55 protein-coding genes, 1 tRNA gene and 1 other RNA gene (2 of these 57 running past the window's edge) are annotated in these 56280 nt (G+C 61.9%); 40 read left to right on the top strand and 17 right to left on the bottom strand.

Annotation, left to right across the window (positions count from 1 at the left end; genetic code table 11):
• The 4 genes from ACT54B_RS04245 to ACT54B_RS04230 all read left to right on the top strand — a co-directional run.
• Positions 1-776, top strand: partial view of a peptidoglycan -binding protein gene (locus ACT54B_RS04245; RefSeq protein ID WP_476043051.1) — the 3' portion only. It extends 256 nt beyond the left edge of the window; 776 of the gene's 1032 nt are visible here — the last part of the coding sequence; the start codon falls outside the window, past its left edge; the stop codon is at positions 774-776.
• A gap of 87 nt (positions 777-863) precedes the next feature.
• Entirely contained in the window at positions 864-2507 is a 1644-nt protein-coding gene (locus ACT54B_RS04240) for an FAD-binding dehydrogenase (RefSeq protein ID WP_476043050.1), read from the top strand.
• A 46-nt stretch (positions 2508-2553) separates the two neighbouring features.
• Positions 2554-2832, top strand: coding sequence for a type II toxin-antitoxin system RelE/ParE family toxin (locus ACT54B_RS04235; RefSeq protein ID WP_476043048.1), 279 nt, complete (start codon positions 2554-2556; stop codon positions 2830-2832).
• A gap of 11 nt (positions 2833-2843) precedes the next feature.
• Positions 2844-3128, top strand: a complete 285-nt coding sequence (locus ACT54B_RS04230; RefSeq protein WP_476043047.1) for a HigA family addiction module antitoxin — start codon at positions 2844-2846, stop codon at positions 3126-3128.
• A gap of 18 nt (positions 3129-3146) precedes the next feature.
• On the opposite strand, the gene ACT54B_RS04225 is transcribed toward ACT54B_RS04230, so the two are convergent.
• A complete protein-coding gene (locus ACT54B_RS04225; RefSeq protein WP_476043045.1) occupies positions 3147-4940 on the bottom strand; it encodes an ABC transporter transmembrane domain-containing protein in 1794 nt (597 codons plus the stop codon).
• 200 nt (positions 4941-5140) lie between these two features.
• Here ACT54B_RS04225 and rpmE point away from each other — a divergent pair, with 200 nt between their 5' ends.
• The gene (rpmE, locus tag ACT54B_RS04220) at positions 5141-5362 is read left to right on the top strand and encodes a 50S ribosomal protein L31 (protein ID WP_476043043.1); all 222 of its coding nucleotides are present in this window, start codon (positions 5141-5143) and stop codon (positions 5360-5362) included.
• 303 nt (positions 5363-5665) lie between these two features.
• On the opposite strand, the gene rcdA is transcribed toward rpmE, so the two are convergent.
• The 3 genes from rcdA to ACT54B_RS04205 all read right to left on the bottom strand — a co-directional run bounded on the left by rcdA (position 5666) and on the right by ACT54B_RS04205 (position 8037).
• Complete coding sequence (rcdA, locus tag ACT54B_RS04215) at positions 5666-6181, bottom strand: protease adaptor protein RcdA (RefSeq protein WP_476043041.1); 516 nt, start codon at positions 6179-6181, stop codon at positions 5666-5668.
• A gap of 360 nt (positions 6182-6541) precedes the next feature.
• Positions 6542-6739 carry a DUF1192 domain-containing protein gene (locus ACT54B_RS04210; protein ID WP_476043040.1) on the bottom strand — a complete coding sequence of 66 codons (198 nt, stop codon included), beginning with the start codon at positions 6737-6739 and terminating at the stop codon, positions 6542-6544.
• Positions 6736-8037 carry an MFS transporter gene (locus ACT54B_RS04205; protein WP_476043039.1) on the bottom strand — a complete coding sequence of 434 codons (1302 nt, stop codon included), beginning with the start codon at positions 8035-8037 and terminating at the stop codon, positions 6736-6738. The genes ACT54B_RS04210 and ACT54B_RS04205 overlap by 4 nt, the downstream gene beginning before the upstream one ends.
• Positions 8038-8200: 163 nt before the next feature.
• Here ACT54B_RS04205 and ACT54B_RS04200 point away from each other — a divergent pair, with 163 nt between their 5' ends.
• Complete coding sequence (locus ACT54B_RS04200) at positions 8201-8356, top strand: hypothetical protein (RefSeq protein ID WP_476043038.1); 156 nt, start codon at positions 8201-8203, stop codon at positions 8354-8356.
• A 66-nt stretch (positions 8357-8422) separates the two neighbouring features.
• On the opposite strand, the gene ACT54B_RS04195 is transcribed toward ACT54B_RS04200, so the two are convergent.
• The 3 genes from ACT54B_RS04195 to ACT54B_RS04185 form a co-directional block, all read right to left on the bottom strand.
• A complete protein-coding gene (locus tag ACT54B_RS04195; RefSeq protein WP_476043037.1) occupies positions 8423-9169 on the bottom strand; it encodes a YebC/PmpR family DNA-binding transcriptional regulator in 747 nt (248 codons plus the stop codon).
• Between the two features lie 91 nt (positions 9170-9260).
• On the bottom strand, positions 9261-10085 hold the full coding sequence (locus ACT54B_RS04190) for a TIGR00282 family metallophosphoesterase (protein ID WP_476043035.1): 825 nt from the start codon (positions 10083-10085) through the stop codon (positions 9261-9263).
• A gap of 16 nt (positions 10086-10101) precedes the next feature.
• Positions 10102-10677: a 5-formyltetrahydrofolate cyclo-ligase gene (locus tag ACT54B_RS04185; protein ID WP_476043033.1), complete on the bottom strand. Its 576-nt coding sequence runs from the start codon at positions 10675-10677 to the stop codon at positions 10102-10104.
• Between the two features lie 330 nt (positions 10678-11007).
• On the opposite strand from ACT54B_RS04185, the gene ACT54B_RS04180 reads away from it, so the two are divergent.
• Positions 11008-11970 carry a flagellin N-terminal helical domain-containing protein gene (locus ACT54B_RS04180; protein ID WP_476043032.1) on the top strand — a complete coding sequence of 321 codons (963 nt, stop codon included), beginning with the start codon at positions 11008-11010 and terminating at the stop codon, positions 11968-11970.
• A gap of 6 nt (positions 11971-11976) precedes the next feature.
• On the opposite strand, the gene ACT54B_RS04175 is transcribed toward ACT54B_RS04180, so the two are convergent.
• Positions 11977-12543, bottom strand: a complete 567-nt coding sequence (locus ACT54B_RS04175) for an NUDIX hydrolase (protein WP_476043031.1) — start codon at positions 12541-12543, stop codon at positions 11977-11979.
• A 139-nt stretch (positions 12544-12682) separates the two neighbouring features.
• Here ACT54B_RS04175 and ACT54B_RS04170 point away from each other — a divergent pair, with 139 nt between their 5' ends.
• Both ACT54B_RS04170 and ACT54B_RS04165 read left to right on the top strand, forming a co-directional pair.
• On the top strand, positions 12683-13258 hold the full coding sequence (locus ACT54B_RS04170) for a 5-formyltetrahydrofolate cyclo-ligase (protein WP_476043029.1): 576 nt from the start codon (positions 12683-12685) through the stop codon (positions 13256-13258).
• 126 nt (positions 13259-13384) lie between these two features.
• Complete coding sequence (locus ACT54B_RS04165; protein ID WP_476043027.1) at positions 13385-13594, top strand: hypothetical protein; 210 nt, start codon at positions 13385-13387, stop codon at positions 13592-13594.
• Between the two features lie 51 nt (positions 13595-13645).
• On the opposite strand, the gene ssrS is transcribed toward ACT54B_RS04165, so the two are convergent.
• The 3 genes from ssrS to ACT54B_RS04150 form a co-directional block, all read right to left on the bottom strand.
• Positions 13646-13804: non-coding RNA, 6S RNA (ssrS, locus tag ACT54B_RS04160), on the bottom strand.
• Between the two features lie 98 nt (positions 13805-13902).
• Positions 13903-14280, bottom strand: coding sequence for a cell division protein ZapA (locus ACT54B_RS04155; RefSeq protein ID WP_476043026.1), 378 nt, complete (start codon positions 14278-14280; stop codon positions 13903-13905).
• Between the two features lie 40 nt (positions 14281-14320).
• Positions 14321-14593, bottom strand: coding sequence for a DUF4164 domain-containing protein (locus ACT54B_RS04150; protein ID WP_476043025.1), 273 nt, complete (start codon positions 14591-14593; stop codon positions 14321-14323).
• A 349-nt stretch (positions 14594-14942) separates the two neighbouring features.
• Here ACT54B_RS04150 and tkt point away from each other — a divergent pair, with 349 nt between their 5' ends.
• The 4 genes from tkt (at position 14943) to ACT54B_RS04130 (ending at position 20454) form a co-directional block, all read left to right on the top strand.
• Positions 14943-16919, top strand: a complete 1977-nt coding sequence (gene tkt, locus ACT54B_RS04145; RefSeq protein WP_476043024.1) for a transketolase — start codon at positions 14943-14945, stop codon at positions 16917-16919.
• An 81-nt stretch (positions 16920-17000) separates the two neighbouring features.
• Positions 17001-18002: a type I glyceraldehyde-3-phosphate dehydrogenase gene (gene gap, locus ACT54B_RS04140; RefSeq protein WP_476043023.1), complete on the top strand. Its 1002-nt coding sequence runs from the start codon at positions 17001-17003 to the stop codon at positions 18000-18002.
• Between the two features lie 200 nt (positions 18003-18202).
• Positions 18203-19150 carry a flagellin N-terminal helical domain-containing protein gene (locus ACT54B_RS04135; protein WP_476043021.1) on the top strand — a complete coding sequence of 316 codons (948 nt, stop codon included), beginning with the start codon at positions 18203-18205 and terminating at the stop codon, positions 19148-19150.
• A 101-nt stretch (positions 19151-19251) separates the two neighbouring features.
• On the top strand, positions 19252-20454 hold the full coding sequence (locus tag ACT54B_RS04130) for a phosphoglycerate kinase (RefSeq protein WP_476043020.1): 1203 nt from the start codon (positions 19252-19254) through the stop codon (positions 20452-20454).
• Between the two features lie 66 nt (positions 20455-20520).
• Here ACT54B_RS04130 and ACT54B_RS04125 read toward each other — a convergent pair whose 3' ends face one another.
• Entirely contained in the window at positions 20521-22845 is a 2325-nt protein-coding gene (locus ACT54B_RS04125) for a methyl-accepting chemotaxis protein (protein ID WP_476043019.1), read from the bottom strand.
• A 243-nt stretch (positions 22846-23088) separates the two neighbouring features.
• On the opposite strand from ACT54B_RS04125, the gene ruvC reads away from it, so the two are divergent.
• The 15 genes from ruvC (at position 23089) to tilS (ending at position 35131) form a co-directional block, all read left to right on the top strand.
• A complete protein-coding gene (gene ruvC / locus ACT54B_RS04120; protein WP_476043018.1) occupies positions 23089-23604 on the top strand; it encodes a crossover junction endodeoxyribonuclease RuvC in 516 nt (171 codons plus the stop codon).
• A 4-nt stretch (positions 23605-23608) separates the two neighbouring features.
• A complete protein-coding gene (ruvA, locus tag ACT54B_RS04115; RefSeq protein ID WP_476043017.1) occupies positions 23609-24229 on the top strand; it encodes a Holliday junction branch migration protein RuvA in 621 nt (206 codons plus the stop codon).
• A gap of 54 nt (positions 24230-24283) precedes the next feature.
• On the top strand, positions 24284-24562 hold the full coding sequence (locus tag ACT54B_RS04110) for an AbrB/MazE/SpoVT family DNA-binding domain-containing protein (protein ID WP_476043016.1): 279 nt from the start codon (positions 24284-24286) through the stop codon (positions 24560-24562).
• Positions 24559-24966: a PIN domain-containing protein gene (locus tag ACT54B_RS04105; protein ID WP_476043015.1), complete on the top strand. Its 408-nt coding sequence runs from the start codon at positions 24559-24561 to the stop codon at positions 24964-24966. Before ACT54B_RS04110 ends, ACT54B_RS04105 begins: the two co-directional genes overlap by 4 nt.
• A complete protein-coding gene (gene ruvB, locus ACT54B_RS04100) occupies positions 24963-26006 on the top strand; it encodes a Holliday junction branch migration DNA helicase RuvB (protein WP_476043014.1) in 1044 nt (347 codons plus the stop codon). The genes ACT54B_RS04105 and ruvB overlap by 4 nt, the downstream gene beginning before the upstream one ends.
• Entirely contained in the window at positions 26003-26905 is a 903-nt protein-coding gene (locus ACT54B_RS04095) for a metallophosphoesterase (RefSeq protein WP_476043013.1), read from the top strand. The genes ruvB and ACT54B_RS04095 overlap by 4 nt, the downstream gene beginning before the upstream one ends.
• A 3-nt stretch (positions 26906-26908) precedes the next feature.
• Positions 26909-27412 carry an NUDIX hydrolase gene (locus ACT54B_RS04090; RefSeq protein ID WP_476043012.1) on the top strand — a complete coding sequence of 168 codons (504 nt, stop codon included), beginning with the start codon at positions 26909-26911 and terminating at the stop codon, positions 27410-27412.
• A gap of 65 nt (positions 27413-27477) precedes the next feature.
• Positions 27478-27927 (top strand): tol-pal system-associated acyl-CoA thioesterase, encoded by a 450-nt coding sequence (gene ybgC / locus ACT54B_RS04085; RefSeq protein WP_476043011.1) that lies wholly within the window; start codon positions 27478-27480, stop codon positions 27925-27927.
• Positions 27928-28218: 291 nt separating this feature from the next.
• A complete protein-coding gene (gene tolQ, locus ACT54B_RS04080; protein WP_476043010.1) occupies positions 28219-28938 on the top strand; it encodes a protein TolQ in 720 nt (239 codons plus the stop codon).
• A 27-nt stretch (positions 28939-28965) separates the two neighbouring features.
• Positions 28966-29415 (top strand): protein TolR, encoded by a 450-nt coding sequence (gene tolR / locus ACT54B_RS04075; RefSeq protein WP_476043009.1) that lies wholly within the window; start codon positions 28966-28968, stop codon positions 29413-29415.
• Positions 29416-29423: 8 nt separating this feature from the next.
• On the top strand, positions 29424-30542 hold the full coding sequence (tolA, locus tag ACT54B_RS04070; protein ID WP_476043508.1) for a cell envelope integrity protein TolA: 1119 nt from the start codon (positions 29424-29426) through the stop codon (positions 30540-30542).
• A gap of 147 nt (positions 30543-30689) precedes the next feature.
• Positions 30690-31964, top strand: coding sequence for a Tol-Pal system beta propeller repeat protein TolB (gene tolB / locus ACT54B_RS04065; RefSeq protein WP_476043007.1), 1275 nt, complete (start codon positions 30690-30692; stop codon positions 31962-31964).
• Between the two features lie 188 nt (positions 31965-32152).
• The gene (gene pal / locus ACT54B_RS04060) at positions 32153-32695 is read left to right on the top strand and encodes a peptidoglycan-associated lipoprotein Pal (RefSeq protein ID WP_476043005.1); all 543 of its coding nucleotides are present in this window, start codon (positions 32153-32155) and stop codon (positions 32693-32695) included.
• Between the two features lie 209 nt (positions 32696-32904).
• Positions 32905-33813 carry a tol-pal system protein YbgF gene (gene ybgF / locus ACT54B_RS04055; protein ID WP_476043506.1) on the top strand — a complete coding sequence of 303 codons (909 nt, stop codon included), beginning with the start codon at positions 32905-32907 and terminating at the stop codon, positions 33811-33813.
• Position 33814: 1 nt separating this feature from the next.
• Entirely contained in the window at positions 33815-35131 is a 1317-nt protein-coding gene (gene tilS, locus ACT54B_RS04050) for a tRNA lysidine(34) synthetase TilS (protein ID WP_476043004.1), read from the top strand.
• Positions 35132-35425: 294 nt separating this feature from the next.
• On the opposite strand, the gene ACT54B_RS04045 is transcribed toward tilS, so the two are convergent.
• Entirely contained in the window at positions 35426-36073 is a 648-nt protein-coding gene (locus ACT54B_RS04045; protein WP_476043003.1) for a NeuD/PglB/VioB family sugar acetyltransferase, read from the bottom strand.
• Positions 36074-37435: 1362 nt separating this feature from the next.
• Between ACT54B_RS04045 and ACT54B_RS04040 the strand changes: the two genes are divergently transcribed.
• The 9 genes from ACT54B_RS04040 to ACT54B_RS04000 all read left to right on the top strand — a co-directional run bounded on the left by ACT54B_RS04040 (position 37436) and on the right by ACT54B_RS04000 (position 51894).
• On the top strand, positions 37436-39058 hold the full coding sequence (locus ACT54B_RS04040) for a D-glucuronyl C5-epimerase family protein (RefSeq protein ID WP_476043002.1): 1623 nt from the start codon (positions 37436-37438) through the stop codon (positions 39056-39058).
• Positions 39059-39862: 804 nt separating this feature from the next.
• Positions 39863-41806 (top strand): ATP-dependent zinc metalloprotease FtsH, encoded by a 1944-nt coding sequence (gene ftsH, locus ACT54B_RS04035; protein WP_476043001.1) that lies wholly within the window; start codon positions 39863-39865, stop codon positions 41804-41806.
• 211 nt (positions 41807-42017) lie between these two features.
• Positions 42018-43370 (top strand): phosphoglucosamine mutase, encoded by a 1353-nt coding sequence (gene glmM, locus ACT54B_RS04030; RefSeq protein ID WP_476042999.1) that lies wholly within the window; start codon positions 42018-42020, stop codon positions 43368-43370.
• Between the two features lie 225 nt (positions 43371-43595).
• Positions 43596-44429 (top strand): outer membrane protein, encoded by an 834-nt coding sequence (locus ACT54B_RS04025; RefSeq protein ID WP_476042998.1) that lies wholly within the window; start codon positions 43596-43598, stop codon positions 44427-44429.
• 210 nt (positions 44430-44639) lie between these two features.
• On the top strand, positions 44640-45470 hold the full coding sequence (locus ACT54B_RS04020) for an outer membrane beta-barrel protein (RefSeq protein ID WP_476042997.1): 831 nt from the start codon (positions 44640-44642) through the stop codon (positions 45468-45470).
• Between the two features lie 199 nt (positions 45471-45669).
• Positions 45670-46845 (top strand): phosphoserine transaminase, encoded by a 1176-nt coding sequence (locus ACT54B_RS04015; protein WP_476042996.1) that lies wholly within the window; start codon positions 45670-45672, stop codon positions 46843-46845.
• Positions 46846-46941: 96 nt separating this feature from the next.
• Positions 46942-48537, top strand: coding sequence for a phosphoglycerate dehydrogenase (serA, locus tag ACT54B_RS04010; protein WP_476042995.1), 1596 nt, complete (start codon positions 46942-46944; stop codon positions 48535-48537).
• 1920 nt (positions 48538-50457) lie between these two features.
• Complete coding sequence (gene mnmA, locus ACT54B_RS04005) at positions 50458-51654, top strand: tRNA 2-thiouridine(34) synthase MnmA (RefSeq protein WP_476042994.1); 1197 nt, start codon at positions 50458-50460, stop codon at positions 51652-51654.
• Between the two features lie 163 nt (positions 51655-51817).
• Positions 51818-51894: transfer RNA gene (locus ACT54B_RS04000), tRNA-Met, on the top strand.
• 200 nt (positions 51895-52094) lie between these two features.
• On the opposite strand, the gene ACT54B_RS03995 is transcribed toward ACT54B_RS04000, so the two are convergent.
• Positions 52095-52427 (bottom strand): helix-turn-helix domain-containing protein, encoded by a 333-nt coding sequence (locus ACT54B_RS03995; protein WP_476042993.1) that lies wholly within the window; start codon positions 52425-52427, stop codon positions 52095-52097.
• A gap of 78 nt (positions 52428-52505) precedes the next feature.
• Between ACT54B_RS03995 and ACT54B_RS03990 the strand changes: the two genes are divergently transcribed.
• Positions 52506-52793, top strand: a complete 288-nt coding sequence (locus ACT54B_RS03990; RefSeq protein WP_476042992.1) for a hypothetical protein — start codon at positions 52506-52508, stop codon at positions 52791-52793.
• 76 nt (positions 52794-52869) lie between these two features.
• Here ACT54B_RS03990 and ACT54B_RS03985 read toward each other — a convergent pair whose 3' ends face one another.
• Positions 52870-53190, bottom strand: a complete 321-nt coding sequence (locus ACT54B_RS03985) for an MmcQ/YjbR family DNA-binding protein (protein WP_476042991.1) — start codon at positions 53188-53190, stop codon at positions 52870-52872.
• A gap of 275 nt (positions 53191-53465) precedes the next feature.
• Between ACT54B_RS03985 and ACT54B_RS03980 the strand changes: the two genes are divergently transcribed.
• Both ACT54B_RS03980 and ACT54B_RS03975 read left to right on the top strand, forming a co-directional pair.
• On the top strand, positions 53466-54365 hold the full coding sequence (locus tag ACT54B_RS03980) for a LysR substrate-binding domain-containing protein (RefSeq protein ID WP_476042990.1): 900 nt from the start codon (positions 53466-53468) through the stop codon (positions 54363-54365).
• A 63-nt stretch (positions 54366-54428) separates the two neighbouring features.
• Positions 54429-54914, top strand: coding sequence for a DUF1772 domain-containing protein (locus ACT54B_RS03975; RefSeq protein ID WP_476042989.1), 486 nt, complete (start codon positions 54429-54431; stop codon positions 54912-54914).
• 100 nt (positions 54915-55014) lie between these two features.
• Here the strand turns inward: ACT54B_RS03975 and ACT54B_RS03970 are convergent, their stop codons facing one another.
• Positions 55015-55416 (bottom strand): RidA family protein, encoded by a 402-nt coding sequence (locus ACT54B_RS03970; RefSeq protein WP_476042988.1) that lies wholly within the window; start codon positions 55414-55416, stop codon positions 55015-55017.
• A gap of 108 nt (positions 55417-55524) precedes the next feature.
• Positions 55525-56280 carry the 3' portion of a DMT family transporter gene (locus tag ACT54B_RS03965; RefSeq protein ID WP_476042987.1) on the bottom strand. 129 nt of this gene lie beyond the right edge of the window, so 756 of the gene's 885 nt are visible here — the last part of the coding sequence; the start codon falls outside the window, past its right edge; its stop codon occupies positions 55525-55527.

The raw sequence follows: 56280 nt of genomic DNA, 5'->3' as shown, positions 1-56280 counted from the left end.
TGCAATCCTCGCTCGCTGCTTCCGAAAGCGAACGCAGCCGGCTGCAGCAATTGCTGACCGCCGGAAGCGGCGGGGCCGATGCCGCGCAGGCCCGGATCGGCGTTCTTTCCGACAGTCTCGATGCCGAGAAGAAGATCAGTGCCCGGGCGATGAGCCAGGTGGAACTGCTCAATCAGCAGATCGCCGCGCTGCGCAGCCAGATCGCCGCCGTCGAACAGGCGCTGCAAGCGGCGGAAGCGAAGGACCAGGCGTCACGCACCAAGATCGCCGATCTCGGTCACCGGCTGAATATCGCGCTTGCCCAGCGGGTGCAGGAGCTTAACCGCTACCGCTCCGATTTCTTCGGGCGGCTGCGCGAGATCCTCTCGGATCGGCAGAACATCCGCATCGTCGGCGATCGCTTCGTCTTCCAGTCGGAAGTGCTGTTTCCCTCGGGCGCCAATGTGATGAACCCGGAAGGCGAGGTGGAAATGCAGAAGGTGGCGGATGCCATCGTCGAGCTTTCCAAGGAAATCCCGCCGGAGATCAACTGGGTCCTGCGGGTCGACGGGCACACGGACAATGTGCCGCTGTCGGGCACGGGCAAGTTTGCGGACAACTGGGAGCTTTCCTCCGCGCGTGCCACGTCGGTGGTCAAGTTCCTGATCTCCAAGGGCGTACCCGCCGACCGGCTGGCGGCGGCGGGCTTCGGCGAGTTCCAGCCGATTGCCGAAGGCGATAGCCCGGAGGCGCGGGCGGCCAACCGGCGCATCGAACTGAAACTGACGGAAAAATAACGGAAGGGCCGCGCCGCATTTGCGGTTGCTACCGGTGCAAGGCCCGAATTACCTTTGCGTCAACGGTAGTCGGAGGAGGCCACCCACATGGATGTCGATGTCGTAGTGGTCGGGGCAGGTCTTGCCGGTCTGGTGGCGGCCACGGAGGCTGCTTCCAGAGGACTTCAGGTTCTGGTGGTCGATCAGGAAGGTCCGCAATCCCTCGGCGGACAGGCCTTCTGGTCGCTCGGCGGGCTCTTCTTCGTCGACAGTCCCGAACAGCGTCGCATGGGCATTCGCGACAGCCATGCGCTGGCGTTGCAGGATTGGCTGGGTTCGGCCGCCTTCGACCGCCCGGAGGACTTCTGGCCACGGCGCTGGGCGGAGGCCTATCTGGATTTTGCCGCCTCCGAAAAGCGCGCCTGGCTGCACCAGCTGGGCATGCGCTGGTTTCCCGTCGTCGGCTGGGCGGAGCGGGGCGGCGGGCTTGCCACCGGACACGGCAATTCCGTGCCGCGCTTTCATGTAACCTGGGGCACCGGCCCGGGCGTGCTGCAACCCTTCCTGACCCGCGCGGCGGAACTGGAAAAGGCCGGCCGTCTCTCCTTCCGCTGGCGACATCGCGTGGATGGCATCCTCCTTGAAAAGGGCGCGGCCGTCGGCATTCACGGCGTCACCCTGAAAGCGGACGATGCGGTACGTGGCAAAAGTACCACCCGGGAGGTCGCCGGCGATTTCCGCATCGCTGCCGGAGCCGTCCTCGTCGCCTCGGGCGGCATCGGCGGCAATCACGATCTCGTCCGGACGAACTGGCCGGTGGACCGGCTCGGCACCCCGCCTGCACGCATGGTGACCGGCGTGCCCGATCATGTGGACGGGCGGATGCTCGACATTACCGCAAGGGCAGGCGGCCGCATCATCAATGGCGATCGCATGTGGCACTATACGGAAGGGCTGAAGAACTGGGACCCGATCTGGCCCGGCCACGGCATCCGCATCCTGCCGGGACCGTCTTCCTTCTGGTGCGATGCGGACGGCAACCGTTTCTCCGCCCCCGCCATGCCGGGATTCGATACGCTGGCGACACTGAAAGCCATCCGGGCGAGGGGGCACGAACACAGCTGGTTCATCCTCACCAAGGCGATTATCAAGAAGGAATTCGCGCTTTCGGGTTCGGAGCAGAATCCGGACCTGACGGGCAAGGATATTCCGCTTCTGCTGAAGCGCCTCGGCAAGGAGCCGCCCGGGCCGGTTCGGGCCTTCATGGAGAATGGGGAGGATTTCCTCGTCGGCGGAACGCTGGAGGATCTGGTGGCGCGGATGAATGCGCTGGAGCCCGGCCACAGGCTCGACGCCGCCCATCTGCGGCGTCAGATCGAGGCGCGGGATCGCGAGATCGACAACCGATTCTCCAAGGATGCGCAGGTGACGGCCATCCGCGGCGCGCGCGGCTATCTGGGCGACCGGCTGATGCGCACGGCCAAGCCGCATCGCCTGCTCGATCCCGCCGCCGCGCCGCTGATAGCGGTCAGGCTTCACATTCTCACCCGCAAGACGCTGGGCGGGCTTGAGACGGATCTTTCCGCCCGGGTCCTCTCGCTCAACGGCGAATATGTGCCCGGCCTCTATGCCGTCGGCGAGGCCGCCGGATTCGGCGGCGGCGGCATGCATGGCTACAGCGCGCTTGAAGGCACCTTCCTCGGCGGCTGCCTCTTCTCGGGCCGCATCGCGGGGCGGGCCGTGGGGAATTGACATATTTTGTAAAATGTAAATTGACATTGTACAATTGAGAGCTACAATGATCCTGTCTTTTCGTCACAAGGGTCTTCAGGTTTTCTATGAAAAGGGTGATGGCACGCGTCTTCCTCCCGACATGCTGGGGAAGATACGACTCGTCCTTTCGGTTCTGGATGTTGCGGGGCGGGTGGAGGATCTCGATCAGCCTGCCTTTCGCCTCCATGCGCTGCGGGGTGACCTGAAGGGCCGTTGGGCCGTGACTGTCCGCGCGAACTGGCGGATCACATTTCGATTCGAATCCGGGGACGCCTTCGACGTGGATTTCCTGGACTATCATTGAAGGAGCAAGCCATGCGGCAACCGTCCCATCCCGGAGCGCTGATTGCGGCCAATCTGGATGCACTTGGCCTTTCGACGGCGCAGGGAGCCAAAGCGCTTCAGGTCACGCGGCAGCAATTGCATAATGTGGTCACGGGCCGAAGCGCGGTCTCGCCGGAGATGGCCCTTCGGCTCGAGCGCGCCTTTGGCGGTGAAGCCGAGATGTGGCTGAGAATGCAGGCGGCGCATGATCTGGCCCACCTGCGCGACAATAGCGAACTTGAAGGAATCCGCCGCCTGATACCGGAGCCGGACTGAGTTCGGCCCCGGAAAAGCTCAGATGCCGTCGGCTTCGAAGGCGCGGGCGCCTTCGTCGAACTGCAGGCGGGCAAGCTTGGCATAGAGACCGCCAAGGCGGATCAGACTTTCATGGGTGCCTTCCTCGACGATATGGCCCTGATCGAGCACGAGGATGCGGTCGGCCTTGAGCACGGTCGCCAGGCGGTGGGCGATCACGATGGTGGTCCGGTCGCGCATCAGGCCGTCGAGCGCCTTCTGCACCAGCGTTTCGCTTTCCGCATCGAGTGCCGAGGTGGCTTCGTCGAGCAGCAGGACGGGCGCGTTCTTCAGGATGGCGCGGGCAATGGCGATGCGCTGCCGCTGGCCGCCGGAGAGCGTCACGCCGCGCTCGCCCACTTCCGTGTCGAAGCCCTGGTCCAGTCTGAGGATGAATTCCTCCGCCTGCGCCGCGCGGGCAGCCGCCTCGATATCGGCGCGCTTCGCGTCCGGCGAGCCGAAGGCGATGTTGGCGGCAATGCTGCCGGAGAAGATGGTGACATCCTGCGGCACGATGGCGATCTGGCGGCGCAGATCCTCGGGCTTCAGGTCCTTGACGTCGATTCCCTCGAACTCCACCCGGCCGGCGGTCGGATCGTAGAAGCGCAGCGCCAGGCCGAAGATCGTGCTCTTGCCGGCGCCGGACAGGCCGACGATCGCCACGGTCTCACCCGGTTCGATGCGGAAGGAAAGGCCGGAGAGCGTTTCCTTGCCCGGACGCGACGGATAGGCAAAGCGCACATTGCGGAATTCCACGCTGCCGGTCACGGGCACCGGGAGCGCCTTCGGCTGGGCGGGTGCGCGGATGGCGGGGACTTCCCCGAGAAGTTCGTTCAGCCGTTCGGCCGCGCCGCTCGCCTGGGCGAATTCGCCCCAGACTTCCGAGAGCGCGCCGAGCGAGCCGCCGGCAATCACCGAATAGAGCAGGAACTGGCCGAGCGTGCCGGCGGACATGGTGCCGGCCAGCACCAGATTGGCGCCGTACCAGAGCACGCCGACAACGCTGCCGAAGACGAGCGCGATGGCAAAGCCGGTCAGGAAGGAGCGCGACTTGATTGCGGCGCGGGCGGCTTCATAGGCGTTTTCCACAGCCCCGGCATAGCGGCCATCCGCGATGGATTCCGAGGTGAAGGCCTGCACGGTGCGGGTGGCGCCGATGGTCTCGCCGGCAAAGGCGGAGGCTTCGGCCAGCATATCCTGTGCATTGCGCGAGCGCGAGCGCACCGAACGGCCAAAGGCGACCAGCGGGAAGACGATGAGCGGAATGGAGGCCAGCACCAGCCCCGAAAGCTTCGGGCTCGTCACCACCATCATGCCGATGGCGCCGAGACAGAGAATCGTGTTGCGCAGCGCCAGCGAAGCGGTGGCGCCCACCGCGGACTTGATCTGTGTCGTGTCCGCCGTCAGGCGCGAGACGATCTCGCCCGACTGGTTGACGTCGAAAAAGGCGGGGGACAGCTTCACCACATGGGCAAAGACATCGCGGCGGAGATCGGCGACGATCCGCTCGCCGATGGTGATGACGAAGTAGTAGCGAAGCGCGCTGGCGAGCGCCAGAATCACCGCCAGGACAACCAGAAGGCCGAAGGTGCCGTTGATTTCCGCGCTGTTCTGCCGCTGGAAACCATGATCCACCATCTGGCGTACGGCGGCCGGCAGAGCCAGCGTGGTGGCGGCGGCGAGCGCCAGAAACACCAGCGCCCCGGCGGCCAGAGCGCGGTAGCGCAGAATGTAAGGCACCAGCACCATCAATGGCTTCATGGAGCGGCGGCGCTGCACTTCTTGTTCAGACATGTCTTCTTGTTTCCGGCGTCCCGCGGAAGCTTGTTTCTCAGCCTACCGGGGCTCTTGTTATCCCTTGCGCCTTCATGTATAGGCACGGCATCGAATTGGGAAGCCGTAGCCCATGGCGGACTGCGGCTTTGTTTATTCAATCGGTCCGGCGCCTGCAATGGGTTGCGGCAAAAGGACCCTGGCACCGCAGGAAGATTGTTATGAAGGCGAATATCCATCCCGACTACCACATGATCAAAGTGGTCATGACCGATGGCACCGAGTACGAAACCCGTTCGACCTGGGGTTCCGAAGGCGCTGTCATGAACCTCGAAATCGATTCCCATTCCCACCCGGCATGGACCGGCGGCAACCAGCAGCTCATGGACCGCGGTGGCCGCGTTTCCAAGTTCAACAAGCGTTTCTCCGGCCTCGGCCTCTAAGGTCCGCTTGCGGTATCCGCAGATTTCGAAAAGCCCGGACAGCGATGTCCGGGCTTTTTGCATGTCTCAACGGAGCGTTTCGCAAAGAGCGCTTCCACCGATGGGCCGGTTACCCGGCAGGATCGCTTTCCCGCGTGGGGACCGGACAAAAGAAAAGGCCCCCCGCGAGGGGAGCCAGTGAGATCCGGATAGATTTGATTGATCAACGGGAGCGTCTTGCCGTGGAGGCAAAGGCGCTCCTTTCCTTATGATCTTCCTGTGCCGATGCAGGGGGCATCATGCCCGCCGGCGGCGGTCGGTCGCTCAGTGTACGTTGAAGGCGGTGCGCAGCAGGCTCAGCTGGGCCTGGACGCTGTTTTCATTGTCCGACTGCATGGTGGTGTCGGCCGGACGGTAGATTTCGCGGTCAAGAAGGGCAACGCGGTTCTGCAGGCGCAGAGAGCGCTCGATCAGATCGCGGAAGGCTTCCGGCAGATCGTTCCAGCCGGGGGCGTTGCGGTCGACGTTGAACGAGTCGAGGCGAACCTTGCGCTTTTCGGTCAGCACCTGATCGCGGGTCATTTCGCCATTGTTAACGGCGCGCTGCAGGAGCAGCCAGGACGCCATCTGCATCAGGCGGGTGGTGAGCCGCATGGATTCGGCCGCATAAAGAACCGAGGCCATGCGCGGCAGAACCTTCGCCGCGGCGCGGCCGGTGCCGTCGAGATAGCTGGCGGTTTCCTCAACCAGGGCCATGCCTTCCGTGTACAGCGACTTGAACTGCGACGAAGAGGCGATGCGCCCTGCGAAGCTGATCGTATTCAGGCCAAGTTCGGACATCTCTATTTCCCTGTGAAACGCACCACAATATTCAGGTAACGGGAAAGCGGGTACTCGGTTCCGCTCTCTTTCGATGGCCTAAACATGATCCGTTTACAGGCAAACCGCAAGGCGTTTATTAAGAAAGGGTTAATTCCCACAGTTTTACATAAGTTGTCCAAGACTTAAATAAAAAAAGAGCCGCTGGATAGCGGCTCTCAAGGTAAAACAGGGAGAAAATCAGACCAATCCTCCTGGCGGAGGAGAAGGCTGAGTCCAGAAAGTCTGGATATGCGCAGAATGTGCCTGAAAACCTAATCTATGGTTAACAAAACCCGTTGGGGACAAGGTAAATTTTATGAATAGCAGATAATTGTTGTTTCAGTTTTTCGGGCGGAAAAACGACTCGGCAGCTGCCAGCCCGCTCATCTTTTTTTGCCGTTCGGCGGAAAGACGGCCGATCTCCGCCTCCAGAAGGGCGATCCGTTCCCCCAGCTCGTCGGCGGAGAGAAGGGTCAGATCGCAGCCGATCTCGTGTTCCTTTTTCTTCTGCGGGCGGTCGTCGTCAAACAGGCTCATATGGCGGCTCCTGCGCTTTCCACGATATCCGGGTCCGCTGCATGGTCCGGCAGCGGCGCGGCGCGGGGATTGAGCGTCAGGCTTTCGGGCGTTGTCAAGGGGCCGGCGGAGGTGGCGGTATAGGTCTCGCGCGCCTCGACGGGGACCGCCTTGCGGATGCGGCTGCGGATCATCGCATAGATGACGAGCGCCACATGGGAGAGACCGGTGACCAGGAAGAGCGAGTAGGGGCCGAGCGCGGTCATGACCGGGCCGCCGATGGTGGGGCCGATCACCGTGCCGATGCCGTAGAGCAGCAGCAGGCCGCCCGAAACCTTGACGAAATCCTCGGACGAAGCGTGGTCATTGGCATGGGCCACGGCGATGGAATAAAGCGCATTGGCCGTCGCGCCATAGATGGCGATCATCGCCACCAGCGTGGTCACGTCGCCCGGATGGAGAATGACGACCATGAGGCCGGCCAGTGCTGCCAGTCCCGAAAGCACGATCAGCACATAGCGGCGGTCCATGCGGTCCGAAATGCGCCCGGCGGGCAGCTGCATCACCGCGCCGGCAAAGATGGTGGCGCTCATCATCAGGGCGATCGAGCCCTGGCTCAGCCCGGCCTTCGCCCCGAAGACGGCACCGAGCGTGCCGAAGGCGCCGTTGGCAATGCCGATCAGCAGAATGCCGACGAAGGATACGGGCGAGTTTCGGTAGAGCGCCGGAAGGTCGAGCTTGACGGATTTGAGGGGCTGCGGGGTCGCGGCATTCGAAAGGGTGGTCGGCAGCATGGCGACGCAATAGAAGATGCCGCAGATCATGAAGAGAACGGGCGTCATCACATCCGCGAACGGCACCACGAGCTGGCCCCCGACCGCGCCGATCAGGGTGATCGTGACATAGAGCGAGAAGATCATGCCACGGCTCTTGTTGGTGGCGCGCTCGTTCAGCCAGCTTTCGATGATCATCGAGGTGCCGGCGGTGGAAAACCCGGTGACGGCGCGCAGCGCGATCCACCAGATCGGATCGACCAGAATGCCGGTCAGAAGCGCAATGATCGCGATCAGCGCGATGAATCCCGAAAAGGCCCGTACATGGCCGATGCGCCGCACCAGTTGCGGCGCCAGAAGACAGCCGAGCACGAAGCCGCTGGCCCAGGAGGTGCCGAGCAGACCGAGATCGGTGGTGGGATAGCCTTCCGCCGCACCGCGCACCGGCAGCAGCAGACCGTGCAAGCCATTGCCGAGATAAAGGAAGAGCGTGCCGACCAGAAGGGCAAGGACGGGCAGGATGTTGCTCTTGAAAGCGGCGGGCATGGGCAGGTCCTGACGGGCGGTTTTGAATTTCGGGCGAGGTCCGGCAAAATTACGATGCGGGGATGGGCCGGGCCTTGTGTCCATGCTAGCAAAAATTGACCGTGTTATGACACGGGAAAGGGAAATGCCCGCTGCGCAGCAGGGCACAGGACATGGATGCCAGGTGAATAAGTTAATCGGATTGTTTCTCGTGCTGCTGATGGCCGTGCAGCTTCTCTATCCGCTCGGTCTTCCCGGGCTGAGGCGCCGCCGCGACTTCTGGAAACTGGCCGTGCTTGCCTTCGTTCTGTGGAGCATCGTGCTGCTCGTCCGGCCGTGATAACGACCGCTGCGGGCATGAAAAAGGGGCCTTTCGGCCCCTTCCGTATTCCCGTTGTCCCTCGTCTCAGGCCGAAAGCTTGGCCATGACCTCGTCGGAGACTTCCATGTTGGAATAGACGTTCTGAACGTCGTCGTCGTCTTCCAGCGTGTCGATGAGCTTCATCAGCGACTGGGCCTTTTCCTCGTCCACCGGAACCGTGTTCTGCGGACGCCAGACGGCCTTCACGGTCTCGGCTTCGCCGAGCGTGGATTCCAGTGCCTTGGAGACCTCGCCGATATCCTCGAAGCCGCAGATGATGGTATGGCCGTCCTCGTCGGAGGTCACGTCTTCTGCGCCTGCCTCGATGGCGGCTTCCATGACCTTGTCGGCATCGCCGATGGCGGCCTTGTAGGTGATTTCGCCGACTCGGTCGAAGGAGAAGGAGACCGAGCCCGTTTCACCCAGCGCCCCGCCGGCCTTGGAGAAGGTCGAGCGGACCGAGGAAGCGGTGCGGTTGCGGTTGTCGGTCAGCGCTTCCACGATGACGGCGACGCCGCCCGGGCCGTAGCCCTCGTAGCGCACTTCTTCGTAGTTCTCCGCATCGCCGCCGGCGGCCTTCTTGATGGCGCGCTCGATATTGTCCTTCGGCATGGACTGCGCCTTGGCGTTCTGGATGGCCAGGCGCAGGCGCGGGTTCATGGCCGGATCGGCCATGCCGGTCTTCGCCGCCACGGTGATTTCGCGGGCGAGCTTGGAAAACATCTTGGAGCGGACCGCGTCCTGACGGCCCTTGCGATGCATGATATTCTTAAACTGTGAATGGCCAGCCATGGCACCCCTGTTCACGTCTTTATGGTGGGAATGGCGGCTTTATAGGCAGGAAGACCCGTTTCGTCCAGCCACGGCCGTCAAATTACGGTCATCAGGCCCAGAAGGCGGGAATGGTCTCCGCAAGCCGCGGACCGATGCGCAGGGGGGCGATCTTTTCCGCGAGCCCCGTCGCATCGGAAATGTCCACGCCGACGCCGCAGAGGGTGGCCGGGCCGTGCGCGGCCTCGAAGCGGCCCTTCGGCATCTTCGAAATGAAGCGGTTCAGCGGCTCTTCCTTTTCCATACCCAGCGAGCTGTCGTAATCGCCGCACATGCCGGCATCCGACATATAGGCCGTGCCGCCGTTGAGGATCTGGTGATCGGCGGTCGGCACATGGGTGTGGGTGCCGACGACGAAGCTCGCGCGGCCATCGACGAAATGGCCGAAGCACTGCTTCTCGCTGGTCGCTTCCGCATGGAAATCGAAGACGATCGCATCGGCCTGTTCCTTCAGCGGGCAGGCGTCAAGGATGGTCTCCGCCGCCTTGAAGGGATCATCGAGTTCAGGATGCATGAAGACCCGGCCCATGATGTTGGCGACCAGCACGCGCGCGCCATTGCGGGCATAATAGAGGCCGGAGCCCTTGCCGGGCGTGCCTTGCGGATAGTTGGCGGGCCGCAGGAACTGGTCGTGCCGCTGGCAGAAGCTCACCGCTTCCTTCTGGTCCCAGACATGGTTGCCCGTGGTCACCACATCGGCGCCGGCATTGATCGTCTCGAGGAAGATGTCTTCGGTGATGCCGAATCCGCCGGCGGCGTTTTCGCCGTTGACGATGACGAAGTCCAGCTTCAGGTCGGAGACGAGGCCGGGCAGCTTTTCCCAGACGGCGGTGCGACCGGTCTTGCCCACCATGTCGCCCAGAAACAAAAGCCGCATCGGCTCAACCCTTCCTTCAATCGAAACGCCGGTAGCCGCTTTCGGTGATGATGGCGGAAAGGCCCACATCATGCGGCTCTGCGGGCACTGATGCCACTTCCTGGCAGTCGAAGGCAATGCCGACGAGGCGCGGATTCAGGCCTTTTTTCCGCAGGCGGTCGATGGCGCGGTCATAATGGCCGGCGCCATAGCCGATCCGGTTGCCCGCCGCATCGAAGACGGAAAGGGGCATGAGCAGCAGTTCGGGGTCCAGAACCTCGGCGTCGGGACCCGGGCCACGGGTGCCGAAACCGGTGTCCACCAGCTCCGCTCCCTGCTTCAGTTCACGAAACCTGATGGTCTCCCGGTCCTCGACGATCGGCAGGCAGAGGCGCGCGCCCCGCTTTGCGAGATGATCGAGCAGGGGGCGGATATCCGCTTCCGAGCGGATCGGCATGAAACCGGAAACGATGGTGCCCGGCGCGAAAGCGAGCGCCTCGCCGAAGGTGGAAATCGCCAGCGATTTCTCAAGCCGCGCCTCCGGGTCGATCGCATCGCGCAAGGCCAGCCGCTCCTTGCGCAGCGCCGCCTTCTGTTCCTTCAAGGTCGTCATGAACGCCGGTCTCCTGTGATGTCCCAGGCTGCCTTAGTGGCGGAGAGACCGTTGGGGCGCAAGGCTTTTTCCGACATTTGCTGTCGCGCTTCCGGACTTGCCCGGCGATCGTTTCGCATCTCGCCGGGCAACGCCGCAGGCGCGCGGGATGGAGGCAACAAATTGCCCGTCCCGATTAAGGCCTCCGCAAGGATAAGGCCAAATAAAGCCGTGCCTTGCTGATCATGTAATAATTTTAAACAACAGTGTCGCTTTATATTCCGTCCATGAGAAAGAGCGGCGCCTTTCTTTTTAGCCTTCTCGATCAGGGGACAGCGGAGTGGGCATGGCATGACGAGCATTCATTTCAACAGTCGGGCCCGCAGTGCGGAGTTGCTGCTCGGCGCCGCGGATCGCGCGGTGCAGGCCTCCGAGGCGCGGTTGGCAAGCGGGCTGAAAATCGGTTCCGCACGGGACAATGCGGCCTATTGGTCGATCTCCCGCGCCATGCGCAGCGATATCGCCGCCCAGTCTGTTCTCTATGAGGGTCTCAACCAGAGCCTTGCCGTGATCGATACGGCGATGAGCGCTGCTGCGCCGGTCTTGCAGGGGCTCGTTCGTCTCAGGGAAATCTTCACGATCGGCCGGCAGGCGACTGCTGACGAAGCCACAACCTATGACCGGGAAATCCGTCAGATCGCCGATATGTTGGAAACCACGGTCAAATCTGCGTCTTTTGGCGGGGAAAACCTGCTCTATCGCACCCTGTCCGCTCCGCATACGAAGAGCTTTCTTGCCGGCTTGCAGCGTGCGAGCGACGGGTCGCTGGGCATGGCGCGCATGACGCTCGACCTCGATCAGGTGGTGCTGATCGACGAAGACAAGATCTTCGGGCTGATGTCGAAGACCTATTACGACCGGTTCAACTATACCACGGGTCGAAGGCTCTTCACCGATTATGGCGGTACGGCCTGGCTGCTTGCCTTTTACAACAGCCAGAATGGCAGTCTGTTCAATGTCGGGGGGCGCAAGGCCAATGTGGACCTGATCGAGCAGATCGAGTCGGCAGTTCGGGGTGGATTCGCGACGCTCGGCGCCTTCCAGAAGCGGCTGGAGTTGCAGCGGGATTTTCTCGACAAGCTGAACGCGACCCAGATGCGCGGCGTGGGGCGCCTGATCGATGCCGACCTGACGCAGGAGAGCGCCCGGCTGCGGGCGGAAAGGACACGCCGCCAGCTGGCGCTGCAATCGCTCAGCATCGCCAACAGCCTATCCGGGCAGGTTTTGAAGCCGTTGCTGGGTCGGCTGCGCTGACCTCGGTCAGGCGGGCGGCGTGAGCACAAGGCGACCGGTGGCCGCGAGCGCAGTGAACAGTGCCGCAACATGCATGGATTGCTCCATCCCGCCGGCAACTGCCATATGGAGGGCTTGCGCCAGCGGAACGAGCTCGACATGCAGCTCTTCGCCAGGTTCAAGGTCCGGTTCGGCGATCCGCCGGGCACCGGTCATCATGGCAATCTGAATACGATTGGTCTGGAGCGCCGAATTTGCGCCCAGCGCACCGATATAGGTCAGATGGCCGCCGCCATAGCCCGTTTCTTCCAGCAATTCGCGGGCCGCGGCCTCTTCCGGCGACCGATCCTCCGGATCTACGCAGCCGCCGGGCAGCTCCAGCGCGATGCTCGCGGTTCCATGACGGTACTGCCGCACCATCACCAGTTCGTCCTGTTCGGTCAGGGCGAGGCATACGGCCCAATCCGGATAGGTCAGGACATAATAGGGATCGAGAACCGTGCCGCGGCCGGTTCTGACGGTCTGGCTCTCCACATGGATCCAGCGGTCGGACATCACGACGTCGCGGCGTTCGACGGTCCAGGGCTTGCTCATGGCGGTCCTCGTTCGTTGCGTTTTTTTGTCCTAGCGCCCCCGGACGGGGAAGAAAAGATAAGTCATTATCGCATATCGACCTGTCCCGAGGACGGATTTGCCCTATCTCTGCTTCGGAATGCAGGTGAAGGGGAGGAACATGACCCTATCCATGGACCGGTCCGCCATCATGGCTTGGCGCAAATCCGAGCGCGAAAGGTTGATCGGGGCGCGCCTTTCGCTTTCTCAATCGGCGCGGGAGGAAGGATCGCTCCGGATCATCCAAGCCCTGCTCGAAAAACTTGGGCCGCTTTCCCAGCGCAAGATCAGCTTTTACTGGCCGTTTCGCGGCGAGCCGGACCTGCGGCCCTTTGCCGAACGCCTGATCGGCGCCGGCGGCAGCGCCCTGCTGCCGGTCGTGACGGAAAAGGGCAAGCCGATGCTGTTCCGCCCCTGGACGCCCGGTGGCGCACTGGTGCGCGGCATCTGGAACATTCCCGTGCCGGATACGATGGAGGAAGCGGTCCCCGACGTGGTCATCGCCCCGCTTGTCGGCTTTGACGGGCAGAATTACCGGCTGGGTTACGGCGGCGGCTTCTTTGACCGTACCCTGGCGGCGCTGACGGCGCGCCCTCGCGTTATCGGCGTCGGCTACGCGCTGCAGCGGCTGGAGACAATCCATCCGCTATCGCATGACATTCCCATGGATGAAATCATCGCGCCGGATATCGGATGAGGGGGATATTCCACGAAGCCGGGCAGAGTAAGTGCCGCCGGCCGGGTTAACCGAAAGCTCCTTGATCTTGTCGTCAATCTATGTTGAATAAGTAAAAAATATTTTAGGCATAAATTTGGATTGTCGATGGATAGGTCATTCCTGCAATTATTCAGAATGCTGAACCGGTGTGCCGGCGTTCTCGTCGTCCTGATCTTTGTTCTGGAGGCAGATGGCGAGGGTCATGCCGGTGTTCTGACCGGGCTTGTGACAGGAATGTCCTTCCTCGTCCTCACCTATGCGGCCATCATCCTCTTGGGCCATCCGGCCCGCTGCGTGGAGGAGCAGTGCATTTGACATGCGCTTCGCCGAAAGGCGGCCCGCCGGCTGTCGGACGGGGCGGAAAAGGTGCGATCCACACAACCGATGGAAGCGGTGATCCTGGGCGCCTACGAAAGTAGGTGGGCGCCGTGTATCCAAGCCCACGGGCCTGAACAGGGACAGCTCCCTTAGGATCGGGTATGGCCCCGAGGATTCGATTGTTCCTGTCGAGAAGCGCAGACCGCAGAAAGAATATAGGTCGAAACCGGTCTTTCCGCCAGTAGGGGCGAGGCGATTTGCGGCAATTATTCCGCAGCCATGGCGGCGCGTGAAGACTGGTAGCGTCAGTTCTGCTGGGACGGCGGGCGGCTCGAAATCCGGGCGGCGATTTCGAGGATGCGATGGCTCATTTCCTCGATCGCGGCGGCGGCCACTTCTTCCGTGCGCTGGGCACCGGCGGCGACCGCATCGCGATTGCGGCGCAGGTTGTCCAGATCCGCTTCCACGGATTTCAGGCGACGGGAGACTTCCGAGAGTTCGTCCATGACCATGATGCCGGCCATGACCGTGATCCGCAGATCGCCTATTTCGCCGAACTGGGATTTCAGATGGGCGACATACCGGTCGAACTTGGCGGCGAGTTCGGTCAGATGACCTTCCTGGCCTTCCTCGCAGGCCATCCGGTAGGCCTTGCCGTCGATGGTTACGGTCACCTGCGCCATGTTATCGGGATTTCCTTTGCACTTTCGACGCCATCAGGGATCAGCGATCCAGCACGGCGCGAATGGTTTCCATGGCAGTGACGAGCCGGCGGGAGACTTCGCGGTTGACCTCCTCCAGGCGGTTTGCCCGGAATTCGGATTGGTCGAGTTCCTGGGCAAGGCGCGAGCGGTCCGCATGGACCCGGCGCACTTCGCTCTCGATCTCGCTATTGTCTCTTTCGCGCTCGAAGCGTGCATCGACGGCGCTTTCGAGGCTGCCGAGGGCCGCCCGAAGGCCGGCGATAGCTGCTTCAACCGATTTGCCTGCCGACATCAACTCAATCCATCAATTCCCGAAACGCTGCCCGCGGCCGACCGAATCGGCCCGTTCCGCACCTGCCGGTCCGTTCATTACGATATTCTTGCCTTTTACCATGCGTCAACCAAGCCGGCGGCGCGGGCGCATGCAAGGCGGGTTTGATCACAGGAAATCACGCAGAGCGGGTCTGGCGGGGCAAGGTCGGCCCCATTCATCAGCCAAAGGGATGAGGGCATCAAAAGGGGTGAAAAACCGCCAGATTTGTTGACAGAGACGGCTGACCTGCTATGGATCAGCCGCTTTTTGACGGTCCTTCCCGGCGGGAAATGCCGTTCTCTTTGACCCGGAACCTCTTGGAACAGTCATGATCTCTCGCGAACAACATAACCGGATGGCGAATGCAATCCGCTTCCTGTCCATGGATGCCGTCGAGAAGGCCAATTCCGGCCATCCGGGCCTCCCCATGGGAGCGGCCGATATCGCGACCGTTCTTTTCACCCGCTCGATGAAGTTCGATCCGAAGAACCCGCTGTGGCCGGATCGTGACCGTTTCATCCTGTCCGCCGGCCATGGCTCGATGCTGCTTTATTCCGTCCTCTACCTGTCCGGCTACGAGGACATGACCATCGAGGAAATCAAGAATTTCCGTCAGATGGGCGCCAAGACCGCCGGCCATCCGGAATATGGCCATGCCACCGGCATCGAGACCACCACCGGTCCGCTCGGCCAGGGTATTGCCAATGCCGTGGGCATGGCGATTGCCGAGAAGAAGCTCGCCGAAGAATTCGGTGCCGATCTGCAGGACCACCACACCTTCGTGCTCGCCGGCGACGGCTGCCTGATGGAGGGCATCAGCCAGGAAGCGATCTCGCTCGCCGGCCACCTGAAGCTCAACAAGCTCGTCGTTATCTGGGACGACAACAACATTTCCATCGACGGCCCCATTTCCATGGCCGACTCGACCGACCAGCACATGCGCTTCCGCGCGTCGGGCTGGAACACGGTCGCCATCGACGGCCATGATCCGGACGCGATCTTCGAAGCCATCGAAAATGCCAAGACATCCGACAAGCCGACGCTGATCGCCGCCAAGACCGTGATCGGCTTCGGCGCCCCGAACAAGGCCGGCACCCACAAGGTGCATGGCTCGCCGCTCGGTGCGGAAGAAATTGCCGCCACCCGCGTGGCGCTCGGCTGGGAGGCGGAAGCCTTCTCGGTTCCCGCAGACGTGCTGTCCGCCTGGCGCGACGCCGGTGCCAAGGGTGCCGCAACCCGCGCCGAATGGGAAAAGCGCCTTGCCGCCTCCGACAAGAAGGCCGAGTTCTCGCGCCGCTTCGCCGGCAACCTGCCGGGCACGCTTGCCGGCGCGATTGCCGACTACAAGAAGAAGCTCGCTGAATCCAAGCCGACCGTTGCCACCCGCAAGGCATCGGAAGATGCGCTCGAAGTGATCAACGGCGTGGTTCCGGAGACCATCGGCGGCTCCGCCGACCTGACCGGTTCCAACAACACCAAGACGAGCCAGACCAAATCGATTACGCCGACCGATTTCTCCGGCCGTTACCTGCATTACGGCATCCGCGAGCATGGCATGGCGGCTGCGATGAACGGAATGGCACTGCATGGCGGCCTCATTCCCTATTCCGGCGGCTTCCTGATCTTCTCGGATTACTGCCGTCCGTCGATCCGTCTGGCGGCCCTGATGGGCATCCGCGTCATCCACGTGCTGACGCATGACTCCATCGGCCTTGGCGAAGACGGCCCGACGCACCAGCCGGTCGAGCACATGGCGGCGCTGCGCGCCATCCCGAACCTCCTGATGTTCCGCCCGGCCGATGCGACCGAAACGGCGGAATGCTGGCAGATCGCGCTGGAAAACCAGCACCGTCCGTCGGGTCTCGCGCTCACCCGCCAGAACCTGATGGCCATCCGCACCAGCTATTCCGAGCGGAACCTCTCGGCGCTCGGCGCCTATGAGGTGGCCAGCGCCGACAATGCGCCGGTGACGATCTTCGCTTCCGGCTCGGAAGTGGAAATCGCGGTCAAGGCAAAGGATCTGCTGGCCGCGAAGAACATTGCCGCCCGCGTGGTTTCCGTGCCCTGCTTCGAGCTCTTCGCCGAGCAGGACGAGGCCTATCGCAAGGCCGTGATCGGCAATTCGCCGGTCAAGATCGCGGTGGAAGCTGCGATCCGCCAGGGCTGGGATGCCTTCATAGGTGCAGACGGTGTGTTTGTGGGCATGAGCTCCTTCGGCGCCTCGGGGCCGTACAAGGAACTCTACAGCCACTTCGGCATCACGCCGGACCATGTCGCGGACGCCGCGATCGCCAAGCTTGCATAACGGAACGCGCGGGGCCCAAAACCCCGCGCGTTTTGCCACAAGACCCAAGACGAAGCTTTGATTAAGCGGGAGAGTGTGAACATGACTGTTAAAGTAGGCATCAACGGCTTCGGCCGCATCGGCCGCAACGTGCTGCGCGCCATCATCGAATCCGGCCGCACCGACATCGAAGTCGTTGCCATCAACGATCTCGGCCCGGTCGAAACCAACGCGCACCTCATCCGTTACGATTCCGTCCACGGCAAGTTCCCGGGCACGGTTACCGTTTCCGGCGACACGATCGATGTCGGCCGCGGCCCGATCAAGGTCACCGCGATCCGCGATCCGAAGGAGCTGCCCTGGGCTGGCGTGGATATCGCGCTCGAATGCACCGGCCTCTTCACCACCAAGGAAAAGGCTTCCGCGCATCTCTCGAACGGCTCCAAGCGCGTTCTGGTTTCCGCGCCGTGCGACAATGCCGACAAGACCATCGTCTTCGGCGTCAACCACGGCACGCTGACCAAGGACGACCTCGTCGTTTCCAACGCGTCCTGCACCACGAACTGCCTGGCGCCGGTCGCCTATGTGCTGCACCGCGAATTCGGCATCCAGAAGGGTTACATGACGACCGTTCACTCCTACACGGGTGACCAGCCGACCCTCGACACCATGCACAAGGACCTCTACCGCGCCCGTGCAGCCGCCCTTTCGATGATCCCGACCTCGACCGGTGCCGCCAAGGCCGTCGGCCTCGTGCTGCCGGAACTGAAGGGCAAGCTCGATGGCTCGTCGATCCGCGTGCCGACCCCGAACGTCTCGGTCGTCGACCTGAAGTTCGTGCCGGGCCGCAACGTTACCGCCGAAGAAGTCAATGCCGCCATCAAGGCCGCCTCGGAAGGCGAACTGAAGGGCATCCTCGGCTATGTGGAGGCGCCGCTCGTCTCCATCGACTTCAACCATGACAGCCATTCGTCCAGCTTCGCTGCCGACCAGACCAAGGTTCTCGAGGGCAACCTTGTGCGCATCCTGTCCTGGTATGACAACGAGTGGGGCTTCTCCAACCGCATGTCGGACACCGCGGTTGCCATGAGCAAGCTGATCTGACGGGATCGATCCCTGAACCATGCGCATGAAGGGCGGGCCCCCGGGGCTCCCCCTTTTTCTTTACCGTGTTTCCTGCCGGGGCATTTACCATGGCACGGGCTTTTCCGGCGCGGAAACCTGCAATTTGAATGTCATTGATCGATATTAAGGTTCAATCATGTAGAATATCCACATAAAAGAATGAACGTCGAGGGCGAGGCATGATCTATGTCCGATATTATGAAGCGGCCCGCTCGGCCGTAGAGGCGCTGACTGCGACCGGAGATGACGCCGCTGTCAACCAGACGCGGCTCGCCACGGGTTACCGCGTCTCGGAGGCCGCGGACAACGCAGCCTACTGGGCGATTTCCACCAGCATGCGCGCCACTCTCGACACCACGAATGCGGCCGTCGGCGGCCTGTCCGTTGCTCTGGGTGTCGTGGATGTGGCGCTGAAGGGGATCGAGCTTGTCTTGCCGCTGATGGAAGAATTCAACGCCCTGCTGGTCGCAGGCCGTGATGCCACGACCGAGCGCCCCCAGATGCAGGCTGAGATGGACAGTCTCAGGGAGCAGATGATGTCCATCATCCAGTCCTCGTCCTTTGCCGGGGTAAACCTGTTGTTTCACAAGACCGGGGCGAGCTACGATTTCGACATGGTCACCGGCGTCGGAGGCAGCGGCAGTGCGTCCGGCCAGCTGGTGCGTGAGCGGCTGGACCTGACCGACCTCGTCCTCGTCGACGAAGTGTCCACCAACGGGGTGATGTCCAAGTCCTATACGACGGGGTCCGGTACCTGGCGCAAGCTCTTTGAGAATTATGGGGGCAGCAGCTTCCGTATCGGGCTTTACTATGGCGCGAACGTTCCCGCGACCGGGTTCGCCTACAATACCGCACTTTACGCCAGTACCGAGATCCTCAGCCAGCTGCGCACGGTGGCGACCAGCTTCGGCGCGGTGAAGGCCCGACTGGAAGACCAGCAGGATTTCGTGACCAAGCTGGCGGATATCCAGGCCCGCGGCCTGAGCCGTCTGGTGGATGCGAATATAGAGGAAGAAAGCGCCCGCCAGAAGGCGATCCTGGCCAAGACCGAACTCGGCTACCAGGCGCTGGCCATTGCCAATCACCAGTCGCGGCTCATCCTGCAACTGCTGGTGCCCTCTGCCTGAGGGGGAGACCCCTACCAAAAAAGCATCCGCCAAGGCTTGCGCCGCACCGCTTCAGGTGTATGGTCCCGCCCGTTCCCAATTCCAGACGAGCGGGTGCTTCCATGGCAGCTTTCAAGACTCTCGACGATATGACCGACATTTCCGGCAAGCGCGTTCTCGTGCGTGTCGATCTCAATGTTCCGATGGCCGATGGGCAGGTTTCGGATGCGACCCGCATCGAACGGGTAGCGCCGACGATCCTCGAGCTGTCCCGCAAGGGCGCCAAGGTCATTCTGCTTGCCCATTTCGGCCGTCCGAAGGGCGGGCCGGAGGCAGCCTTTTCGCTGGGTCAGATCGTCCCCGCCGTGGAATCGGTTCTCGGTCGCCCGGTCGGCTTTGCCGCGGATTGCATCGGCCCCGTTGCGGCGGATGCCATTGCCGGGATGAAGGCGGGCGATGTCCTGCTCCTTGAAAACACCCGCTTCCACAAGGCCGAGGAAAAGAACGAGGCCGATTTCGTCCGGGCGCTGGCTGCCAATGGCGACCTCTATGTCAACGATGCCTTTTCGGCGGCGCACCGCGCTCATGCCTCGACCGAGGGGCTCGCCCACCATCTGCCAGCCTATGCAGGCCGAACGATGCAGGCGGAACTGGAAGCGCTGGAAAAGGGTCTCGGCAAGCCGGTGCGTCCTGTCGTCGCCATCGTCGGCGGTGCGAAAGTATCGACCAAGATCGACCTCTTGTCCAACCTGGTCAAGAAGGTCGACGCGCTGGTCATCGGCGGCGGCATGGCCAATACGTTCCTGGCAGCGCGGGGCACGGATGTCGGCAAGTCGCTTTGCGAGCACGATCTGGCCGCCACCGCAAAACAGATCATGATCGACGCGGCATCCGCAAATTGCGCGATCGTTCTGCCGGTCGACGGCGTGGTCGCCCGCGAGTTCAAGGCGGGTGCCGCCAATGAAGTGGTCGATATCGCCGCGATCCCGGCCGATGCGATGGTGCTCGATGTTGGACCCCAGTCCGTTGCCGCAGTCAACGACTGGATTTCCAAGGCAGCAACGCTGGTCTGGAACGGTCCGCTCGGCGCTTTCGAGATCGAGCCCTTCGACAAGGCCACTGTTGCGGCGGCCCGTCATGCGGCTGCCTGCACCAAAGCCGGCAAGCTCACATCCGTGGCAGGCGGCGGCGATACGGTCTCGGCCCTGAACCATGCCGGCGTTGCCGATGACTTCACCTATGTCTCGACCGCTGGCGGCGCCTTCCTCGAATGGATGGAAGGCAAGGAACTGCCCGGTGTTGCCGTGCTTTACGCGGTAAAGTGATCGATTTCGGTCGTATAGAACGAGAAAAGGGGCCCTGCGGCCCCTTTTTTGCATTTCGGCTCGATTTTATCCGGCTCTTCGATAACTGCCGCCATAGGAGTCATAGGCATCCGACTGGCCGTTCAGCACAAACTGTCCGAGCTGTTCGTCCATGTTGCTGGCTTCGGCGGCGAGCTGGTGAATGGCCGCGGTCGATTCCTGTACCATGTTGGCGTTCTGCTGGGTCATCTGGTCCAGCTCGGATACGGCGATGTTGATGGATTTCAGCGTTTCGGCTTCGTCACGGGTGGATTCGATGATCTCGTGCAGGCGGGCATTGATCGCCTCCACATAATCACCGATGCCACGCAGCGCGTTTCCGGCCTTTTCCACAAGCGCCACACCGTTTTCCACCTCGCCCGTCGATTTCTGCAGCAGGCCGGAGATTTCCTTGGCTGCCTTGGAGGAGCGTTGGGCGAGCTCGCGCACTTCTTGCGCCACCACGGCAAAGCCCTTGCCGCTTTCGCCGGCCCGCGCGGCCTCGACACCGGCATTCAGGGCCAGCAGGTTGGTCTGGAAGGCGATCTCGTCGATCACGTTGATGATCTGGTTGATCTGCCGCGAGGAACCCTGGATCGCCTCCATGGCGGAGATGGTTTCCTGCATGATGCGGCCGGATTCCTGGGCGCCCGCCTTGGCGTCGCGGGCGATCAGCTCCGCTTGCTCGCTGCGGGTGATCTGGGTGCGGACCGATTCGGTAATCGCGTTGATGGCGCTGGCGGTCTGGGTGATCGACGCCGCCTGCCGCTCGGTACGGACCGCGAGCTGATCGGCGCCGCTGCTCATATGCTGGGAGCTTTCGCGCACCGCATTGGAATTGCCGCCGATGGAGGAAAGCGTGCCGTTCAGGGTGGCAATGGCGCGGTTGAAATTCTGGCGCAAGCTGTCCAGTTCCGGCGGGAAGGTCTCATCGATGGAGAAGACCAGATTGCCGCTGGCGAGCTGGCTGAGCCCGGTATCGAGCTGCTCCACCACACGCTGAAGGCTACGGGCTTCCGCATCCTTTTCGGCCATGCGCTGCTGGCGTTCCCGCTCCGTAAGGCTGCGGTTTGCCTCCGTTTCGGCTTCCAGCGCGCGCTGGTCGAGCAGCGACTGGCGGAAGCGGGCAAGGGCGCGGGCAAGGGTGCCGATTTCGTCCTTGCGGTCGCCATAACCGATTTCCGCTTCCAGATTGCCCTCGGAGACGGCGTGGGTGAGGCCGGCAAGCTTCGCCAGCGGGGCAAAGAGGCGGTTGGCGAAGAAAGCGGTGAGCACGCACAGCAAGACCAGCACGCCGGCACCCATGAGCAGCAGGTTGCGGGCAATTTCCAGCGATCCGGCCTGCAGTTCGTGCAGATCCACAGTCTCGCCGATCACGAAGGTCTGACCCTCCCGCGATACAGGGCGGAAGTAGCCGCGCGCATCGTCATCGTTGATGAAAAGCGCGGCTTCGGAGATCGAACCTTCCCCGGCTGCGATCGCATTGGCGGCAGGCTGTTCGTAGGGCTTGCTGTCGATGAGTGTCAGGGCGCCATCCTTGGCGGCAATCGCCTGGCCCAAGCCGTTGATGATGAGCGCTGCCTCGGAGCTCCCCGGCTGCAGCCCCTTCGTGAGGGTCTGCACGATGGTCGACTCGCGCACCTGCAGGATGATGATGCCCTTGATGGAGCCGAGCTTCACAATCGGAACCGCATAGTAAATGGCGGGATGTCCATCGACGGGATTGATGGCAATGCCTGAGAAGGCCGTTTGCACGCCCCCGTCTTCGGTTGCCGCTTCGCCATTGGCGAGGGCGGCGGCAAATGTCTTTCCGAGCGGAGTGTCCGCCCAGCTGCCGCTCTTCAGGTCCTGTGCAAAGGAAGAGCCCTTCTTGTAGCTGTAGATCACATTGCCGGAGACGTCTGCGATCATCAGGTCCAGAAAATCGGTGCCCTTGAGGATGGCGGCGACATCGTTCTGGGTTTTTTCATGGGCGGTGAAATAATAAACGCTTGCCCCTTCAGGCTTGATCAGCTTTTCGCGCTCGTCCGCCGGGAAGGGGTTCTTGGTCACGAAGGTCTCGATGAGGGCGTCGGCAGCCTTCTTGCCGCCGTTCTCCAAGGTCTTCCAGCCGCTGCGCAGCGAAACGATGGCGCTCTGCATGGCTTCGATCTTTGCCACCGAGACGGCCTGGCTTTCCATCTGGGTCAGGGACGAGGCCACCATGTCGCCGCGGAACGTGAGGATGCTGTTCATCGAGTTCAGCGTTTGCCGCTCGAAGATGCTGTTGCTGCTCACATAGGCCATGTAGTTGAGGGCGCCGACCGACAGGATCGTCAGCGCAATGAAGATGGCTATCACCTTGGAAGACAAGGAGTGAAACATCGATGACATGTCGATACCCGCGTTTAAACTCATACGAAACAGGGGCAAACGCCCGGCCGCACGTTGAATGGATGAGCAGACCCGACGGTACGGTGCACCGGCAACCTTCATGTTGCTGCTAACCGGGAAAAGATGGCCCATGTTGTGCTGCCTCCCTTAATTGGGAGTAAAGAATAAGTATTATTCCGTACGTGTTTTTGTTTTGTTCACTTTTTGCTGGTCTGAAACGGTTGAAAAGGGATAGGGTCGGACATGCAAGAAGCGATTCGTATCATTGGAATTGACCCCGGGTTGCGGCGCACCGGCTGGGGAATCATCGAAAGTCTTGGGAATTCCCTGAAGTTTATTGCTTCGGGAACAGTAACGTCCGATGGCGACTGCGATCTCGCTTCGCGTCTGTGCCAGCTGCATGACGGTCTGGCGGAGGTGGTGCACAGCTACCGGCCGGACGAGGCGGCTGTGGAACAGACCTTCGTGAACAAGGATGCGGTGGCGACGTTGAAGCTGGGTCAGGCGCGCGGCATAGCCATGCTCGTGCCCGCACGCGCAGGCCTGCCCGTTTCCGAATATGCGCCGAATGCGGTCAAGAAGGCGGTCATCGGCGTTGGCCACGGCGAAAAGCAGCAGATCCACATGATGCTGAAAATCCTGATGCCGAAGGCGACCTTTGTCGGCAATGATGCGGCGGATGCGCTGGCCATTGCCATTTGCCACGCGCATCAGCGCGGCGGCCAGAAACTCCGTCAGGTCATGGCAGGGAAGGGATGATCCGGTGATCGGAAAACTCAAGGGCACCATTGAAGAAATCGGCGACGACCATGTGCTCGTGGATGTGCATGGCGTCTGTTACGTCGCCCATTGTTCGGCGCGAACGCTCTCACGCATCGGATCGGCGGGCGAGGCGGTCGTTCTCTTCATCGAGACCTATGTGCGCGAGGACCAGTTGAAGCTCTTCGGCTTCATGAGTGCGCTGGAACGGGAGTGGTTCAACCTCCTGCAAAGCGTGCAGGGCGTGGGGGCAAAAGTGGCGTTGTCGGTGCTCTCCACGCTGACACCGTCTGAACTGGCGAACGCGATCGCTCTTCAGGACAAGGCCTCCGTCTCGCGTGCGCCGGGTGTCGGCCCGAAGGTCGCAGTGCGGATCGTGACCGAGCTCAAGAACAAGGCGCCTGCCTTTTCCGGCGATGCGGGACAGAACATCGGCCTCAAGCAGGAGCTCGGCGAAGGCGTCGCCTCCGCGCCCGTGGCCGATGCAGTCTCGGCCCTCACCAATCTGGGCTACAGCCGCGACCAGGCCGCCAATGCGGTGGCCGCCGCGCTCAGGAATGGCGGGGAGGGCGCCGACAGCGCCAAGCTCATCCGCCTCGGCCTGAAGGAGCTTTCCCGTGGGTGATTCCTTGTTTTGGTCGCCTTTCCTTACTATGCTGAAAAAGTAAGGAGGGCGCTCATGAGCTACAACATCACCATTACTGCCAAGGGGCAGATGACCATTCCTAAAGAGATGCGCGACAGGCTCCAGGTCAAGGCTGGAGACAAATGTTATGCGTGGATTCGTAACGGTGAAATTGTGATCGTGCCGCGCAACAAGTCGCTGGAAACGCTGGGTGGAATCTTGGGAAAGCCTCCGGGCGGAGCACACCTTTCCGCCGAAGAGATGCGCACTGCCGCTGCCGACGCTGCCGTGCAGCGCCATGAGGACTTGCAATCCAAGGATTATGGCGGGTGACGCAGCGGCTCGGTGTCGATACCAATATGCTGGTGCGGCTTGCCGTGGATGACGATGCCAGGCAGGGTGAACTGGTCCGGCGGATGCTGGAGCGGCTGGGCGAGGATGATGTCCTCTTTGTGAATGCTGCGGTTGTTCTGGAGCTGCACTGGGTTCTAGGGAAGGGCTATAAATTCCCGGAAGACCGTGTACTGAATTTTATTCAGGCGCTTCTGGAAAATCGGTCCATTGAACTTGCTGATTACGAAGCGGTGGGCAATGCGCTCGATATATGCCGCCGCACCCGGGCGGATTTCTCCGATGCCTTTCTTGCTGAACTCAATCGGGTGGCCGGCTGCCGGAGCACCCTGACATTTGACCGGAAGGCGGCGGACCGCATTCCCGGAATGGAACTTCTGACGTGAGCGAACAAAACAGACTGCTCTCCCCCGAAAAACGCGGTGAGGATCTCGATACGGCGCTGAGGCCGCAAACGCTGGACGATTTCACCGGCCAGGCGGAGGCGCGCGCCAATCTGAAGATCTTCATCGAGGCGGCGAAGAATCGCGGCGAGGCGCTTGATCACGTGCTTTTCGTCGGGCCGCCCGGTCTCGGCAAGACCACGCTGGCCCAGATCATGGCGAAGGAACTCGGCGTCAATTTCCGCTCCACGTCCGGACCGGTGATTGCGAAAGCCGGTGATCTCGCGGCCCTGCTGACCAATCTCGAGGAGCGCGACGTGCTCTTCATCGATGAAATCCACCGCCTCAATCCGGCTGTCGAGGAAATCCTCTATCCCGCCATGGAGGATTTTCAGCTCGACCTGATCATCGGCGAGGGCCCCGCGGCGCGCTCGGTCAAGATCGACCTGTCCAAGTTCACGCTGGTCGCCGCCACCACACGCCTCGGGCTGCTCACCACGCCGCTGCGCGACCGCTTCGGCATTCCGGTGCGCCTGAACTTCTACACTGTCGAAGAACTGGAGCTGATCGTGCGGCGCGGATCGCGGCTGATGAACCTGCCGATGACCGACGAGGGTGCGCGGGAAATTGCCCGGCGCGCGCGCGGGACGCCGCGCATTGCCGGGCGTCTGCTGCGGCGCGTGCGCGATTTTGCCGAGGTGGCGCGGGCGGAAGCGGTGACGCGCGAGATTGCGGATGAGGCTCTGACGCGGCTGCTCGTGGACAATATCGGTCTCGACCAGCTGGACAAGCGATATCTGACAATGATTGCCGTCAATTTCGGCGGCGGGCCCGTCGGCATCGAAACCATTGCTGCCGGTCTTTCCGAACCGCGCGATGCCATCGAGGATATCATCGAGCCCTACATGATCCAGCAGGGCCTGATCCAGCGCACCCCGCGCGGGCGGGTGCTGACGGCGAGCGCGTGGAAGCATCTCGGCCTCGTGCCACCGAAGGATATGGAGGCCGCCCAGTTCCGCCTCTTCCAGGACGACAGCGAATGATCACGCGCCGCGGGCTTCTCAAGCTCCTGGCGACCGGCTGGTTTGCCGGGCTGGCAGTTGCGGCTTATGCAACGGGCGGGGAAGCGCTCGGGCGTCCCCGGGTAACGCGGCTGACGTTGAGGCCGCCGCGCTGGCCAAAGGACCTCCCGCTTCGCATTATCGCGCTTGGCGATGTCCATGCGTGCGATCCGTGGATGATGCCGGACCGGATCGCCGATATCTGCGCGGAGGCCAATACGCTTCAGGGCGATATCGTCTTGCTGCTCGGCGACTATGCCAGCAGCATGAAGCTGGTGGCGGGCTATCCACCCTTCGAACAGACCGCAGCAGCGCTGGCCACGCTTCGCGCGCCGCGGGGCGTTCATGCCATTCTCGGCAATCACGACTACTGGGCCGATCCGGATTTTCAGGCCGGCACGCGCCCGTCCTGCCGAATGCAGGACGCTCTCGAAAAGGCCGGCATTCTGGTCTATGTCAACCGCGCTGCGCGGATCGAGCATGGCGGCGGATCATTCTGGCTGGCAGGCCTCGGCGACCAGATGGCTTACAAGCCGAGCCGCCGCTACAATCGCCCCTGGTTCATCGGCATCGAGGATATGGCGCGGACCCTGTCGGGGGTTCCCGATGAAGAACCCATTCTGCTCATGGCGCATGAGCCCTATGCCTATCCGCTCCTGCCGGAGCGGGTAAACCTGATGCTGTCAGGCCATACGCATGGAGGGCAGTTCAATCTGTTCGGCTGGACACCGTTCCTGGATAATCCGCTTGACCGGGCCTATGCCTACGGGCATTTCCGCGGCGAGAACAGCGATCTTTTCGTCTCCCGCGGCCTTGGTTGCTCGGCGATTCCCATGCGGTTGGGTGCTTGGCCCGAGATACTGGTGCTGGAGATTGCCTGACCCATGGCCGACCGCTTCATGATCCGGATCGATGCGAAGCCGCGGCTCTTCAATTTCCGCATTGCCGGCCTTGCCTTTCGGCAGCGCCATGTGCTCGTGCACCGCGCCACGCATGAGCCGTTCTGGACCTTTCCGGGTGGCCGGGCGGAAATCGGGGAAACCTCCGAAGAGACGCTTCGCCGGGAAATGCGCGAGGAGCTGGGCGTCGAGGCGGAAATCGGGCCGCTTCTCTGGACGGTCGAGAATTTCTTCCATTTCGAAAAGCGCGATTATCATGAACTCGGCTTCTATTACCGGATGGAGCTGCCGGCGCATTTTGCCTTTTCGGAAACCGGGATCGTGCACCGGATCGTCGACGGGGCGAGCGAGATCGAGTTCAAATGGGTTCCGGCGACGACGGAAGCACTCGCAGCGCTGCCACTGCAGCCGGATTTCATCGCGGCGCGAATCCAGGCGCTGCCGGAGCGCAGCGAACATCTCGTCTGCCATGAAACCGTGCCCGAATAGCGCCGACTTGCACGGGGCGCGCGGCTGGATTATGCACCAGCCGTGCGAAGGCAGGAAAGACAGACATGGCGGATCTCACGGCCCATCTTGCGGGTGAACTGACGGAAAGCGGCCACCGGCTTTGCCAGCGGGTCTATTACGAAGACACGGATTTTTCCGGTCTCGTCTATCACGCCCGCTATCTGCAATTCCTGGAACGGGGGCGTACCGACTATCTACGCTGCCTCGGCGTCGAGCAGGGGGCGCTGCTGACGGCGGACGAGGAAGGCCTCGTCTTTGTCGTCCACCGGATGGAGATCGATTTCAAGGCCTCAGCCCGGATGGACGATGTGGTGACGATCCTGACCTCCACCGAAAAGGCGGGCGGAGCCAAGATGGTGCTCAACCAGGAAATCCGCCGCGGCGAGCAGCTGCTCATTGCCGCGCGGGTGATCATTGCGGTCATCAATGCACGGGGAAGACCGCGCCGGTTGCCGGAAACGCTCGCGGCCAGCTTTCTCGGCAAAGAGGCTTGAGCGGGCCGGCGCAAGGCCGGATGCTAACACTCTTTTAACCATAATGGCGTCTTACTCGCTTTATAAGGAATCGCGGGCTCCGCGCCTTCCTTTAACCAAATTTTGCAGCAAGAAGCTTTTTCGGGAAGGGTGGTCTTGACACCACCGAAAAACAGCTTCTGGCGGCAGAGGAAGCAAGGACCGGCCGGTGCCCGAGATGATGGCGACCGGATGGACCGACAAGCGTATTGCTTTGTTTTGACACCGCCCGGTCCTCAGTGCCGGGCGTTTGGATTCGAGGGTGAAAGATCGATGGAAACGGTTGATTTGGCGGCAGCGGCAACGGATGTAAGCCTCTGGTCCCTGTTCATGCAGGCAGGCTTCATCGTGAAGCTGGTCATGATCGGTCTCTTGGGCGCCTCGGTCTGGACCTGGGCGATCGTGATCGACAAATACATCAATTTCGGCCGTGCCCGCCGGCAGTTCGACCAGTTCGAGCAGGTCTTCTGGTCGGGGCAGTCGCTGGAAGAGCTTTATCGCAGCCTTTCCGAACGGCCCAATGGCGGTCTTTCTGCCATGTTCGTCGCCGCCATGCGCGAATGGAAGAAGAGCTTCGAGCGCGGTGCGCGTTCTCCCATCGGATTGCAGATGCGTATCGACCGCGCCATGGACGTGACGCTGGCGCGGGAATCCGAGCAGCTGGAAGCCCGTCTTTCCTCGCTCGCCACGATCGGTTCTGCCGCTCCGTTCGTCGGCCTCTTCGGCACCGTGGTGGGTATCATGACCTCGTTCCAGGCAATCGCCGGGTCGAAGTCCACCAATCTCGCGGTTGTGGCACCCGGTATTGCCGAGGCGCTGCTTGCCACCGCTATCGGCCTCGTGGCCGCTATCCCGGCAGTTATCGCCTACAACAAGTTCTCCGGTGACGCGGGCAAGCTGACGGCACGCATGGAAGGCTTTGCGGATGAGTTTTCCGCCATCCTGTCGCGCCAGATCGATGAGAAGCTGCAGCCGCGTGCGGCAGCCCAGTAAGAACGGCCAGGAACGGGAGTAACGACCATGGGAATGGCAGTGGGCGGAGCAGGCGGCAAGGGCGGCCGTCGCCGAAGGGGCAACAAGCGGGGCCCGGTCAGCGAAATCAACGTCACGCCGCTTGTCGACGTCATGCTTGTGCTGCTCATCATCTTCATGGTGGCGGCACCGATGATGACTGTCGGCGTGCCGATCGACATGCCGGAAACTTCGGCGAAGCCGCTGAACTCCGACACGCAGCCGATTACGGTTTCGGTCAATACCGCAGGCGAGATTTTCCTGCAGGAAACGCCGATCGCGCTGGAGGAACTCGTGCCGAAGCTCGAGGCCATTGCCAAGACCGGCTATAACGAGCGCATCTATGTGCGCGGCGATACCAATGCCAATTACGGCGGCGTCATCAAGGTGATGGCCCAGATTTCCGCTGCCGGCTTCAAGAATATCGGCCTGATCACGCTCCCGGACAACAGCCAGTGAACGACCTTTTGAAGCGCAGTCTTGTCATTTCGGCGGTGCTCCATGCCCTTCTCCTGGGCTGGGCGCTGTTGAAGATCGGCGCGCCCGAAGAATTCGACATGGCCAATTCCGAATCCCTGCCGGTCGAGTTCGTGCCGATCACGGACATTACCCAGATCCAGCAGGGCGACAAGGAAGCGCCGGTCAAGGACAAGGCGGCGCCGGTGCCCACCAAGCGGCCGGATACGGTCGCGAATGCGGAGAATTCCGGTGACAACGACGTCGATCTGAAGTCCGCGCCGAAGCCGGTCGAGAAGCCCTCGAAAACGGAATCGGCGGCAGCTCCGAAGGCGACGGATAATCCCACGCCGGAGCCCGAGGACAAGCCGAACGAGGTGAAGGAGGTCGCCAAGGAGGAGACCGACACCGCCGATCCGACGCCGAAGCCCGAACCGAAGCCGGAAGAGGCTAAACCCGCGGAGAAGCCGGCCGAAAAGCCGCCGGAAGAAGCCAAGCCGGACGAGCCGAAGCCCGAGGAACAGGCGCTGCCGGAAAACGTGCCGGTGCCTGCACCGAAGCCGAAGGTGGAAAAGCCGAAGGAGCCGGAAAAGAAGCCCGCGGAGACAAAGACCGCCGACGCCAAGGAAAAGCCGAAGACGTCCGACAAGAAGACGGCCGACACGAAGCAGGAAAAATCGAAATCGGCAGCCAGCCAGAAATCCGATTTCAATGCGGACGAGATCGCCAATCTTCTGAACAAGACGGATGCGAAATCGGATGGTGCCAAGCGCTCCTCTGGCGAGAAAGCCTTCGGCGGCAAGAAGACGACCGGTGGCGAAAAGCTGTCCCAGTCGGAACTTGACGGCCTGCGCGGCCAGATAACAGACAAGTGGACCTATACGGCCGGCCTCGAAGGCGCTGACGAAGTGGTGATCGAGGTGAAGTTCTCGCTCGACGAGAGCGGCAATGTGGTGGGTGACATCGAGGCGACGGCCAATGGCGGGCCGCCCTCCACCCAGCAGGCGCTGCTCTCGGCAGCCAAACGCGCGATCCGCAAGGCGACGCCCTTCCAGGGGCTGCCGCCGGACAAATACGACACCTGGAAGGATGTCATTGCCAGCTTCACGGTTGCCGATCTCGGCGGCTGAGGAAGAGGGGGGCAACAAGTTTGGCCCGGCAACGGGCATGGTTTGAACGAGTAAGGCGTTTCCCGGCCTCTGCCTTGCCGGCGGCGGGAGACGAACAAGCTGAAAGGCTGATGGACGATGATGAAACTTATCCTGAAGAGATGCGTCATGGCGCTTCTCGTTGTGGTGGCGGCTGCGCCGTCGGTCTTCGCCGAAGTGCGGATCAATATTCGTGGCGGCCGCGCCGAGCCGCTGCCGATCGCGATTTCTGACTTCATGTCGAATGGCAATCTCGGCCCGCAGATCTCCGCCGTCATTGCGGCCGACCTGCAACGCTCGGGCCTGTTCGCGCCGATCGACAAGGCGGCCTTCATCGAAAAGATCAGCAATCCCGATGCGCAGCCGCGCTTCGAGGACTGGAAAGCGATCAATGCGCAGGCGCTGGTGACCGGCCGCGTCACCCAGGAGGGCGACGGCCGTCTGCGCGCCGAGTTCCGCCTCTGGGATACGTTTGGCCAGAGCCAGATGATCGGCCAGCAGTTCTTCACCCAGCCCGAAAACTGGCGCCGCGTCGCCCATATCATCGCCGATGCGGTCTACAAGCAGATCACGGGTGAAGATGGCTACTTCGATACCCGCGTCGTGTTCGTTTCCGAAAGCGGCCCGAAGACCGACCGCAAGCGCCAGCTCGCCATCATGGATCAGGACGGTTTCAACGTCCGGACACTCACCAATTCCAACGACATCGTGCTGACGCCCCGCTTCTCGCCGAGCAAGCAGGAAATCACCTACATGTCCTTCGAAGGCAACCAGCCGCGGGTCTACCTGCTGCAGCTCGAAACCGGGCAGCGCGAGATGGTGGGCAACTTCCCCGGCATGACCTTTTCGCCGCGCTTCTCGCCGGATGGCCAGCGGGTGATCATGAGCCTTCAGCAGGAAGGCAATGCCAATATCTACACGATGGACCTGCGGTCGCGCACCACGACCCGCCTGACCTCCACGGCGGCCATCGATACCTCGCCGTCCTATTCGCCTGACGGTGGCCGGATCGTCTTCGAAAGCGACCGCGGCGGCAAGCAGCAGCTTTACGTCATGGGTGCCGACGGTTCGGGCCAGACGCGCATTTCCTTCGGTGACGGCTCCTATTCTACCCCGGTCTGGTCGCCGCGCGGCGATCTCATCGCCTTCACCAAGCAGGCGGGCGGCAAGTTCTCCATCGGCGTGATGAAGCCGGACGGTTCGGGCGAGCGCATCCTCACCACGGGCTTCCACAATGAAGGCCCGACCTGGGCGCCGAACGGCCGCGTGTTGATGTTCTTCCGCCAGGCCGCCGGTGCCGGCGGGCCGCAGCTCTATTCGATCGACCTCACCGGTTACAACGAGCAGCTGATCAAGACGCCTGCCTTTGCATCTGACCCTGCCTGGTCACCGCTTCTCGAATAACTCCGCAGCGACGGGGAGGGGAAACCCTCCCCGTTTTGCTGAATGCCTCTTTCTTGCCGTAATCCGGGCCGATTAGGGCGAAAACATCGTAAATTTATAGTTTTGTTAACCATAGCCGTTGAGTGCGCGTTAACTGCAAATGGTTAGGGTCTGGCAACGCTAATTGTAAGTTCAAGGAGAACAGGCCGATGAGCCGTACGACTTCCCCGGCAACCAGCCGACTTCAGAGCCTCGCTCGCAACCCGGTCATGATTGCCCTTGCCCTTTCGCTGACGCTTGCAGGCTGCGCCTCCAAGAAGAACCTGCCGAACAATGCCAACGATCTCGGCCTGAACGGCGCCAACGGCGCTGGCGCTGCCACCCCCGGCTCGCCGCAGGACTTCACGGTCAATGTCGGCGACCGCATCTTCTTCGACACGGACAGCTCCGCCATCCGCGCCGATGCCGGCCAGACCCTCGACCGTCAGGCCCAGTGGCTCGCCCAGTATCCGAATTACGCCATCACCGTCGAAGGCCATGCCGACGAACGCGGCACGCGTGAATACAACCTGGCACTCGGTGCGCGCCGTGCGGCCGCTGCCAAGAACTACCTGGTATCGAAGGGTGTTCCTGCCAATCGCCTGAAGACCATTTCTTACGGCAAGGAACGTCCGGTCGCCGTCTGCGACGACATTTCCTGCTGGTCGCAGAACCGCCGCGCCGTCACCGTTCTCGGCGGCGCCGGCCTCTGATCCGTCCCGGTCCATAGGGATGTATCCAGTTTGAAGGGCGGCTCCTGGCGGGCCGCCCTTTTTCATAGTTTGGCCGGGATTGCCTGTCAGGACAGGCGCATTCGCGCACCGTCTGCGGGGCAGGCACCGGCACTGCTATTGGCAAAGAGCGGGCCACATGCCATTCAGGACATGGGCTCATGAGGGAAAGGGACATGAAGACACTATTGATGGCAGGCGTGCTCGGAATCGGCCTTCTGACGGGCATGGGAACGGCATGGGCGCAGAGCGCCGATCCGGAGGTCCAGCAGCTCGAGGAGCAGGTGCGGCAGCTGAACGGCCGAATCGAGGAGATGAGTTTCCAGCTTCTCCAGATGCAGGAGCAGATCCGCAAGGCGCAGGAAGACAATGAATTCCGGTTCCAGGAACTGGAGAAGGGCGGCTCCAAGAAGAGCGGAGCGCTTGATCAACCGGCCGGCGCAAACAGCGCCGCCACCGCGGACGCGGGAACGGATCCGGCCACGGCCGGATCCGCAGGCGACGATGTGGCCAAGATCATCGAGCAGCCCGCTGATACCACCGGGCAGGGCGGTCAGGCAGATCAGGCGGAGCAGGGTGGCCTTCCCGGCGTTGGCCAGCTCGGATCCATCGAAATGGACGCCAGCGGCAATCCCGTGAAGGCAACCATCGATCCGGGCGCGGCCAATGGCGGCAATTCCACCGGTAGTCAGACCGCCTCTGCCGGCGCTGCAAGCGGAAGCGAATCCGACAGCTACCAGATTGCTTACGGTCACGTTCTGTCCGGCGATTACGGCATGGCGGAACAGGAATTCCAGTCCTACATCAGCAATCACCCCCAGGGAAAAAAGATCGCCGATGCGAATTTCTGGCTTGGCGAAGCCTATTACTCGCAGGGCAAGTATAACGAGGCCGCCAAGACCTTTCTCAAGGCGCACCAGACCTATGGCAAATCGCCCAAGGCACCGGAAATGCTGCTGAAGCTCGGCATGTCGCTTGCCGCTCTCGACAATAACGAGACCGCCTGCGCCACATATCGTGAAGTGACCAAGCGTTACCCGAAGGCATCGCGCACCGTGATCAACAAGGTGGCCAGCGAACAGAAGCGCCTCGGCTGCTGACATGTCCGGCCCGGCCGAGACGATCCTGTCTGCACCCGTTCAGGGCGCACTGCACCGGGTGCTCGAGACCGCCACGGCCTTTCTTCGATCGCTGACCGGCTGCGGTCCCCTGCTGGTGGCCGTTTCCGGCGGTAGCGATTCTGTAGCCCTTCTTCGGGCATTTCATCATCTGACCCGCCAGCCGGCCTTCCGTGCAATCCCTCTCGCCGCAGCGACAGTCGACCACGGGTTGAGACCCGGTTCGACAGCGGAGGCTGAGGCGGTCGCCTCTCTCTGTGCCAGCCTTTCTGTTCCGCATCGCATCCTCCGATGGGAGGGCGAAAAGCCGGTCGCCGGCCTCCAGGCCGCCGCACGGGACATGCGCTACCGGCTGCTCGGGGCCGAGGCGCGCCGCATCGGCGCGCGCGCGCTCCTGATCGGACATACCGCCACTGACCAGCGCGAAACAATCGCCATGCGGTCGGCACGGGGCGAGGGGATGGGTCTTTCCGGCATGGCACCGGCCGTGCTTCTGGATGAGACGGTCTGGGCGTTTCGCCCTTTCCTTCCTCTCGAACGGGAGGACCTGCGGGACATGCTTCGCGCACTCGACCAGACCTGGCTGGAAGACCCGAGCAACAGCAATCCTCGTTTCGAGCGCGCGCGCCTGCGACAAAGCGCGGCGAGCACCGCGCCTGCAACGCTGACCCATCCGGATCGGGCAGCGCGCGCCGTGGCCCAGGCGGATTTCTTGCAACGCCATGCGCGCGTGTTCGATGGTTCTGTCGGCCTGATCGCGGGCATGGCGCTTCAGACGCTCGACGCCACCGGCGAAGCAGCACTTTTCCGATTGTCGGCCGCTCTCGGCGGGCGCGTGCATCTCCCCGGTCGTGTCGAGCGAAGGCGGATTGTCACCTGGCTGGGCACCGCAGAGACGGGGCGCAGGACCCTTGGCGGAACGGTTTTCGATCGCCGTCGCGATGGGCTCTACCTCTACCGGGAATGCCGTGGCCTTCAGCCGCAGCGTCTGCCGGCCGGCGCTATCTTCGACGGTCGCTACCGGATCGACGGACCGTGCGGACGGCCGGTCGAGGTTGCCGCCGTTCGAGACCTCCAAACGGCGGCAGGCCGCCTTCAGGCTTTCGGCGTTCCGCAGGCAATTGCCCGGCGAGCCGCGCCGGCGCTTGCCACACTCGACGCGGCAGAGGAGGGCTTTACTCTTTCGCGGGTGATCGCGGCACAAACCGCCTTCGTCCCCGGCTTCGACCTTCCGGTCGCGGACGCGTTGCGGTCACTCCTCGGCCTTCCCCCTCTGCCATCGCTTCCCATGCGGCAATAGGCGTCGTGCCGACCCCCAAAAATATCCGCATGCTCCGGAGCTTCGCCTGGTCCAATCCGGGGATAAGAGCCCTGTTCGGACCTCAAAGACGCGGCACTTTCTGGCGCCTGATCCGTAAAGCTGGTGCGGTACCGAACGGTGGCCCCCCGGAACGCTCCCGGGGCAGGCGTAGATTCAAACTGGATCTTTGCTGGCCATGCCCTGATTGCGCTCCACGAAGATAATCCGCATCCCGGACCAAGTGCGAGACAGCCATCTGTTGGCGGGCTTTTTGGCCCAGATCGGGAAGCAGCTTTAGCCTTTAGGCTTTGCTGGCGCTCCGATCATCACAGCGCCCGGTTCCACGTCTTTCGTCACAATCGCCCCAGCGCCTATGATCGCGCCAGCTCCGATGGTGAGAAACTTGTCCGCCTTGCCGGGCAGAATGATGGCCCCCGTGCCGATGTAAACGCCGTCCTCGACCCGGACGCGTCCGTTGACACAGACTTTCGGTGCCAGGGTCACAAAATCGCCGACCTCGCAATCATGGGCGATGTACGAAAAAATGTTGCAATGAAAAGCTTTGCCGATCTTCGCATCCGACGTCACCATGGAGTTATGCGCAAAAATTGCGCCCTCAGCCAATTTGACGTTATCTCCGATGATGGCCGTCGGTGCGATGCAATCAAAAGTCCCCAGGCCTTCTCGTTCGCAAAGCTCTACCTTCAGCTTACGCAATTTAGGATCTGCAAAAGCCACGTTTACGCGAATTCCAGAGATTGATTTGGCCTCAGCGAAAGAAATAACGCGACTTCCGTGAATGGTCGTGCCCTGGGTCTCCTCGCTGTCGTCGATGAAAACAACCCGGTTGCTGTCGTCTGAACTCAGCCCAAGGCTCTTCAGAAATCCTGCCCTTATCTCGCGCGCAAATCCGCCAGCGCTATAAAAAGCAAAAGTATTCATCCCTCTCTCCTCTCTCTCGACATGGCTTAACGTCGATCATCCGACAATTTTTCTGTAAATCTATTCCATTTCACTCGGTATATATTCCAAATGGACGATACTATTTCCTCATTTGTAGACATAATTTCAATGAATCGCGATTTGGATTTCAAATCCTGATCGGGTCATTTGACGAGGCAGCAGTCCATAGGGCTGGGAAAACAAGGCAGGTCAACCGAATTTCCGGAAGCGGAACACGCATGTTTTTCAGAAAAAATCCAGGTTGCACTGTGTTTTCCCGGTCGCTTTGGGCCAACTCCAGCCATCACCGATGACTTTCACCAGCCGGCAAGCAGGAGCAACTTAAAGAAGATTCTCTCATTTCCTTAGTCGGTTCTGCTTGCATAGTCACCATGGGATTTCCAGCGGCTCACGTCGTTGGTTCGGAAACATCCACCTCTTGGTAAGCGACCGTCGGGACCTCGACATTTTCACATTGCCTACGACCATTTCTGCGCCTATAAGTAGAAATGTATCGGTTTTCGAGGAATTCTAAGTGTTGATCGTTGTAGCGGCCGGTCTTTCGTCAGTCAGTATGGTTGGGCTGAATTCAGCCTATCAACGCCTTTTTGCCTCAACGCCGCCTTTCTTCCTGCAGGTTCCCTACATGTTGTTTTCCACGTGCCTGCTCTTCTGGGCCGTGTCAAACCTCGCCTGAGCAACAAAATAGGCCTGTGTCTTAAGTCATTGGCCCCGGCACTCCGCTTCGTGACCGGATCAGACATCCCCAAATTCCCCCGCCGCCGCGTAAGGCCGACCTGTTGATCAGATCCGCCATCCAGCGCGAGCTGTGAAGTCTCAGGAGGTTGTTCACCCGAAAAGGGTTTAGGCTGCAATCGCCAAACTCCAGCCGAGGCCTCCCAGAGGATGAACAACCTGCACCATGGTGCCCGTCTTGCAGTTTACAGTCGAGAGCACCTCGTCATACGTATCTCGTCGCGCGATCCACCGTGTCGCGATGGCTCAAACGCGCGGGCTTGGGACGGTTGTCGCGCCTCGATCCGCCTTCACCCGTGCGCCTTTGCTGCGCGTGCAAGTCCGTCTTCGGACGGCGTCTGCCCAGTCCAAAGAAGTTCATGAAAATGCTCCTCCGTTGATAGTGGCCATTTTTAACCACCAAGCGTGGGTGCGCTGCGCGTAGCGCCCACAAGGATGGCTTTCACTCTTGGCCCCGGCTGGAGCTACTGGCCGGGACCCAGTGCAGCTCCGTCGGAATGCAAAGAAACCATTAAGTGTGGACTTTCGGGAAATGGGCGCAACTATAGGCTTGTATTGTCGCCCGTGTGAAAGCTATAGCAGCGGCACCAAATTGGGGTCCCTTCTATGCGCTCATGGATTTTTGTCGTTTTTGTTGCAGCAACGTTTGGGTTCCCGTGGGTTGCCAATGCGTCTTGCCCAGACATTGGAGTTGCCCCCCGAACAGCCAGCGGAACGGCCGCGGAATTCTCTCGATCCGAGAAATACAGCCTTGATGCTGACGGCATTCTGACATTTGACTATGGCAAGGCATATAACAATTTGGGTAAATTCCATAATCCATATTTTATCTCAATATACGCAAGCTTGCTTTATAAAGACTATTTGGCATCTTCTTGTAAAGATGAAGGAATTCGCAAAAATTTCATACTGCAAGCAAACTGGTATATTAATAACGCTCAAGTTCATGACGGCATGGCCACGTGGACTTATTCATTCCCAGCAGAAGTATTCAACCTAAAGCCCGGCTGGGTTTCCGGCATAGGACAAGCTAGAATTGCAGGTGTACTGTACCGGGCATTTGCCATAACCGGTGAAAAACGTTTCCATAACTTCGCAGAAATGGCCATGGAGGCCTATCGACGGAGTCCTGCTGAGGGCGGCGTTGCCACAATTGACGATGAAGTTACGTGGATCGAAGAAGGGGCGAGTACAGCCGGTGCATCTTATAAAATCCTAAACGGACACATCACGGCGCTGACGGGGGTCCTGGACTATTATCAGATCACCCAAGAGCAGGAATGGAAAGAATTGTATGACCGAGGAGTTGCGGCAGTACTTCGAGACATATCAAAATTTGATGCCGGGTTTCTATCGTACTACTCCTTAGCTTCGCCCCGCTTCCGTCAGATAGCCGCTCGCAGGGACTATAACTCGCTACACGTACACCAACTTCTCTGGCTCTACGAGCAACAACATGACGCGGCATATCTTGAGTATGCTAGCCGTTTTCAGTTCTACGAACTTGCCCCTTGGTCCTATTCGGCAAAAGGATCGGTTAATGCCAAAACCAATGGCCCCGGCCAAGCAGGTGGATACTATGGCAACGCTTACTGGTCCCACTCCGCTTTCCCCACTTGGCTGCAAGTTGATGTTGGGAGCCAGCGCTCGTTCAATGGCATAACCCTTCACGCATCCAGTGAAAAAGCAACGCCGAAGGATTTCACAATCTCGGCCCGCACCGATGGTGAATGGAAGGTAATTGCGACGGAGAAAGACAATGCCGATTTAAGGAGAACAATCATGTTCTCGCACCCCGTAAAGGCGGATGCCTTCCGCGTAGACATCGACTCTGACAACGGTAATAAGAATGTTGCGTTGCAATCATTCATCCCAATCTCAGATGAACATAGGTTGGCTCCGATAACGAACGAGTGCAACTATCGTGCACGCGACGGTCATTACAATTACGATTTAGCATTCGACAACGATGCAAATACCGCTATGAAGGTTTTCTGTCCGGGTTGGATCATAATACCGACCGAAGGCGCAAGGTATCTTGATATCGATGCCGAAGGCTTGCCAGATGCCAGCCTTTCTGTGCGAACCTCTGATGACCTCCGGTCATGGAGCAGTGAGACGCCTGCATCGCTACATGGGCGCTTCACCATTAAGCAGCCGGCTCGCTTCACAAAGATCGTGTTTCTTGGGCCTTTGACCGAGGTTAGAGAGATAAAGGCGCTCAAATAACCGTGAATCAACATGTACGCAGCGAATCTCCCGCCATCCGCGGCGGGCGCTTTCGTTTCAGTAAAGCGCGCAGCGCGGCCTACAGCTAACTTGCCGCACTTGCAGGACCTATCTGCCGATGGGGGGTCTGCCCATCGCATTTGAACGAGACGATTATGCGGCTTGTATATTGGCCCCGCCGATCGTGTAGATCGTTGTGCCAGTGGAGCTGACCGTTGTGTTGGCGTTAGTAACGATGAAGGTGTACTCCTTCCTAGTAACACCATTGGTGACCGTAGCGATGATGTGCGCTGCGTCCGCCGTGAACACCACAGTATCGCAGTTCGACAGTCTACGTTGGTCACGCCCGTGGCGGACATTGCATTCAAGCCGTTTCGATCCACGCCCTTCTTGGGAGGGCAACCTTCCAGGCCCATCACGCATCGCCCGACACGGTTGAAGCGACCCATGACGGTTCGTTTGCTGCGGATGAAAGAGCGCCCCGTGCCGCATGAAATATGCGACGTTCCGATTCCATCCTCTCCCAAGGGCCGGGGCACATAGCGTCAAGCGGGATGCCAATCCTGTCTTTTCCCTCTGCGATGACCTCCCATGCGGCAATAGGTATCGTGACGACCCACAAAAATATCCGCATCGCTGGCGTTCAGGGAAACCAGCGGGAAAAGCCGGGCGGCGTCCCGGGTCGCCGCTGGCCAAAATGCCGTCTTCGGCAAAGGCTTGCCTTGGCATTTCCTTTCGGCATCCCTATGTTAGGCATCATATTCCGTCCGCCCGCCAAGGGCGGTTGTTGTTTCGGGGAGTTCTATGAACCCAAACTTTCGTAACCTGGCCCTGTGGGCGATCATCGCCCTGCTGCTGATCGCGCTGTTCAGCATGTTCCAGTCCGCTCCGGCTCAAACCGGCTCACGCGACGTTCCCTATTCCCAGTTCCTCCGGGAGGTGGATGCCGGCCGCGTGCGGGATGTGGTCATTTCGGGCAACCGGGTCATCGGTACCTATGTGGAAAACGGCACGGCCTTCTCCACCTATGCGCCCGTTGTCGACGACAATCTGATGAAGCAGCTGCAGACGAAGAACGTCACCATCGCGGCCCGTCCGGAAACGGATGGCTCGTCGGGCTTCCTGTCCTATCTCGGCACCCTCCTGCCGATGCTGCTGATCCTCGGCGTCTGGCTGTTCTTCATGCGGCAGATGCAGGGCGGTTCGCGTGGCGCCATGGGCTTCGGCAAGTCCAAGGCCAAGCTGCTCACCGAAGCGCATGGCCGCGTGACCTTCGAGGACGTGGCCGGCGTGGACGAAGCCAAGCAGGATCTCGAGGAAATCGTGGAATTCCTGCGGGATCCGCAGAAGTTCCAGCGCCTCGGCGGCCGCATTCCCCGCGGCGTGCTGCTCGTCGGCCCGCCCGGCACCGGCAAGACGCTGCTCGCCCGCTCCGTCGCGGGTGAGGCGAATGTGCCCTTCTTCACCATTTCCGGTTCGGACTTCGTGGAAATGTTCGTCGGCGTCGGTGCATCCCGTGTGCGCGACATGTTCGAACAGGCCAAGAAGAACGCGCCTTGCATCATCTTCATCGACGAAATCGATGCGGTCGGTCGTCACCGTGGGGCCGGTCTCGGCGGCGGCAATGACGAGCGCGAGCAGACGCTGAACCAGCTGCTGGTTGAAATGGATGGTTTCGAGGCGAACGAGGGCATCATCCTCATCGCCGCCACCAACCGTCCCGACGTGCTCGATCCGGCGCTGATGCGCCCGGGCCGCTTCGACCGTCAGGTCGTGGTGCCGAACCCCGACATCGTCGGCCGTGAACGCATCCTCAAGGTGCATGTGCGCAACGTGCCGCGCGCGCCCAACGTCGATCTCAAGGTGCTGGCCCGCGGAACGCCCGGATTTTCCGGTGCCGATCTCATGAACCTCGTCAACGAAGCCGCCCTCATGGCCGCCCGGCGCAACAAGCGCATGGTCACCATGCAGGAATTCGAAGACGCCAAGGACAAGATCATGATGGGTGCGGAGCGTCGCTCCTCGGCCATGACCGAAGCCGAGAAGAAGCTGACCGCCTATCACGAAGCCGGACATGCCATTCTGGCGCTCAATGTGCCCGTGGCGGATCCGCTCCACAAGGCGACCATTATTCCCCGCGGCCGTGCGCTCGGCATGGTCATGCAGCTGCCGGAAGGCGACCGCTACTCCATGAGCTACAAGTGGATGGTGTCTCGTCTCGCCATCATGATGGGCGGACGCGTTGCGGAAGAGATCACCTTCGGCAAGGAAAACATCACGTCGGGCGCCTCTTCCGATATCGAGCAGGCCACCAAGCTTGCCCGGGCCATGGTGACGCAGTGGGGCTTCTCCGACGAACTCGGTCAGGTCGCCTATGGCGAGAACCAGCAGGAGGTCTTCCTCGGCCATTCCGTGGCGCAGTCCAAGAATGTCTCGGAAGCCACCGCCCAGAAGATCGACCGCGAAGTGCACCGTCTCATCAACGAAGCCTATGAAAGCGCCCGCCAGATTATCACCCAGAAGCACGACGAGTTCGTGGCCATCGCCGAGGGTCTGCTGGAATATGAAACGCTTTCCGGCGAAGAAATCCGCGCCCTGATGCGGGGTGAGAAGCCCAACCGGGACCAGGGTGACGATGGCGTGCAGCAGCGTTCGTCCGCCGTGCCGAAGGCCGGCGGGAGCAAGAGCGACGGGACCCCCAAGCCGAGCGGCGAAGAGCCCGATGGCTATGAGCCGCAGCCGCGCTGAGGCGGGATGTCCGTGCCAATGATCGATAACCCGGCCTTTTGGCCGGGTTTTTCTTTGGGAAAATCCCGGCAAATAACGCATTGTAATAGTCTTGCACGTTTTTTTACGTGCCGAAGCGCAGCAGTTGTGGCATGGAGCGCAATGAAAGGGAGCCGTGCGGCAGGACAGGTTCTGCCAGACGTTGTCGCCGGCCCGCAGGACGGGAGTACCCATGAAGCGCCGTTACTTTGGAACAGACGGAATTCGCGGAAAAGCGAACAGCCATCCCATGACCCCCGAACTCGCCATGCGGGTGGGGATTGCCGCAGGCACGATCTTTCGCCGGGGCAGCCATCGCCACCGGGTGGTGATCGGCAAGGATACCCGTCTGTCCGGCTACATGCTCGAAAATGCCATGGTGGCGGGCTTCACCGCGGCGGGTGTGGACGCCTTCGTTCTCGGCCCGATCCCGACGCCTGCCGTGGCCATGCTGACCCGTTCGCTGCGCTGCGATATCGGGGTGATGATCTCGGCCTCTCACAATCCCTATGAAGACAACGGCATCAAGCTGTTCGGGCCGGATGGCTACAAGCTGTCGGATGCCATCGAGATGCAGATCGAGGATCTGATCGGCCAGGATATCGCCCCGCAGCTTGCGGCTTCGGACGATATCGGCCGGGCCAAGCGCATCGACGGCGTGCATGACCGCTACATCGAATTCGCCAAGCGCACGCTGCCGCGTGACGTGACGCTGCAGGGGCTGCGCGTGGCCATCGACTGCGCCAACGGCGCGGCCTACAAGGTTGCCCCGGCCGTTCTCTGGGAGCTCGGCGCGGATGTGGTGACCATCGGTGCGGATCCGAACGGCACCAACATCAACAAGGGCTGCGGCTCGACCCATCCCGAGGCGCTGCAGAAGAAGGTGCATGAAGTCCGCGCCGATATCGGCATCGCCCTCGACGGCGACGCGGACCGGGTGATCATCGTCGACGAGAACGGCGCGATCATCGACGGCGACCAGCTGATGGCCGTGGTGGCCGAGAGCTGGGCGGACGACAACCTGCTGCGGGGCGGCGGCATCGTCGCCACCGTCATGTCCAATCTCGGCCTGGAGCGGTTCCTGGTCGACCGGGGCATGACGCTGGCCCGCACCGCTGTCGGCGACCGCTACGTGGTGGAGCACATGCGCCGCAACAATTTCAACGTCGGCGGCGAGCAGTCCGGCCATATCGTGCTGTCCGATTACGGCACGACGGGTGACGGTCTGGTGGCCGCGCTGCAGATTCTCGCCTGCGTCAAGCGCTCCGGCAAGCCGGTGAGCGAGGTCTGCCGCCGCTTCGAGCCGGTGCCGCAGCTGCTGCGCAACGTGCGCTTTGCCGGCGGCAAGCCCCTCGAGGACAAGGTGGTGCGCCAGGCGATCAGCGATGCGGAAAACGAGCTGGCCAATCGCGGCCGCCTCGTCATCCGTCCCTCCGGCACCGAGCCCCTCATCCGCGTGATGGCGGAAGGCGACGATCGGGGTCAGATCGAGCGGATCGTCAACGACCTGATCGGCGTCATCGCCGCCGTGCCGCACGCGGCCTGAGCTCTCGCGCCATACCCTTCATCGCGAAAAGGCCGGCCTTCCGCCGGCCTTTTCTTTTTCCGCGACATGCCGCTTCTGCAATTCATGGTATCAAAATTCATAAGAAACACGGTGAATAAGTTTAGTTAATCGCACCTTAACCTTTGCTGTTTATTTTCCAAAACGATCTTTGGATTTGGCTGGCCAATAGCCCGGCCTGGCAACCGAGACTTTGGAGAGAAAGTCATGAAACATATACTGTTGGGCGCCTTCGCGCTTCTGGCCGCCAATGGAGCCGCCTTCGCGGCCGATCTTTATCAGCCGAGCGAACCGGTGCCGGTCGCGCCGCAGCCGGTTCTTGTCGAGGAAGCCAGCGGCTGGTACCTGCGCGGCGATGCCGGATACAGCCTCAACCGCTCGCGCGGCGCCTGGTTCTTCCAGGGATCGAACGGCACGGAAAGCGATTTCACCACCTCGGGCCTGCGCAATTCCTTCACGCTCGGCGGCGGTCTCGGTTACCAGCACAACAGCTACCTGCGCACCGACGTGACGCTCGATTACATGTTCAAGGGTGATTTCGAAGGCTCGACCAAGGGCTCGTGCGGCGTGGCCGGCGCCTGCACCTCGACCGACATCGCCTCGATGAACGCGCTCAGCCTGCTCGCCAACGCCTATGTCGATTTCGGCACCTTCGGCTCGATCACGCCTTATGTCGGTGGCGGTCTCGGCGGCACCTACGTGAAGTGGGGCGACCTGAAGAACACCTCCTGCTCCGACGCCAACCCGTCGAGCTGCGATCCGACCCAGACCCATGGCGGCGAAGGCAACTGGCGCTTCACCTATGCGCTCATGGCCGGCGCCTCGGTCGACCTGACCTGTAACCTGAAGGCCGATGTCGGCTACCGTTACCGCCATGTCGATGGCGGCCGGATGTTCAACTACCAGGCCAATGGCGGTCCGGGCTACGACAAGGGCTTCGATGCCCATGAAGGCCGCGTCGGTCTGCGCTATGTCTTCAGCGGCTGCGAACAGCCCTACATGCCGCCGGTCGATGTGCCGATTGCGCCGGTCTACAAGTAAGATCGACTGCCATCTCATCGCATTTCGAAGCCGTCCTGCCAGGTGCAGGGCGGCTTTTTTCGTGCGTGCGGGTGGCGCCGAAAGAAATTCCTGTTTCATGCATTCGTTAAAAGGCATGCTTAACGGGGTTTTAACGGGTTTGGTTAAATAATCGGCAACATGACAACCATTCCCCGTGACATCGAATACGGGCTTTGAAGGACGAGGTCCATGATCCGCAAAACGGTAACCTCCTTTATCCTGGCGCTGGGGCTTTTCGGCACCGCCTCGGCGATGGATCTTCCTCCGCAGGTCTATGCGCCGGAAACGTCCATCGATGGCGTGGGGCAGGGCTGGTATATCCGTGGCGACCTCGGCTATGCGGGCTGGACGTCCAACGACAATCCCCATTTCAACGTGATCAGCGGCAACGGCCCCACCTTCTCCGACGTCGAGTTCGACGACTCGCGCTTCGGCAAGCACATGGCCTATGGCGGCGGCGTCGGCTACCAGCTGAACGACATGCTGCGCACCGACGCGACGGTGGATTTCTTCTCCTCGGAAATGACCGGCTCCTCGCAGATCAATTCCCGCTGCGCCACCACCGAAGCGGTGGGCACGAATTGCGGCTTTACCCATACGGGTGATTTCCAGGGCATAGGCCTGATGGCCAATGCCTATGTCGATCTCGGCACGGTTGCCGGCTTTACCCCCTATGTGGGTGGCGGCGCGGGTGTGACGCATGTTTCCTGGAGCGACATCACCCATAACGGCTACTGCGTCGATGGCTCGGCCACCTGCTCCGGCAACAGCTATGCCGCGACGACCTCCAGCGGTCTTTCCAGCTGGCGCTTCAGCTATGCGCTGATGGCGGGCATGAGCTACGATCTCACCAACTCCCTGAAGCTCGATCTCGGTTACCGCTTCTCGCGGATCAACGGGGGCGACATGTTCGATTACAATGCCGCCAGCACGGCCCTGGGGGCGCTCAACCAGCAAGGTTCGGATGAGGGTCTGACCCGTCACGAAATCCGCGCCGGTCTTCGCCTGAATACCTGGTAACACCTCCTACTTCTCCCTTCCCCACCTTGCTGCCGCCGGCCCTGCCGGCGGCATTTTTGTTATACGGTCGGATTATTCACCCGCGCCATTTTCCTCTCTCTCTGCGACTTCGCGCTTGACGAAGCGGGCACTCTTCTATATCCACGGCGGCGGGCAACCTCTCCCCAACGAGAGGCTAACTATCTGGAAGGATAGATCTATGACGACGACCGCGCGTCCGGCTTCCGTGCCGGCGAATCCCCGTTTTTCCTCCGGTCCCTGCGCCAAGCGTCCCGACTGGACGCCTGCAGCCCTCGCCGATGCACCGCTCGGCCGCTCGCACCGCGCCAAGATCGGCAAATCCAAGCTGAAACTCGCCATCGACCTCACCCGTGAGGTACTTGCCGTTCCCGCCGATTATCGCATTGCCATCGTTCCCGCCTCCGATACGGGCGCGGTCGAGATGGCCATGTGGTCGCTGCTCGGCGCCCGGGGCGTCGACATGGTGGCCTGGGAGAGCTTCGGCTCGGGCTGGGTCTCCGACGTCACCAAGGAACTGAAGCTTGCCGACGTCCGCACCATCAAGGCCGGCTATGGCAAGCTGCCCGGCCTTTCCACGATCGATTTCGACCGTGACGTGGTCTTCACCTGGAACGGCACGACCTCTGGCGTGCGCGTGCCGAATGCGGATTTCATCCCGGCCGACCGCAAGGGCCTGACCATCTGCGACGCCACCTCGGCGGCCTTTGCGCAGGACCTCGATTTCGCCAAGCTCGATGTGGTCACCTTCTCCTGGCAGAAGGTGCTGGGCGGCGAGGGCGCGCATGGCATGCTGATCCTCAGCCCCCGCGCCGTCGAGCGGCTGGAAAGCTACACGCCCGCCTGGCCCATGCCGAAGATCTTCCGCCTGACCAAGGGCGGCAAGATCGTCGAGGGCATCTTCGAAGGCGAGACGATCAACACGCCGTCCATGCTCTGCGTCGAGGACTATATCGATGCGCTGCAATGGGCGAAGGGTCTCGGCGGCCTGAAGGCGCTGATCGCCCGGGCGGATGCCAATGCGGCGGTGATCCACGACTTCGTGGCTGCCAATAGCTGGATCGACAATCTGGCCGAGGTGGCAGCGACCCGTTCCAACACCTCGGTGTGCCTCAAGATCGTCGATCCTGACATCCTCGCGCTCGGCGAGGACGGCCAGGCGGCCTTTGCCAAGGGCATTGCCGCGACGCTCGAGAAGGAAGGCGTGGCCTTCGATATCGGCGCCTATCGCGATGCTCCTGCGGGCCTTCGCATCTGGACGGGTGCGACCGTCGAGAAGGCAGACCTCGAGGCGCTGATGCCGTGGCTCTCCTTCGCCTACGAACAGCAGAAGGCCGGCCTGAAGAAGGCTGCCTGATCCGCCCTTTCTGCGGCGCGCCCGGCCGAGGCCGGCTGCGCCGCCCGCTGTCCCAGACATCATCCGTTTTTTCTTCAGACGTAGGGAGTGTGCCCCATGGCGCCACGCGTACTCGTATCCGACGAATTGTCCGAAACCGCTGTCCAGATCTTCCGCGATCGCGGCATCGAGGTGGATTTCCAGCCCGATCTCGGCAAGGACAAGGACAAGCTTCTCGAAATCATCGGCCAGTATGACGGTCTTGCCATCCGTTCGGCCACCAAGGTCACGCCGAAGCTGATCGAAGCCGCCGACCGGCTGAAGGTCGTCGGCCGCGCCGGCATCGGCGTCGACAATGTGGATATTCCGGCGGCCTCGCGCCGCGGGATCATCGTGATGAACACGCCCTTCGGCAATTCGATCACGACAGCCGAGCATGCCATCGCGCTGATGTTTGCCGTTGCCCGGCAGATTCCCTCCGCCGACCAGTCCACCCAGGCTGGCAAGTGGGAGAAGTCCCGCTTCATGGGCGTCGAAATCACCGGCAAGACGCTGGGCGTCATCGGCGCCGGCAATATCGGGTCCATCGTCTGCTCCCGCGCCAACGGGCTGAAGATGAACGTGCTCGCCTATGATCCCTTCCTGTCCGAGACCCGGGCCAAGGAAATGGGCGTCACCAAGGTGGAGCTCGACCAGCTCTTCGCCGCCGCCGATTTCATCACGCTGCATGTGCCGCTGACCGACAAGACCCGCAACATCATCGGCGCCGAGGCGCTGAAGAAGGTGAAGCCCGGCGTGCGCATCATCAACTGCGCCCGTGGCGGACTGGTGGACGAGGCAGCCCTTGCCGAGGCGATCAAGTCCGGCCACGTGGCCGGCGCCGGCTTCGACGTGTTCGAGGTGGAGCCCGCCAAGGAAAGCCCGCTCTTCGGCCTGCCGAACGTGGTCTGCACCCCGCATCTCGGCGCGTCCACCAACGAGGCGCAGGAAAACGTGGCGCTGCAGGTGGCCGAGCAGATGTCCGACTACCTGCTGAAGGGCGCCGTTTCCAACGCCATCAACATGCCCTCGATCACGGCCGAGGAAGCGCCGCGGCTGAAGCCCTTCATCCGTCTGGCGGATGTGCTGGGGTCCTTCGTGGGTCAGGTGACGGAAAGCGCCATCAAGGAAATCGAAATCCTCTATGACGGCTCCACCGCCGGCATGAACACCAAGGCGCTGACCAGCGCGCTGCTGGCCGGCCTCATCCGCCCGCAGGTGGCGGATGTGAACATGGTTTCCGCGCCGATCATGGTGAAGGAAAAGGGCGTCATCCTCTCGGAAGCCAAGCGCGACAAGTCGGGCGTCTTCGACGGCTACATCAAGCTGACCGTCACCACCGACAACCAGACCCGCTCGGTGGCCGGTACGGTGTTTTCGGACGGCAAGCCGCGTTTCATCCAGATCAAGGGCATCAACCTCGATGCGGATGTGGGCCAGCACATGATCTACATCACCAATACTGACGTCCCGGGCCTCGTCGGCTTCATCGGCACCACGGTCGGCAATGCGGGCGTCAATATCGCGAACTTCCAGCTCGGCCGCTCCACGCAGGGCGGCGATGCGATTGCGCTGCTTTACGTGGATGGGGAGATTTCCCAGGACCTCATCACCGCGCTCGAAGCCCATCCGCAGATCCGCCAGGTCAAGCCCCTGGCCTTCAACGTGGACTGAGCGCACACCGACCTCCCGGTCCAGACTGGCCCTCGTCCGCTCCGGCGGGCGGGGGTTTTTCATGCCCGCAAAATCGCCCCCTCCTTGTTCCCCTTGTGGGGGCGTGGGGAGGGGGCAGTCATGCCAGGCCATGCTTCATCGATCCCGCGCTTCGTTCGAAGCCGGGTTATGCCTCATTTCCCCCCTCGGGACACGAGGGGTCGGCCGGGGCGCGGGGAGCACCTCGTATGAATAAGTTTATATGGCGCTTTCCGCGCCCCGTTTCGGCTTTATGCGATGCAACTCCGGCTTCTCTGCACCAAGCCTACGGTCCGCCGGGTATTTCGCATGCGCCCGGCGACGGGCGACCGGATTGACCGGTCTTGTTCGCACCGGACCGCTATTTTTCACGCGACCCGGCCCGCAGCAGTTTTTCGTCGTCACACAGACGGACCCCCCGACATTGGTGACGGGGAGCGGAAGCCATTTTCTGCACCGTCTCTTCCTGCGCATCTGCGAGAGAGCAGGAAGAAAGACCGGCTCCACCTGACCGGGATCGCAGGGCCCCCGGCGTTACCAGAGCGGAACGAGGAATATTATCCCACAGGATTTGCTGAGGGGGATGATGGCGGTGCAAATTTATCTGCGCGGGAAAACAGGGGGTTAGGGCGAGGGGAGTGAGTAGTGGGTAGTGAGTAGTGGGTAGGGGGTAGGGAGTGGGTATTCGTGATTGGAAGGGCAGCTGACGTCCTGCCAAGCAGCCCGCTCATCTGCCCTCCGGGCATCTTCTCCCTCGGCGAGCTTCGCTCGTCCGCCGAGGGAGAGGATGCCGGCAGGCAGGTGAGGGGGCGGCAGGCACGGACCGTAGAAATCGCATTGTTTGGAACAGATGGGGAGCGGCAAACTCAAGGGTCTCCCTCCCCCTTGTGGGGAGGGGCAGGGGTGGGGGTATGCCTAGGAACTCAGGTTCAGCAATGAAGCTACATTGAGGCCTTCAACCACATCTTACGTTCCGACCCCCACCCCTAACCCCTCCCCACAAGGGGGAGGGGAATCCCGCTGTCCTGCCCAACGGCCCCCTCATCTGCCCTCCGGGCATCTTCTCCCCGCTGGGGAGAAGAGGGAGAGTCGCCGACCTTTCCGCAAAACAACGGATGCTGAACGCCGACGGCGGTTCCTCCTCTCCCCCGCGGCGAGCTTCGCTCGTCCGCCGAGGGAGAGGATGCCGGCAGGCAGATGAGGGGGCGGCAGGCACTGACCGGAGAAGCCGCTTGGTTTGGTGATGATCAGGGCGGCAAATTCGACCGTCTCCCTCCCCCTTGTGGGGAGGGGAACCCCGCTGTTCTGGCGATCCGCCCCCTCATCTGCCCTTCGGGCATCTTCTCCCCGTTGGGGAGAAGAGGGCATCGCCGACCTTTGCGCAAAACACAGGATGTCGAACGCCGGCGGCGGTTCCTCCTCTCCCCCGCGGCGAGCTTCGCTCGTCCGCCGAGGGAGAGGATGCCGGCAGGCAGGTGAGGGGGCGGCAGGCACTGACCGGAGCCATTGCATGATTTTACGGAGATCAGAGAGCGGCAAACTCGACCGACTCCCTCCCCCTTGTGGGGAGCGAAGCTCGTCCGGATGTGGGGAGGGGCAGGGGTGGGGGTAGGCCGAGGAAATCGACGTGCTTTGATTGAAAACACATTGAGGCCTCCGGCCACATCTTACGTTCTGACCCCCACCCCTAACCCCTCCCCACAAGGGGGAGGGGCAACCACCGTCCTTCGGACCCTCCCCCTCATGGCGCGAAGCTTGTCCGGATGGGGATCACCACGCCGCGCTCCCTCCTTGAACCGGCCACAAAAGCCTTTTATATGGCGGGAATTGCCTGAAAGGGCGAGGATCGAGGGCCGCCGGGGCCTTTAACCCCGGGCGGATAAGCGGAAAGTGTGCCCTGACATGAACAGTCTGGATTTCGACAAGAAGCCGGAAGATACGCGGGTGGTGGTCGCCATGTCGGGCGGCGTGGACAGCTCCGTGGTGGCCGGTCTGCTGAAGCGCGAGGGCTATGATGTGCTCGGCATCACCTTGCAGCTCTACGATCACGGGGCGGCCGTGCACCGGCCGGGCTCGTGCTGCGCGGGGCAGGATATCGACGATGCGCGGCGCGTCTGCGAGACGCTCGGCATTCCCCATTATGTGCTGAATTACGAGCAGCGCTTTCGCGAAACGGTGATCAATCCCTTTGCGGAAAGCTATGTGGCCGGCGAAACGCCGATCCCCTGCGTGGCCTGTAACCAGACGGTCAAGTTTGCCGATCTGCTGGCCACCGCGAAGGATCTGGGCGCCGATGCGCTGGCGACCGGCCATTACATCGCCTCGAAGGCCAATCCGCAGCCCGGCCATCCCGGGCGGCGGGCGCTTTTCCGGCCCGTGGACAGCGACCGCGACCAGAGCTATTTCCTGTTTGCCACCACGCAGGAGCAGATCGATTACCTGCGCTTTCCGCTCGGCGGCTATTCCAAGGCCGAAACCCGGAAAATGGCCGAGGTCATGGGCCTGACCGTGGCCGCAAAGCCCGACAGCCAGGACATCTGCTTCGTGCCGCAGGGCAAATATACCGACATCATCAACAAGCTGAAGCCGGATGCGGCGCTTTCGGGCGAGATCGTGCATCTGGACGGGCGGGTGCTCGGCCGGCATGAGGGCATCCTGAACTACACGATCGGCCAGCGGCGCGGCATTGGCATCGCCACGGGCGAGCCGCTCTATGTGGTCTATCTCGATGCGCGCGGGCGGCGCGTGGTCGTCGGTCCGCGCGAGGCGCTGGAAACGCGCCGCGTCTATCTGCGCGACGTGAATTGGCTCGGCGATACGGACCTCGAACAGGCGGCCGCCGCAGGCTTTTCCTGCTACGCCAAGGTGCGTTCCACCCGCCCGCCGAAGCCGGCGCTGCTGAAACGGGACGAGACCGGCCTCTATGTGGAGCTTGCCGAGGGCGAGGCCGGCATCGCGCCCGGACAGGCCTGCGCGCTCTTCTCCGGCGAAGGCGCCTATGCCCGCGTCTGGGGCGGCGGCTTCATCGCCCGCTCGGAACGCTCGGCGGATGCAGAGGCCGCGCTGAAGCAGCTTCTGGACCAGCCGGCAGCCGCCTGAGCAGATTTTCTCTCCCGCGAGCCGGGGGAGAAACCTGCCTGTCAAAAACCTTCACGCTTTCGCGCCGAGGTGCTTGACAGGCCGAAGCCGCCCGCCTATTAAGCCGCTCATCCGAACGGCGCGCGGCGAATTCGCAAGGCGAAACAAGGCGCGGCACCGGTCTGGCGGGGTAGCTCAGGTGGTTAGAGCAGCGGAATCATAATCCGCGTGTCGGGGGTTCGAGTCCCTCTCCCGCTACCATCTTTCTCCAATGATTACAGATAGTTATGGCCTCTTTTGAGGGGGTGCTCGGCGTGGACGCCGATGTGGGTGTCGCCTGAGGATTTTCCGGAGCGGTCATCGCATCGCGCACCCGCGCTTTCTCCGACAGGATGGTCTCCGATGGTTCACGGCGATCGTTCCATGAAGGCGACGGGGAGGCGTGTCAGGGGGGATCTGTTCTATCTGGATCGCTGGCTGGCAATGGCATCCATAGCGATTGCCATTACCTTTAGGTCCTCATCCGACAGCGCATTTGCAGCGGCTGCTATTCTCGCTTTCAGTATGTCAACAGCCGTAAGCTGATCAGGTTTGTCATAGAAACTCAGCAATGCGTTTGGTGAGCTTTCAAGAACAGTTGCGATCCTGACCAATGTCGCAAGATCGGGCTCGCGTCGACCCGTGATATAGTTGCCATACCGGCGCTCCGTTAGTCCGGCACGCCGAGCGACTTCGGCATTGGATAATCCAAGCTCCTGCGCACGCCGCTTCAAATTTGTCGAGAACGATTCCATAGGAACAGATTGTTCCTGACAAAGACCACGGGTCTATGTACAATATGGCGTTATAAAACCTGTCATATTGTGGTTGTCATGGCTGCTTCGTTTTCCGATTTCCTGCCGTTCCTCGTCATAGGCGGTGTTGCACTGATCGCAGCCATCCATCACACGTGGGAATTCCGGATTCTCCCGCATCGAATACCGCCTGAAGACATCAGGCGCCTCGTCGACGAGCTCATCGCCCGCCACGGTGACCGGGCCGAGGAAGTGGCCTACATCAATGAAGACCGTGCGTGGCGTTACAGCGATACGCGGGAACAGGGTAAGTGGCGGCGGGTTCGCGATGAGTTGCGGCGACGTTCGGCGCAGGGGGGCGGATAGCGCATCCGTTTCGAGGGGGTGGCGATGGTGCGCCGACGCCGCCTTCGCCCGCTTCGGCTCAGGCGGTATCGGGCCTTTAGCGGCGGGGAGTGCCGGCCTTGCCGGCGCCGGCCCAGGCCATGTGCAGGAGCGGCTCCATCATGTCGTCCGGCAGGGCGGAGAGACGGAGCTCGGTCCAGCCTTGCAGGCCCCACTTGTTCGGAACAGGCCGCATGGCCTCGCCCAGCACGGCGCACCAGTGCTGTTGCTGTTCGGGGAGCAATTTCACATTGGCGGCCGCTTCATCGGGGGAGAGCGTGGCGTAGATCACGCGTCGGCGGAAGGCCCGGCGTTGGCCGTGAGGGACCTCCACGGTGCCCTCCAGCGAGAGCGCAATCTGAGCAAATCGGCTGTTCATCCGGTTACCTTCCCTGCTTTTGCCTGCTCCCGCAAGGGATCGGGCAGGTTCGACCCGACGGGCCCTGTTGCGGAGGCGTACCGGGCAGGGGGCCAGGCAGTTTGCAGGGATCGCCGTGCCTGGCCCGGAGCGCGGCAAACGGCAAGGAAACGTTTCAGCCGATCGGCTGCCCACATCGCATGGCTCCCTGTCTTGTTCACGGGCCAAGTATCGGGAGGCGGCGGCGCGATGACCAACGCAAATCCAGGTGGTTCGCATAAGGAGTCTTTATCCGCATGGCCTTCACGCTTCCTCCTCTCGCCGCCTTGCGCGCCTTCGAAGCGGCGGCCCGCCTCGGAACCTTCACGCGGGCGGCCGAGGAGCTCGGCATGTCGCAAGCGGCGGTGAGTTACCGGATCCGCATCCTCGAAGAGCGCATCGGCACGCCGCTGTTCGTCCGCACCGCCCGCAAGGTCACGCTGACGAAAACCGGCGAGGCGCTGTCTGCCACCGCGACGGGGGTGTTTGCCGATCTGTCTCAGGCCTACAAGGCGGCGCGCAACGAGGCTTCGGCGCAGCTCTCGATCACCTCTCCGCAAACCTTTGCCTCGAACTGGCTTTCGGAACGGCTGGCGCAGTTTCAGCGCGCCAACCCCGATATCGCCATCACCCTCGATACGTCGCCGCGGATCATCGATCTGGTGAAGGAGGACGTCGACCTGGCGATCCGGATCGGAAACGGCAGATGGCCGGGACTTGCGCGGGATTTCCTGTTCTGCGGCGCGTATGCGCCCATGCTGTCTCCCCAGCTCGCCGAGAGCATCGGCGGGATCAGGACGCCGGCGGATCTCTATCGCCTGCCCTTTCTCGGTCATACCGATCCGTGGTGGAAGGCGTGGTTCGAGCTTTCGGAGACGGCCTTCCACCCGGAGCGGATCATTCCCGGCCCCACCTTCTGCGTCCAGTTCTACGATGCGGTGGCGGCCATTGCCGGCCAGGGCGTCTCCATCCTCACCTGTGCCCTTTACGAAGCCCATGTTCAGGATGGGCGACTGGTTCAACCCTTTCCCCTTCGCGTTTCCAAAGGGCAGGATTATTGGCTGACCTATCCGGAAAACCGGAGAACCCTTCCGAAGATCAGGCGTTTTCGGGAGTGGCTGCTCGAGGAAACCCGGGTGCTGAGACAAGGCGGATAGGCCGCCGTTCGGCCCCCTGGTGACGGAACGGGGTCAGCCAGACCTTCGGAAAGGAGCCCGGCCATGCATCCTCTCGTCCAGGTTCTGACCTGTTTTCTCCTCGCGGTCACGATGGGCCTGTCGCTGGCACATGCCCTCGAATATCCCGGCAAGCGGCGGCTGGATGAAGCGGCCTATCGCGCGACACAGACAATCTACTATCCCGGCTTCACGCTCGGAGGCCTGTTCGGCGAGCTTGGCGGCATGATCGCGGTCGGCGCGATCCTCGTCTGGGGCACGCTTGGCGACACGCCGTTCTGGGCCGTTAGCGCCGCCTTCGTCTTCCAGCTTCTGGCGCATGCGACCTACTGGATCCTGACCCATCCGGTCAATTCCGTCTGGATGAAGGACAGCGCGCTGCCGACGGTAAGCCGGTCTTTCTTCGGGTCCGCGGCCAACCCGTCCGGTGACTGGCGGCGCATGCGCGATATCTGGGAAATGTCCCACATCATCCGCGCGGCCTTTCACGCCATCGCCTTTATCGCCTTTGTGGTGGCGCTGATTTCGTGATGCCCCGAAAGCGGTTGGCGAGACGCAGCCCGGCCCGTGCTGCCCCGCGCCCGGCTGTCGGGGAAAGCCGGTTCGCGTCCACGCCGGTTGCAGGTTCGGCTCAATCCGCCACGGCGGCAATGGCATCCATCTCGAAGAGGATGTCCGGATGGAAAAAGCCGGTCACCTGCAGAAGGGTGCTGGCCGGCGGGTTCTCCCCCGTCACGAAACCGTCGCGCACCCGCCGGAGCGTCGCCAGATGGTTCATGTCGGTGACATAGAGCCCCAGCTTGACCAGATCCTTGAGGCCAGCGCCATTGGCCTGCAGCGCCCATTCCAGATTGCGGAAAACCTGAAGTGCCTGGGCTTCGAAATCGCCCTTGCCGATCAAGTTGCCCTCCGCATCGAAGGGGACCTGCCCCGACACATAGATGGTGCGGGCGCCCGCCGCCACGGCGACGGTGTGGGCATAATTGGCGGTCTTGGGTAGGGTCGGGGGCGAGCGGAAATCGAGGAGCGGCATGGATCAGTCCTTGCGGTTGTCGGCAGGCCGTTCATGCTTGCTGCGGAGCGGCGGTGCTGTCAACGCGGAGAAAAGGGCGCGTTTCGGGCTCCGGCAGAAGCAGGCCCTCTAGCCGCTTCGTTTGCCCCATTCGGCGACGGCAATACCTGACAGGGCCAGCGTCAGCGCCGCGATGTGGTAGGCGTGAAGCGACTCGCCGAGAATGGCGATGGAGAGCAGGGTGCCGAAGACCGGGACGAGGTTGATGAAAAGGCCCGCGCGGTTCGGGCCGATGCCCTCGACGCCGAAGATATAGAAGACCTGCGCCACGAGCGAGGCGAAGACCCCGGTATAGAGCGTGACGGCGATGCCGGTGGCATCGGGCCAGAGGGCTGCGCCCGACTGCACCTCCCAGAAAACCAGCGGCAGGGAGGCAAGAGCTGCGCCGAGCGCCGGCACCGCCATCAGGCTTTTCCAGTTCATGTCGGGCCGATAGCGCAGGAAGATCGTGTAGACCGCATAGGCCAGCACGGCGAGCAGCATCAGGCCGTCCCCGAAATTCAGCTTCAGGCCGACCAGGGTGGACATGTCGCCCCGGGCCGCGATCAGCAGCACGCCGGCGAGCGTCAGCACGAAGCCGGCGATCTGCATGGGAGAGATGCGGGTGGCGAACAGCAGGAAGTTGAAGGCGAAGATCAGCATGGGAATGCCGGCCTGGATGATCGCCACATTGATGGCGCTCGTATAGAGAAGGGCCGAATAGAGCAGCGCATTGAACAGGGCGTAGCCGACAATGCCGTAACCGGCGAGAAGCGGCAGATTCCGGCGAATGACGGGCCAGTCGCGGCGGATTTCCGGCAGGCCGATGGCGAGAATCATCAGGAA

This window comes from Gellertiella sp. DMC107, assembly GCF_056313605.1.
This window is presented reverse-complemented; position numbering and strand designations above follow the sequence as displayed.

Coding starts and splice junctions, on each gene's coding strand:
- ACT54B_RS03990 (WP_476042992.1), top strand. CDS start 52,506: ATGGCTGCTTCGTTTTCCGATTTCCTGCCGTTCCTCGTCATAGGCGGT.
- ACT54B_RS04205 (WP_476043039.1), bottom strand. CDS start 8,037: ATGCCCGCCGCTTTCAAGAGCAACATCCTGCCCGTCCTTGCCCTTCTG.
- rcdA (WP_476043041.1), bottom strand. CDS start 6,181: ATGTCCGAACTTGGCCTGAATACGATCAGCTTCGCAGGGCGCATCGCC.
- ACT54B_RS04155 (WP_476043026.1), bottom strand. CDS start 14,280: ATGGCGCAGGTGACCGTAACCATCGACGGCAAGGCCTACCGGATGGCC.
- ACT54B_RS04210 (WP_476043040.1), bottom strand. CDS start 6,739: ATGAGCCTGTTTGACGACGACCGCCCGCAGAAGAAAAAGGAACACGAG.
- ACT54B_RS04225 (WP_476043045.1), bottom strand. CDS start 4,940: ATGTCTGAACAAGAAGTGCAGCGCCGCCGCTCCATGAAGCCATTGATG.
- ACT54B_RS04180 (WP_476043032.1), top strand. CDS start 11,008: ATGACGAGCATTCATTTCAACAGTCGGGCCCGCAGTGCGGAGTTGCTG.
- ACT54B_RS04235 (WP_476043048.1), top strand. CDS start 2,554: ATGATCCTGTCTTTTCGTCACAAGGGTCTTCAGGTTTTCTATGAAAAG.
- ybgC (WP_476043011.1), top strand. CDS start 27,478: ATGGCGGATCTCACGGCCCATCTTGCGGGTGAACTGACGGAAAGCGGC.
- ACT54B_RS04240 (WP_476043050.1), top strand. CDS start 864: ATGGATGTCGATGTCGTAGTGGTCGGGGCAGGTCTTGCCGGTCTGGTG.
- ACT54B_RS04150 (WP_476043025.1), bottom strand. CDS start 14,593: ATGTCGGCAGGCAAATCGGTTGAAGCAGCTATCGCCGGCCTTCGGGCG.
- ACT54B_RS03970 (WP_476042988.1), bottom strand. CDS start 55,416: ATGCCGCTCCTCGATTTCCGCTCGCCCCCGACCCTACCCAAGACCGCC.
- pal (WP_476043005.1), top strand. CDS start 32,153: ATGAGCCGTACGACTTCCCCGGCAACCAGCCGACTTCAGAGCCTCGCT.
- gap (WP_476043023.1), top strand. CDS start 17,001: ATGACTGTTAAAGTAGGCATCAACGGCTTCGGCCGCATCGGCCGCAAC.
- ACT54B_RS04165 (WP_476043027.1), top strand. CDS start 13,385: ATGGATAGGTCATTCCTGCAATTATTCAGAATGCTGAACCGGTGTGCC.
- ACT54B_RS04130 (WP_476043020.1), top strand. CDS start 19,252: ATGGCAGCTTTCAAGACTCTCGACGATATGACCGACATTTCCGGCAAG.
- ACT54B_RS03975 (WP_476042989.1), top strand. CDS start 54,429: ATGCATCCTCTCGTCCAGGTTCTGACCTGTTTTCTCCTCGCGGTCACG.
- ACT54B_RS04020 (WP_476042997.1), top strand. CDS start 44,640: ATGATCCGCAAAACGGTAACCTCCTTTATCCTGGCGCTGGGGCTTTTC.
- tolB (WP_476043007.1), top strand. CDS start 30,690: ATGGCGCTTCTCGTTGTGGTGGCGGCTGCGCCGTCGGTCTTCGCCGAA.
- ACT54B_RS04170 (WP_476043029.1), top strand. CDS start 12,683: ATGACCCTATCCATGGACCGGTCCGCCATCATGGCTTGGCGCAAATCC.
- ruvC (WP_476043018.1), top strand. CDS start 23,089: ATGCAAGAAGCGATTCGTATCATTGGAATTGACCCCGGGTTGCGGCGC.
- mnmA (WP_476042994.1), top strand. CDS start 50,458: ATGAACAGTCTGGATTTCGACAAGAAGCCGGAAGATACGCGGGTGGTG.
- tilS (WP_476043004.1), top strand. CDS start 33,815: ATGTCCGGCCCGGCCGAGACGATCCTGTCTGCACCCGTTCAGGGCGCA.
- ACT54B_RS04125 (WP_476043019.1), bottom strand. CDS start 22,845: ATGTCATCGATGTTTCACTCCTTGTCTTCCAAGGTGATAGCCATCTTC.
- ACT54B_RS04175 (WP_476043031.1), bottom strand. CDS start 12,543: ATGAGCAAGCCCTGGACCGTCGAACGCCGCGACGTCGTGATGTCCGAC.
- ACT54B_RS04135 (WP_476043021.1), top strand. CDS start 18,203: ATGATCTATGTCCGATATTATGAAGCGGCCCGCTCGGCCGTAGAGGCG.
- glmM (WP_476042999.1), top strand. CDS start 42,018: ATGAAGCGCCGTTACTTTGGAACAGACGGAATTCGCGGAAAAGCGAAC.
- ACT54B_RS04045 (WP_476043003.1), bottom strand. CDS start 36,073: ATGAATACTTTTGCTTTTTATAGCGCTGGCGGATTTGCGCGCGAGATA.
- tkt (WP_476043024.1), top strand. CDS start 14,943: ATGATCTCTCGCGAACAACATAACCGGATGGCGAATGCAATCCGCTTC.
- serA (WP_476042995.1), top strand. CDS start 46,942: ATGGCGCCACGCGTACTCGTATCCGACGAATTGTCCGAAACCGCTGTC.
- tolR (WP_476043009.1), top strand. CDS start 28,966: ATGGGAATGGCAGTGGGCGGAGCAGGCGGCAAGGGCGGCCGTCGCCGA.
- ACT54B_RS04015 (WP_476042996.1), top strand. CDS start 45,670: ATGACGACGACCGCGCGTCCGGCTTCCGTGCCGGCGAATCCCCGTTTT.
- ACT54B_RS04040 (WP_476043002.1), top strand. CDS start 37,436: ATGCGCTCATGGATTTTTGTCGTTTTTGTTGCAGCAACGTTTGGGTTC.
- tolQ (WP_476043010.1), top strand. CDS start 28,219: ATGGAAACGGTTGATTTGGCGGCAGCGGCAACGGATGTAAGCCTCTGG.
- ACT54B_RS03995 (WP_476042993.1), bottom strand. CDS start 52,427: ATGGAATCGTTCTCGACAAATTTGAAGCGGCGTGCGCAGGAGCTTGGA.
- rpmE (WP_476043043.1), top strand. CDS start 5,141: ATGAAGGCGAATATCCATCCCGACTACCACATGATCAAAGTGGTCATG.
- ybgF (WP_476043506.1), top strand. CDS start 32,905: ATGGCAGGCGTGCTCGGAATCGGCCTTCTGACGGGCATGGGAACGGCA.
- ACT54B_RS03985 (WP_476042991.1), bottom strand. CDS start 53,190: ATGAACAGCCGATTTGCTCAGATTGCGCTCTCGCTGGAGGGCACCGTG.
- ACT54B_RS04090 (WP_476043012.1), top strand. CDS start 26,909: ATGGCCGACCGCTTCATGATCCGGATCGATGCGAAGCCGCGGCTCTTC.
- ACT54B_RS04025 (WP_476042998.1), top strand. CDS start 43,596: ATGAAACATATACTGTTGGGCGCCTTCGCGCTTCTGGCCGCCAATGGA.
- ACT54B_RS04230 (WP_476043047.1), top strand. CDS start 2,844: ATGCGGCAACCGTCCCATCCCGGAGCGCTGATTGCGGCCAATCTGGAT.
- ACT54B_RS04185 (WP_476043033.1), bottom strand. CDS start 10,677: ATGACGACCTTGAAGGAACAGAAGGCGGCGCTGCGCAAGGAGCGGCTG.
- ACT54B_RS04195 (WP_476043037.1), bottom strand. CDS start 9,169: ATGGCTGGCCATTCACAGTTTAAGAATATCATGCATCGCAAGGGCCGT.
- ACT54B_RS04190 (WP_476043035.1), bottom strand. CDS start 10,085: ATGCGGCTTTTGTTTCTGGGCGACATGGTGGGCAAGACCGGTCGCACC.
- ACT54B_RS03980 (WP_476042990.1), top strand. CDS start 53,466: ATGGCCTTCACGCTTCCTCCTCTCGCCGCCTTGCGCGCCTTCGAAGCG.
- ftsH (WP_476043001.1), top strand. CDS start 39,863: ATGAACCCAAACTTTCGTAACCTGGCCCTGTGGGCGATCATCGCCCTG.
- ACT54B_RS04110 (WP_476043016.1), top strand. CDS start 24,284: ATGAGCTACAACATCACCATTACTGCCAAGGGGCAGATGACCATTCCT.
- ACT54B_RS04095 (WP_476043013.1), top strand. CDS start 26,003: ATGATCACGCGCCGCGGGCTTCTCAAGCTCCTGGCGACCGGCTGGTTT.